The sequence below is a fragment of the Pyxidicoccus caerfyrddinensis genome (assembly GCF_010894405.1).
GTDB lineage: Bacteria > Myxococcota > Myxococcia > Myxococcales > Myxococcaceae > Myxococcus > Myxococcus caerfyrddinensis.
In genome coordinates this window covers 57,672-114,957 of sequence record NZ_JAAIYA010000022.1, presented here as the reverse complement: position 1 = coordinate 114,957, position 57,286 = coordinate 57,672, and the positions used below count along the sequence as shown (strand labels likewise).

Sequence of the window (57,286 nt, the reverse complement as noted above, 5' to 3'; positions counted from 1 at the left end):
CCGAAGCCCGCACCGGTATTGGCCAGGCCGAAGGGCTCCTCCGGAATGGCCGCGAGCGACACGTCCATGGGGACGGAGAAGGGAATCTCGCGGTTGAAGCGGAAGCGGGCCGCCATGCGGCGCAGCACGTCCGCGTTGAGGTGCTTGTGCGTCAGCTTGGCGAAGACGACGTTGGCGCTCTTGCCCATGGCCAGCGCCAGCGAGATGCAGGCCCCGTCGCGCTCGCTGTCCTCCAGGTGCTTCTCGGACAGCCGCCGCTTGCCGCCGTGGAAGCACTCCTCCACGGACGGGGGGACGCCCGCCTCGAGCAGCGCGCTGCCGGTGACGATCTTGAAGATGCTCGCCGCGGGGAACACGGCGCGCACGGGCAGGCCGCGCATCTCCGGCTGCGCCGCCGAGTGCTCCGCCAGCGCCAGCACGCGGCCCGTGGAGGGCTCCAGCACCACGGCGGCGCCGTAGGGCACGCCGTAGTCGCGCATGATGTTCGTCAGCTGCGTCTGGAGCACCGGGTCGATGGTGAGCACCTGCTTGTGGCCGTTCTTCTCCTTCACCACCAGCCGCTCACCCTCCAGCTTCGCGCGGGCCAGCAGGTCCGCGGCGCGAGGCAGGGGCTGAAGCTTCGCAATCGGAGGCGCCGACTCGCGCGAGGGCACCGGCACCGGAGGCACCAGCCCCGGCTCCGCGGCCAGCGCGGCGAGCCCGCCATCCGGGGACGCGCCCCCCAGCACCGCGGCGCTGGCCGTGGCGAGGGACTCGGGAGTGCCGGCGTCGGCGGGGCTCACGGCGATGGCGGGGCCCACACCTTCCGTTCCGGAGTCGGCCAGTGCCCCAGTGACAGGGGCCGTGGCTCCCGGCTGGGGCTCATTCGCTCCGAGCAGGAGGGCGAGGGGGAACAGCGCTGCGGCGGACAGGAGACGGCGGCGGATCGTCATTGCTGCGCAGGGGCTCCAGGGGGGCTCCGGCGCTTCCGTGAGGAGTCGCCGGAGATGAGCTGAGCGCGAACTCTACCGGCTGGCGGCGCGCTGTCCACGGACGCTTCCTCGGTCGCTTCGTCCGGCCGCTGGCGTCAGAAACTTGGCGGAGGGGTGCGCAACTCCGCTAGGTTCCCCCACACCTTGGACGGATTGAAAGAAACCCTGGTCATCTGGAGCGCGGAGCTGCGCCGCGCCGTGCGCAGTGGGCGCGCGGTGGTGCTGCTCGGCCTCTACAGCATGTTCTCCGCGCTGGTGTTGCTGGTGGTCGGCTGGCTCGCCGGCCAGGTGCGCGAAGCGGTGAACAAGCAACTGGAGACCGCAGGGGCGGGCGCGGATGCCTCGGCGCAGGTGGGCGAGGAGATGCGCAAAGGAGTGCTGGGGTTCCTCCTCAGCGACGACAGCGCGATGATGGAGGCGCTCTCGCGGGTGCCGCTCGAGGTCCTGGTGGTCTTCAAGATCACCCTCTTCTTCCTGCCCGCCTACGTGGCGCTGATGGGCTTCGACCAGCTCAGCGGCGAGGTGGGCCCGCGCTCCATGCGCTACCTCACCGTACGCGCGCGCCGCTCATCGGTGCTGCTGGGCAAGTTCCTCTCGCAGGCGACGCTGCTGCTCGGGCTGGTGCTCATCATCGACATGGCCATCTTCGTCTACGCCCGCATCGCCAACCCGGGCTTCGGCTTCGCCGACGTGGTCATCAACCTCATCAAGTTCTGGCTGGCGGCCATCGTCTTCTCGCTGGCCTACGTGTCCCTCACCACGCTGTGCTCCAGCCTCTTCCGCAGCCCGGCGGTGAGCCTCGTCTTCAACTTCATCCTGCTATTCGTCTTCTGGCTGATGGACACCATCGGCCGGGCCGCCCAGACCGCCTATTCGGCCTATCAGGTGGTCGATGCCTATGCCGTTGGCGAGCCGAGCATGATGCCCTTCCTGCGCTTCCTGCGCTACCTGTCGCCCTCGTACTACGCGGGCAACCTGCTGCACCCGAAGCTGGCCGAGTTCGCCGCCAGCGGAGCCGCGTACGCGGGCTTCGCGATGGTCTTCCTGCTGGGCGCCTACGCCGTCCTGCGCGCGAGGGATTTGTGAGCGACCTGGCGATTGAGCTGTTCGGAGTGTCCAAGCGCTTCGGCCCCAAGGTGGCTGTGAGCAACGTGAGCCTCTCGGTGCCCCGGGGCTCGGTGTTCGGCCTCATCGGCCCCAACGGCGCCGGCAAGACGACCACCTTCTCCATGATGTGCGGGTACCTCTACCCCACCGAGGGCACGCTGAAGGTCATGGACGTGGACCCCGCCACGCCCGGCGCCCTCAAGGGCCGGCTGGGCGCGCTGCCCCAGGACGCGGTGCTCCCGCCCGGCTGGGAGACGGGCGCGCTCTTGACGTACTGGGCCCGCCTGTCCGCCCTCGCCGAGCCCGAGCGCGAGGCCCGCGAGGCCCTGGAGCAGGTGGGGCTGATGGAGGCGTGGAACGTCCAGACGCAGGCGCTCAGCCACGGCATGGCCAAGCGCGCCGCCATGGCCCAGGCCCTCATGGGGCGCCCGCCGCTGGTGCTCCTCGACGAGCCCACCGCCGGCCTGGACCCGCGCATCGCCGCCCAGGTGCGCCAGGTCATCAAGGGGATGAAGGAGGCCCGGCAGACGGTGGTGGTCTCCAGCCACAACCTCCAGGAATTGGAGGAACTGTGCGACGCGGCCGCCATCCTCGACAAGGGCAAGCTGGCGCAGGCCGGCACCATGTCCGAGCTGACCGGCCAGGGCTCCGAGTTCCGCGTGCAGATTGCCCGCGGTGACGTGCTCATCCCCGAGATTGCCTCCATGGCCGACGTCACCGACGCGCGCATGGAGGGCGAGTCCGTGCTGCGCGTGCGCATCAAGGGCGGCGTGAAGCCCGAAGAGGTCATCAGCCGCGTGGTGGGGCACCTGCTCCAGCACGGCGTCCTCATCCTCGGCGTCAGCCGGGGACAGCGCCTGGAAGACCGCGTCCTCCAGCTCCTCTGAGGGAGCTGCCAGCAGAGCGACCGCACGGCGGGAGGCAGCTCAGCCCGCCTTGCGCACCCACCCCACGTAGCTCGTCCCCCGGCGCTCCATCCGCAGGAGCGGATGGCCGGTGGCCTCACACCAGGCGGGGAGGTCTGCTTCCAGCCCCCTGTCGGTGGAGATGAGCTCCACCACGCTGCCCGGCGCGAGCCTCCGCATGGCCTTGGCAATCTCGAGGATGGGCATGGGGCAGAGTGCCCCCGAGGTGTCCAGGCGGACTGCGGCTTCCATGATCCTCACTCTGACGGAATTTTTTCAAAAACTCCCCAGTTTCCGGGCCCCTAGGGGGGGTTGTACCCCCGTGGAAGCCAGACGCACTGGCTTGCGTGTCTGGAATTCCGTCTGTTAAGTACCCCGCCCCTGCCCCTGTAAAAAACCCCACGCTCGGGCCCGGAGTCGGACCCATGGCGAAGGAGCATAGCCAACCCATGAAGCCCAATGTCATCGTGGCCCTCATCGTGGGCCTGGTCCTCGGTTTCTTTGGCGGCCGCGTCGTCAGCGGTCCGTCCTCGAAGACCGAAGCCGCCAAGCCCGCCGCGAACTCCCCTTCCGCCCAGGCGCCCGGCCGGCGTCCGGTGGACCCCACCGTCTTCAAGGTGAACATCGACGGGGCCCCGGTGAAGGGCAGCCCTGACGCGCTCGTCACGCTGGTGGAGTTCTCGGACTACGAGTGCCCCTTCTGCAGCCGCGCGCACGTCACCGTGGAGAAGCTGCGGGAGCAGTACGGCAACAAGCTCCGCGTGGTGATGAAGCAGAACCCGCTGTCCTTCCACCCGCACGCCAAGCCCGCGGCCCTCGCCGCGCTGGCGGCCGGTGAGCAGGGCAAGTACTGGGAGATGCACGACAAGCTCTTCGCCAACCAGAAGAAGCTGGATGAGGCCTCGCTGGAGGGCTACGCGAAGGACCTGGGCCTGGACATCACCAAGTGGAAGGCCGACATGGCCAACCCGAAGTTCCAGGACACCATCCAGAAGGAGCAGTCGCAGGCGAGCACCCTGGGCGCCAGCGGCACCCCGGCCTTCTTCATCAACGGCCGCTTCCTCTCCGGTGCGCAGCCCATCGACAACTTCAAGGCCCTCATCGACGAGGAGCTGGCGAAGGCCGAGTCCCTCGTGAAGGGCGGCGTCCCCGCCTCGCAGGTGTACGCGAAGACCATCGAGAAGGGCGCCGAGAAGGCCGCCCCGAAGCAGAACCCGGTGCAGCAGGCCGCCGCCGCCGTCCGCAAGGTGGACATCCCGTCGGACTCCCCCTCCTTCGGCCCGGCGACCGCCAAGGTCACCATCGTGGAGTTCTCCGACTTCGAGTGCCCCTTCTGCAGCCGCGTGGTCCCCACGCTGACGCAGATCAAGAAGGACTACGCGAAGGACGTGCGCGTGGTGTTCCGCAACCAGCCGCTGCCCTTCCACGCCAGCGCGAAGCCCGCCGCCGAGGCCGCCATGGCCGCGCACGAGCAGGGCAAGTTCTGGGAGATGCACGACAAGCTCTTCACCAACCAGAAGGCCCTGGACCGCGCCTCCCTGGAGAAGTACGCGCAGGAGATCGGCCTGAACGTCGCGAAGTTCAAGGCCGCCCTCGACAGCGGCAAGTTCAAGGCGAAGATCGAGGCGGACATGGCCGCCGGCAGCGCGGTGGGCGCCAACGGCACCCCCACGTTCTTCATCAACGGCCGTGAGTTCGTCGGCGCCCAGCCGTTCGACGCCTTCAAGAAGGTCATCGACGAGGAGATCGCCAAGGCCGACAAGCTGCTGGCCGCCGGCACCAAGCCGGAGGAGCTGTTCGGGAAGATCCTCGCCCAGAACATCGCCGCCGCCCCTGCCGCCCCCGCGGGCGGCGCCGACGGCGCCCCGGCCGAGCCGCCGGTGCAGAAGGTGGAAGTGGGCACCGCCCCGGTGAAGGGCGCGAAGAATGCCCCCGTCACCATCGTCGCCTTCTCCGACTTCGAGTGCCCGTTCTGCAGCCGCGTGGTGCCCACGCTGAAGCAGCTCGAGGACCAGTACCAGGGCAAGATCAAGGTTGCCTTCAAGAACCAGCCGCTGCCCTTCCACGCCAACGCCAAGCCGGCCGCCGCCGCCGCGCTGGCCGCGCACGAGCAGGGCAAGTTCTGGGAGATGCACGACAAGCTCTTCGCCAACCAGCGCGCCCTGGACCGCGCCTCGCTGGAGAAGTACGCGCAGGAGATTGGCCTCAACGTCGGCAAGTTCAAGGCCGACCTCGACAGCGGCAAGTACACCGCGCAGATCGAGGCGGACTCCGCCGAGGGCACGCGCCTGGGCGCCAACGGCACCCCGACGTTCTTCATCAACGGCCGCACGCTCGTGGGCGCCCTGCCCCTCGAGGCCTTCAAGAAGGTCATCGACGAGGAGCTGAAGAAGGCCGGCGGCGCGGTGGCGGCGGACGCCAAGTAGTTCAAGTCCCCGCTCCGGCCCCCCGGGCCTGAAGCACGAGAGGCCGTCGGACCTTCGGGGTCCGGCGGCCTCTGTGCTTTTGGGGCTTCCGTGCTGCTTTCAGGAGACGGCGATGGCGTCGATCTCCACCTTGGAGCCGCGGGGCAGCGCGGAGACCTGCACGGTGGCGCGGGCCGGGGGCGCGCCGGTGAAGTAGCGGCCGTAGACCTCGTTGACGCGCGCGAAGTCACCCAGGTCCGTGAGGAAGATGGTGCAGCGGACGACGTGGGAGAAGTCCAGGCCGCCGGCGGTGAGCACGGCCTTGAGGTTCTCCATCACCCGCTCGGCCTGCGCGACGACGTCACCCTGCACCATCTCCATGGTGGAGGGGTCCAGGGGAATCTGGCCGGAGAGGAAGGTCATCTTCCCCGCGTCCACCTGCACCGCCTGGGAGTACGGGCCAATGGCCTTGGGGGCCTGGTCGGAGTGGATTGCCTTGCGAGCCATGCGGCACACCTCGGAAGTGGGGCGGCCCCGTTTGGGGCCGCCCGGGTTTCCGGGGCGCTCTACCACGAAAGACGGCGCTCTAGATTCGCTCGACGGAGTAGACGCCGTTGAGACGCTCGATGGTGCGCATCAGGTCGGTGAGCTGCTTGAGGTCGGAGATGGTGACCTCGAAGGTGTTCACCGCCCGGTCATCCCCCGTGGCGCGGCAGTTGGCCTGGGAGATGTTGACGCCCTTCTTGGAGAAGGTGTTGGAGATGTCCGCCAGCAGGCCCGGCCGGTCCGCCGTCAGCACGCGCAGCGTGACGGGGCGCTTGAAGTCCCCACGCACGTCCCAGTTCACGTCCACGCGGCGCTCGGGGTCCGTGGCCAGCGCCTTTTCACAACCCACCGTGTGCACCGTCACTCCCCGTCCCCGGGTGATGAAGCCGGCGATGGGGTCGCCGGGGACGGGGTTGCAACACCGTCCGAAGCGCACGAGCACGTCGTCCACGCCGCCAATCTGCACGCCGCTGCGGTTGCTGCGGCCCACCAGTCGCTTGGCCAGGTCCGTGACGCGCGACAGGCCGGGCAGCATGGAGGAGCTGGCGGAGTTGCCTCCGGACAGGCTGTTGCCGCCGCCGTCGGCGCGCGCAGCGGTCTCCGCCGCGGCGAGCTTCTCCTGCGGAACCAGCCGATGCACGAGCTGCTGCGGCGTCACCTTGCCGTAGCCGACGGCCACCAGCAGGTCGTCTTCAATCCGGAAGCCCAGCTCCTCGGCGACCTTCTTCATCTCCCCGGACTTGAGCAGCCGGTTGAAGTTGAGCTGGAAGCGCTTCAGCTCGCGGTCCGTCAGCTCGCGGCCCAGCTGCAGGCTCTTGTCGCGCTGCTGCTGCTTGATGAAGCCGCGGATGCGCTGCTGGGCGCGGCTCGTCTTGACGAAGGTGAGCCAGTCCTTGGACGGGTGCTGCTGGGGACTGGTGAGCACCTCCACCGTGTCGCCGTTCTTCAGCTTGTAGCGCAGGGGAACAATCTTGCCGTTCACCTTCGCGCCCACGCACCGGTTGCCCACGTCCGAGTGGATGGCGTACGCGAAGTCCACCGGCGTGGCCCCGCGCGGCAGCGAGCGCACGTCGCCCTTGGGCGTGAAGACGAAGACCTCGTCGGTGAAGAGGTCCACCTTCACCGTCTCGAGGAACTCCTTCGGGTCCTTCAGGTCCTGCTGCCACTCCATCAGCTGGCGCAGCCAGGCGAACTTCTCGTCATCCTTGGAGATGACCGCCTTGCCCTCCTTGTACTTCCAGTGGGCGGCGATGCCCTCCTCGGCGATCTTGTGCATCTCCGAGGTGCGGATCTGCACCTCCACGCGCTCGCTCAAGGGGCCAATCACCGTGGTGTGCAGTGACTGGTACATGTTGGGCTTCGGAATCGCGATGAAGTCCTTGAAGCGCCCGGGCACCGGCTTCCACATCTCGTGCACCAGTCCGAGCGCCTCGTAGCAGGAGGGCGCGGTGGGGGCGATGATGCGGAAGGCGATGATGTCGTGGATCTGGTCGAAGTCGATGCCCTGCGCCTTGATCTTCTTGTAGATGCTGTAGACGTGCTTGAAGCGGCCGGACACCTCGCCCTTCAGCCCGCGCTCGGCGAGCTTCGAGCGGATGAGGTCGCACGTGTCCTCGATGTACTTCTCGCGCTCCTTCTTGCGCTTGTTGAGCTTCTCCTGGAGCGCGAAGAACTCCTGCGGCTTCACGTAGCGGAAGCTCAGGTCCTCCAGCTCCGTCTTTATCCAGGAGATGCCGAGCCGATTCGCGAGCGGCGCGTAGATGTCCAGGGTCTCCTGGGCAATGCGCGCCTGCTTCTCCTCGGACATGTGGTCCAGCGTCCGCATGTTGTGCGTGCGGTCCGCCAGCTTCACGAGGATGACGCGGATGTCCTGCGCCATCGCGATGATCATCTTCCGGAAGTTCTCCGCCTGCTTCTCCTCCTGCGAGAGGCTGGCGGACGCGGAGAACTTGGACAGCTTGGTGACGCCGTCGACGAGCTGGGCGACTTCTGCTCCGAACAGCTCCGTGAGCTCCTCGGCGGTAGCGAGTGTGTCCTCAATGGTGTCGTGGAGGAGGCCGGTGACGATGGACGCCTCGTCGAGCTTCAGCTCTCCCAGGATGCCCGCGACCTCGAGCGGGTGGACGAGGTAGGGCTCGCCTGACTTCCTCAGCTGGCCCTGGTGGACCTTGGCTGAGTAGACGTAGGCCTTCTTGATGATGTCCAGGTCAGGGTCCGGGTGATACGAGGAGACCCGTTGGAGGATGTCGTTAAGGCGAATCATCGAGTGAAGGGCAATCGTAACTTTGCCCCCCTGGGGGGGCAACGTCGCCCCACACCTGGGTGTTCCAGTTCACGTACGGGGCCGGGGGGACTATCCCACCTGTCGCGTTCGCTTTCGTTGACCCGACGTTTTCAGGGCCCCTAGATTCGCCCTCTCCCATGTCACAGCTCCTGCTGTCCGCTCTCGCCGTGGTCTGCCCGAACTGTGACGGGTACAACCCCCCTCGCTCGGCCGCCTGTGTCCTGTGCGGCCAGGCGCTGGAGGAAGCGGCCCGGCCGCCCGCCGCCCGGCCCGCCGGGGCGACTCCCCGTCCCGTAGCGCCGCCCCCCGGCCGTCCCGTGGCCGTGTCCACCTTCCCCGGTCCCAGGGGGGAAACGGGCGTCCCGAACACCACGCCGCCTCCGCCGAGCGCCATCCCTCCCGGGCTGCGCCCCTCGGCGAGGACGCCTCCGCCCACCGCCGCCGCCGGGCTCCCCGTGGAGCGCCCCGGGGCCCGCGTGACGGCTCCGGCGGGTGGCGCCGCCTCGGTGCCGCCCGTCGCCACCCCGCGGGCGGGCGCCGGGGGGCCCGCGTCGGTGCCTCCGGGCCCCGCCGTCACCCGGCCTCCCCCTCCGGTTCCGGACAGCGCGATGCCCTCCCGGCCCGGGGCTCCCGCCGCGGCGGCTCCCGGGGCCCCGCGTCCGGCTCCTCCGGCGGCGTCCCGCTTCGGTCTGGCCGTCATCGCCGGCTCCACGCGGGGCCAGCGCTACAAGCTGCCCGTCACCGGCTGCGTCGTGGGCCGGCAGCGCGGCGCCATCCTGTTCTCGGATGACGCCTACGTGTCGCCCCTGCACGCCACCTTCCTGGTGAAGGACGGCGCCCTCTTCGTCCGGGACGAGTCGAGCGCCTCGGGCGTCTTCGTCGCCGTCGCCGGCACCGAGGCCCTCGCCCCGCGCACCCTCTTCAGCGCGGGCCAGCGGCTGTTCCGCTACACGGGCCGGCTGGAGCCGGTGGCGCCCGTGGCGGGCCGCCCCCACGTCTACGGCGCACCGGTGCCGCTGGGGCAGGCGGTGTACGGGGTGGAGGAAGTCCTGGTGGGCGGGCGCGCGGGCCGCGCGGTGGTGACGGCGGCGCCGCTGCTCACCATCGGACAGGCGAACTGCGACCTGAGCTTCCCGGGGGACGAGGGCCTGGCCGGCCGCCACTGCGAACTCTCCCCCACCCCCACGGGCGCCCTGCTGCGCGACTTGTCGGGCGGACTGGGCACGTTTGTGCGACTCGCCTCGGGCGTGGAGCGCCCGCTGCGTCCGGGAGACCGCGTCCGCCTGGGCCAGCACGTGCTCCAGGTGGAGAACCTGGGCTGAGTCTCGCTTCGGGGGTTGCCGCCGCGCCTGCCGTCAGGGCGCGGAGGGCCGGGCGATGGCCGCACCCAGGCGCTGCTCGATGATCTCCCGCGCCTTGGAGTTGGGCATCTCGCGCAGGTGGCGCTCCCACCAGCCCCGGGCCTCCTGGAGGTCGGGATTGGGTCGGCTCCAGTAGATGTCACCCAGCTTCAGCGCGAGGTCGGGGTCGCCGCTCATGCTGAAGGCCTCGCGGTAGCTCGAGGCCGCGAGGGGAATGTCCAGCCGCTGCAGGGCCCGGTCTCCCTCTCGCGTCTTCCGGCCGGCCGCCTCCACATCGCGCTCCGCATTGGAGATCTGCCGCTCGTAGAGGGGCACCTCGGTGCTCGGCGCGCTGCCGACGGCGCCGGGCACCGGCGCGTTCTTGGGCAGCGCGTACGGCAGGTCCTGCGCGCCGCTGCCGGCGCCGACGCTGAAGTAGTAGGCGAAGAAGCCCACCGCGGCCACGACGAGGAGGATGGTCAGCGACTTGAAGAAGAAGGCGAACCCGCCCCCGCCCGAGCCCGGATTCGTCGGTGACAGGGAGTCCGTCTTCTCCCGGGTGGCGGGCATGTCGTCCGCGTTCGCCGGCAGGGGCGAGAGCACGCCTGGCAGCGCGCGCACCGTGGCCTCCATCGTGACTTCGTTGCTGTCCCAGCCCGGCACGGTGACGTCCCGGCCGTCATTCAGCGGGCCGCCGGTCGACTTGCGCGGCAGCGGCGCGAGCACCGCGGAGGGACGCGCGCCGCGCTGCGAGGCCTCGGCCCGGCGGCGCTCCTTCTCCACCATCGCCAGCTCCGCCTTGAAGGCCTCGGCGTTGGCGGGCCGGTCATCCGGGCTCTTGGAGAGAGCGCGCAGGATGAGCTTCTCCAGCCCCGGGGAGATGCGCGCGTCCGGCCGGCGCCGGCTGGGCGGCGGCGGCTCCTCGGTGAGGTGCTTGGTGGCGAAGCCCACCGCCGAGTCGGACTCGAAGGGCAAAAGCCCCGTCGTCAACTGGTAGAGGATGACGCCCACCGCGTACAGGTCCGAGCGGTGGTCCAAGGGCGCGCCGCGCGCCTGCTCCGGCGACATGTACTCGGGGGTGCCGCACACGAAGCCCGCGCGGGTGAGCGCCGGGCCGTCGTCGGTGGAGTCGGTAATCTTGGCGATGCCGAAGTCGAGCACCTTCACGAAGTCGCCTTCGTTGCGGCGCTGCTCCACCATGATGTTCTCGGGCTTGAGGTCCCGGTGGATGACGCCAGCGCCGTGCGCGTCCGACAGCGCGCTCAGCACCTGGCTGACGAGGCGCACCACGCGCGCCTCCCCCAGCGGCCACTCGCGGCTGAGGATTTGATGCAGGTCCTGCCCCGCCACGTACTCCATGGCGATGAAGAGCGCGCCGTCCTCGGCCTGGCCGAAGTCCAGCACGCTGATGGAGTTGGCGTGGTTGAGGCGGCTGGCGGCCTTGGCCTCGCGCTGGAAGCGCGCCACGGTGCGCTCGTCCGACAGCAGCGTGTGGCGCAGCACCTTGAGCACCACCACCTTGTCGAGGGCCAGCTGGCGGGCGCGGTACACCTTGCCCATGCCGCCCTCGCCGATGAGGGCCTCCACGCGGTACTTGTGGGCAATCGTCTTGCCGACGTACTCGTCCGCGTCGGCCGCGCGCACGAGCGTCGCGCCGCAAGCGGGACAGTAACGAGAGCTTTTTTCTTGGGCGTCGGCGCCGCAGGAGGGGCAGAGCAAGGCAACGTTCCCCAGTGGGGTGGGGTCCGGACTTCACCACGTCGCTCGGGTGACGGGCAAGCCATGCACAAGGCGAGCAACCAGGCTCGACCCCTGGTAGAACCCGGAGATCGCCATGGACGCCGTGGAATACTGCCCCCGCTGTGACGCCGAGAATGCCCGGGACGCCGCCGTCTGCCGGGCGTGTGGCTCGCCCATCCGCTCCGGGACGATGGTGATGGCCGTGGCCAGCCTGGCCACGCGCCCGCAGGTCTCCATCCGCGTGGTGCGCGCCGACGGCGGCCCCGAGTCCGTCGTCCGCATGCAGCGCGACACCCTCACCTGCGGCCAGCAGGGCGAGATTCAGCTCCCGGACGACCCGTTCATCATGCCCGTCCAGCTGCGCTTCTTCTTCTCCGGCGCCCGGCTGGCGGTGGAGGACGTGGGCGGCGCCAACGGCGTCTTCGTCCGCCTGCGCCAGGAGCGGGAGCTGTCCCCCGGCGGCGAGCTGCGACTGGGACGGCAGCGACTGGTGCTGGAGCCCATCCCCGCCGCGGCCAACGGCCCGGGCGGCACCCAGGTGTGGGGCTCACCGGATCCCGGCTACCGCCTGCGGCTGGTGCAGCTGCTGGAGGGGGGCTTGAGGGGCGCGGCCTTCCCGCTGCGCGAGGGCGACAACCTGCTGGGCCGCGAGCAGGGCGACCTCACCTTCCCCACGGACGGCTTCGTGTCCGGGCGTCACGCGGTGCTGCAGGTGCGGCAGGACCGGCTCCAGGTCCGTGACGTGGGCTCGTCCAACGGCACCTTCATCCGCCTGGCGGGCCCCACCTTCGTGGACAACGGGGACCACTTCCTCATCGGCCGTCAGCTGCTTCGCGTCGAAATCCAGGCGCCCGCGGCCTGAGGGCGCCCGGTCCGGTCATGACTCCAGGGCGGGCCGCACGAGGGCTTCCTCGCGCGGCCCTGTCTCCCGGCGCTCAGCCGTAGGACTTCTCCTTCTTCTCCTGCTCCTCCTTGCAGCGGATGCAGAGCGTCGTCACCGGACGGGCCTCCAGCCGCTTCGGGGAGATGTCCTCCTCGCAACGCTCGCAGATGCCGAAGGTGCCGTCCTCGATGCGGGCCAGCGCCTTTTCGATCTTCTGCAAGAGGAACTTTTCCCGGTCGCGCAGGCGGAACACCATGGATTGCGCATACTCGGAAGAGGCCAGGTCGATCTCGTCCGGGAGGTCGTCCGTGTCGAAGTTGGACTCCTCCACCAGGGTTTTCTTGGCGCTCTCGAGCAGGCTCGTCTTGCTGTCCTCGAGCATCTTCTTGTAACGCTTGAGATCTTTCTGGTTCACAGACTTCGCTCCAGTCCAGCGAGGGTTTGGGCCCTGCCCCAAAAAAAGGGCCCGAAAGCTTTATTCATGTAACCTTCAGTGTCAAGCTGACCTGGGTGCACACTGTGGGTGAAGGGAGGGGCTTTTGACCGAGAACACGAAGTTCGATCGGGAGTTCCTTCGCTCGGCCCTCTCGCTGGCGGGCAAGAGCGAAGTGGATCACTTCCTCTACATCTGTGACACGCCCATTCCTCCCGACGAGTTTCGGGGCCGGCCTGCTCGCAAGAAGCTCGTGTACGCGGTGACGATGGAGAAGCTGGCGCAAGAGCACCTGGCGAAGAAGGTACGCGCCCTGGTCATCCCCGCCTACGACTACTCTCGCACCGAGCGCGTGAAGGTGGCGCTCGTGTCCGCGCTGTCCCAGGGAGCGTTCAAGGAAGGGGACCTGGTGCTGTGCATGACGGGCAAGGTGGGACGCGCACCGGACACGCTGATGCAGATGCGCATCGGTGGCTCGCTGGACGACCGACTGGCGATTGAGGGCGTGAAGCTGGGCGAGGAGTTCAACTCGCAGGTGGTGGACGCGCTCATCCAGCTGGCGCTGCAGATTGGCCAGGAGGGCTTCGAGGGCCATCCCATCGGCACCATCATCACCATCGGCGACCACACGACGGTGCTGGAGAAGAGCCGGCAGATGACCATCAACCCGTTCCAGGGCCTGTCCGAGGCCGAGCGGAACGTGTTGGACCCGAAGATTCGCGAGGCCATCAAGAACTTCTCCGTGCTGGACGGCGCCTTCATCATCCGCGAGGACGGCGTGGTGCTGGCCGCGGGCCGCTACCTGTCCGCGACGGACGACATGGTGAAGATTCCGCTCGGCCTGGGCGCCCGGCACGCGGCCGCCGCGGGAATCACCTCCACCACGCACTGCATCGCGCTGGTGGTGAGCCAGACGTCCGGCGCGGTGCGGCTCTTCAAGGGCGGCAACATCGTCCTGGAGCTGCACCAGACGGCGCGCCGCACCTGAGGCGCGCGGGGGCTCAGCGCTCCTGCTCGCGCAGCTCCTCGCGGTAGATGTCGGCCAGGGCGTGCGCGCGCTCCACCTCGTCGCGGGCCGCGTCCACCACCAGGGCCTGCTCGAAGCGGGCCACGCGCTCGCGCATGGCCTCGGTGACGATGCCGCCCACGGTGAGGCGCGCGGAGGCGCTCTCCCGCTCGCGGCGCAGCTCCGCCACCCGGTCTCCCAGCTCGCCCGCGGCCTCCAGCAGGAGCTTCCCGTCCGTGTCCGCGCGCTCCAGCGCATCCCGCGTGGAGGCCCGCAACGCCTCCGCCTGCTCCCGGTCCTTCGCCAGCACGGCCACGGCCCGGCCGTCCCCGCGTGACTCGGCGGTGGTGCGGCGCGAGCCGATGTCCTCCAGCCGGCGCGTGTAGCGCTCCACCGCGCGCGTGAGGTCTCCCTTGAGGGCCAGCAGCGTGGCCGCGGACTTGCGAACCTCGGCCGCCTGGCGCTCCAGGTTCTCGATGAGCTGGTCCAGCGCGGCGAGCGGGTCCGCCGGCCGGGTGGGCTCCTTCTTCCGTTTCCGCAGCAGGCCGAAGAACATGGCGTGGAGGGCAGCCTACCCGAAGGGCCGGCACAACAACCGCACCCGTTCCAGCGCCTCGCGCACCGGGAGCCCACCGGCGGACAGCGCGGACAGGTAGCGCGCCGGCGTGAGTCCATACACCGACAGCAGGTGCTGCAGGAGCACCACGCTCTCCGAGGCCCGCCGCTCCGCCGGGGCCAGCGACGCCGCCTCCACCAGCGCGGCGAGGATGTCCACCACGCGGTTCACCACGTCCGGGCCCGGCACCTCGCGGGCGGCGGGCGTGGAAGACGCCTCCGGGAAGAGCGCGTCGAAGGACGCATCCACCGCCACCTGCGCGGTCGAGCCGCGCCCGGCCGCCACCGCCTCCAGCGCGTCCAGGTGGGGCGCAAGCTGCTCCAGCGCATCCGCGGTGGCGGGCACGTCGCGCGGCAGCAGCGTGCGCCAGGGGGTGTCGAACTCGGTGCGCGCCCACAGAATCTCCTCGTCGGAGAGGTGGTGGTAGAAGGCGCGGCCTCCCGCGGCGCGCTGCTCCTTCACCAGCAGGCGCAAGTCTGGGTTCTCCTCGCCGAGCGAGATGAAGCTCAGGGCGATGTCCAGCGCGCCCATGGGCGCACGGGTGCGGCGGATGAGATCCAGGTCCACGCGGTCCTCGCCGTCGGTGATGAGCACCACGGTGGCGCGGGCGAGGTACGGGTCCCTCCCCTGCGCGGCGCGGATGGAGTCGAAGGCGGACATCAGCGCGAGCGTGATGTCCGTCTGTCCCTCGGCGGGCGACTCGCGGAACAGCTTCTCGATTTGACGCGTGGCCTCCACGGCGGTGTCCACGCGGGCCAGCTCGGTGGGCACGTCGTTGAAGAAGCTGAAGTAGAGCGGGTCGAACGGCTCGCCCCGGCGCGCCTTGACGCGCAGGTTGTTCAGCTCGGCGATGACGAGCGCATCGCGGAAGCGCGCGCGCCCGCCGTGCATGGAGCCGGAGGCATCACACACGTAGACGCGCACCGCGGTGCGCTTCACCTTCTTGGGGCGCGGCGGCGGCTCTTCCTCCAGGTACGCGCGCACGAGCTGGCGGTTGGCGGCCAGGTCTCGCAGCAGCATGCGCGGGTCGCTCAGCACGAAGTTGTGCACCTCGTGCAGGCTGCCCGTCGTCTCGTACGTCATCGTCTGGGTGGGGTACGGCACGCGCCGGGGCACGGGCCGCTGCGTCTGGGCATCCGCCAGGACGATTTCCTCGGAGAGCGCATCCTCCACGTCGAAGTAGCGGGCACACCCGGCCGCCAGCTCGAAGGTGGAGAGCTGCTCGGGCTTGAGCGAGAAGGCCAGGTCCGCGAGCAGCTCGTCCGAGCGCGGGGCCGCGGCCTCCGGTTTCCCTTCTTCCGGCTCCTCGCCGAACCAGTGCGCCAGCGAGTCCCGCTCCGCCGTCTCCACCAGGGACGACAGACTCGGCCGCGAGGGCAGCAGGGGATTCAGGGCCGTGCGCGCGGCGTCCGCCAGCTGCGTGTCGCCCGCCTCCAGCGCCCGCTCGTACAGCCCGCGTAGCGAGCGGTACGCCACCTGCGGCTCGCGCCGGGCCGCGTGCCGCACGTGCCGCAGCAACTCCTCCAGCGAGCGCACCGCCGGCACCGCGCGGACGCGCTCCCGGGCCTCCACCACCTGGCGACGGAGCGTCAGTCCGCGCTCCCGGTCATGGTCCGCGCCCAGGCGCAGCAGCAGCTCGTGCGCGAGGTCCAGATCCCTGCGCTTCTGCACCACGTCCGCCACGTTCTCCCGCGCGCGGCTGGCGAAGAACTCGGCCGCCGCCATGCGGGCGCTGGTGGGCGGGCGGTCCCTCCGCGTCGTCTCCTGGCGCACGTAGATTTCGAAGTCCGCGTCCGTGCCCTCGGCGGGAGGCCGGGAGAACAGGTCCGCCACCTTCACCGCCCGCGCGAGCTGTACGAAGGCCCGCTCCAGCACGGTGAGCGCGCCCGGCGGAGGCTCGCCCGCGCGCCACGCGCGCTCCACGCGCAGCACGCACTCCTCCACCTCCTCGAGCGCCTGCTGGGCCCGCGTCTGGAGGCCCTGGGCCAGCGTCCCCGCCCGCCCCTTGCGCACGCCCAGCTCGCGGAGGAGCTGCGCGTCCGCCGCGGTGTGGACGCCCACCCGGTCCAGCTCGCGGTCCAACGCCGTGAGCACCGGCAGGGCCAGGTCCTCCGGCCCGCGCGCGCGGCGGCCGAACGTCCACCCGCGCCAGCCACCGGCGGGCGGTGCCGGCTGGTGCAGGGCGTCCAGGCGCCGTCGCAGGTCCGTGAGCCGCCGGGACAGCACGCTCAGCGCCCCCTTTCAGTCCCTGCCCGAAGGTATGGCGCCCACCCCGGGCCCGGAAGACGCCGCTTCATGACGCGGACCGCCGCTCCAGCACCTGCCGGCTGAAGCGCCCGAAGTCCTCGTCGATGCCCCGCAGCTGCCCTTCCAGCCGGCGCGCGCTCTCGCCCAGGTCGCCGGGCATGGAGCCCAGGAGCGACAGCACCCCGCGCAGCCGCACCAGCTCGCCCTCCTTCAGCGCGAGCATGGGGAAGCGGCTGCGCACCAGCCGGTCCACCGTGCGCTCCGCCTCGGCCTTCTCAGAGAGGGTGTCCGGCGCGGGCAGCGACGTGAGGAGCTGCGTCAGCCAGCTGCGCAGGTACTTCACGCGCGAGTGGACGAAGGACAGCTCCGCCTGCGCCACGGCCGCCCGCACGTTCTCCGACAGGAAGCCCGGCGCGGCGCCACTACGGGTGACGGTGAGCTGCCCGTCGAGTCCGAGCAGCGCCGCCAGCTCCCCGTCCGGCGCCCGGGCGGAGAACTCGCCCCGGTAGAAGACGTAGGCGTCGCCATTGAGGACCGCGGTGGCCTGGGGCGGAGGGCTGGCCACCTCGCGCGTGAGCAGCCTGGCGTGCTCGCGGAGCCGGGTCTCGATGAGGTCGCGGCACTCGGCCATCACGAGCTCCGCGGACAGGCCCTCGCGCCGCAGGTTCTCCGCCACGGACTGCACCGCGCGGCCGTACTGTTCGATTCGCTCGAAGGGCGTGGTGCCGAGCACGTCGCGCGCGTAGGCCAGCCCCAGGGGCAGCAACAGCTCCTGCTTGAGGCCCGCCTGGGACGGGTCCAGCGCGGCCAGGGAATGCTCCAGCTGCGTGAGGCGCCGCGAGTCGGCGGAGAGCGCCTCCAGCGGCTCCTTCCGGGAGCGCCCCGTGGAGCCCTGGAAGGCCAGGGCCGCGCGCCGACGCAGGGCGGACACCACGCGCCGCCGCACGGCGACTTCCGCCACGCGCAGGCGCTCCAGCGCGGCCGGTGCCCCTTCCGCCAGCTGTCCCGCAAGCTCGGTCGTCTGGGACAGCTCCTCCTCCAGGTTGTCCGCCAGCCCCACGAGCCCTTCGAGCTTCAGCCCGTCCTCGAAGTCCACGCTCTCCGCGGAGAGGGCAATCATCTCCAGCGCGCCCCCCAGGAAGCGGGCGGTGGCCTCGCAGAGGGGCGCGAAGTTGGCGCGCAGCTCGGGAATGGTGCGGCACAGCTCCAACGCATCCCGGAAGGAGGACAAGAGCGCCAGCCCACCCCGGCCCTCGCCCTGCCCCGACATGCCGCGTGCCAGCCGTTGCTCGAGCGCCGCCACCAGCGCCCGGGCGGCCACCAGCAGTGGCGCCCGGTTCTGCGCATGGCGCGGCCCGGGTACCAGCTTGGCCAGGAGCGCCTTCGCGGTGTTGGAGACCAGACCCGGCTGCCAGTTGCGCCCCAGCGCCTCGGCCGCCGTCACCTCGTCCTGCGCCCCCAGTGCCTGGGCCTCGCGCTCCACGCCGCCGCCCAGCTCCTGCCGCACCTTGGCCAGGGACTCGTCGAAGGCCCGCTGCTCCAGCCGGACGATTTCGAGCTGCGCCCGCTCCCGGGGGTCCACCACCGCCTTGAGCAGCGCCTCCGTCTCCGCCGCGGGCGGGCCGCCCAGCAGGAAGAACCAGCGCAGCGAGTCCAGGTCCTCCACCGTCGCCTCCAGCGGCCGGTCCGGACGCCGGTAGAGCTGGTCCCTCACCACCGCCGCCTTCAGTGCCCACAGCGCCTTCACCGCCGAGCGCTGGGAGAAGTACTTCGTGGGCACGTAGTCGGGCAGCTTGGACACCTGCGCCGCCAGCGCGCGCTCCAGCGCGTCCGCCAACAGCTCCACGCCCTCCAGCACGTGGCTGGGGACCTTCACCTTCGTCACCGCATCCTGGAGCAGATCCAGCTGCTGCAGCGTGAGCTGGGCGCGCAGGTCGGGCCGCGCGCCGGACGAGAAGCGCTGGAGCATGGCCGCCCGGCTCTCCCGCCGGGCGAAGGACTTGGGCACGAAGCAGATGAAGCTCAGCCGGTCCGCGAAGGCCAGCAGCAGCTCCGGCGAGCGCGCCAGCACCTCGGAAAGGTACCGGTTACTCGTCATGATGACGCACTCGGTGCGCCCCGCCGTCACCCGCCGCCCGTGCTTCAGCTCGCGCTCGTACAGCACGTTGAGGATGGAGCGCAGCAGCATGTCGCGGCCGTCGAAGACCTCGTCCAGGAAGGCGTGCTCCGAGCCCAGCATGCCCTCGTCCGTGAGGTACTCCGTGCGCCCCGTCTCCGTGAGCACCTTGAAGTCCACCGGGCCGATGAGGTCCGTCTGCACGGTGGACTCGGCGAGCTGCTTGGAGAACAGCGACGGCTGGCCCGTGCGCTCGTCGATGATGCGCCCCAGCACCGCGCTGGCGATGGCGCTCTTGGCCGTGCCCGGAGGCCCCACCACCAGCACGTGCTCCCGCCCCAGGAGCGCCAGCTCGATTTGCGTGAAGAGCGTCTCTCGCTCCAGGTAGGAGTCCCGGAGCTCGCCGAAGAAGTGACGGAAGGCCCGGGCGGCCTGGAGGTACGGTGGCGGTTGAGGGAGCACGGACAACCCAGAGGTAGCGGGGATGCGCCCATGCTATCCGCCGCCGTCGCCCCATTAGAAGTGCACCGAGGCCCTCACCGCATGAACGTCATCGCTCCCGCAGCGTGTCGTGCAGGTGCGCATGGACGCTGCGCCAGATTCCGTGCTGCCGCTCAATCGGGTCCATCAGCTTCATCCCCACCTCCGTGGCCGGGGAGCTGCCCTGGAAGGCGGAGTACTGGCGCAGCCGCGTTCCGCCCTGGCCGTCGTCCTGGAAGACGAAGCGGTTCGTCCCTCGGAGCGGGTGCCCGTCCAGGGTGGTGATGTGCAGCGTCTTCGCCCCCGGCTCCAGCCGGACGGTGATGGGCGCCCACACCGGCGGTGGGCCCTTCTCCTCCAGGAACAGCTTCGCCCCGTCCGTCAGCGAGCCCACGGAGGGCCGCACCTGGATGCCCGCCGACTCGAACACCGCCCCCGGGTTGCGCACGAAATAGGCGTAGGCCTTCTCCGGCGACACGCCCGGAATGGAGCTGGTGTAGTCCGTGAGCGACGTCGGCGCCCCCTGGATGGGCGGGCTCGCATCGAGCCGCTTCAGGTGCTGGCGCGCGTACGCGTCCACCACGCTGCCACCTCCCATCACCACGCTGGCCGCCGCGGCCTCGGACTGCGCGGCCGTCAGCGTCAGCTGCTTCATCTGCTCGGCCAGGTTGCCCGTGGGCTTCGGGGGGAAGGAGCCGCCCACGGCGAAGTCGAACCGGTTGTCCTTCCCCGTCATGGGGCCGGAGCGGGGGCCCGTCACCGGGGCGTTCTCACGAGCGCCCCCCTCCCCGCCACGGAACACCTCCACGGTGCTGACCGGGGCGGCGGCCGCCGGGCGGGACGGAGACGTCCGCTGCGAGGACGGAGCGAGGGTGGCCGGAGTCGCCTCGGTGTCGACGAGGCCGGGATGGAGGGAAGACGGCGGGGACTCGATACGGGACATGCGGGCGCCCTTTCACTGGCACGGGGTGCCCTGTCCGGTTGCACCCTCGCCGCCAACCGCCGCCCCAGTCCCATCAAGCACTTGCCCGGACCCGCGCGTCCCGCTTCTCGTACCCCCGTCCACCGCTTCGGAAAGCCCCGGGGTCAGCGGCGGCGCCGGGAACTCCGCAGGAGCAGTCCGAGGGCCGTGAGGGTCAGCGGCGCACCCGGGCCCGCGCCGGGAATCGGGTTGCAGCCGCAGCCCGAGGTGTCGGAGTCGTCTGGAGGAGGGACCGTCCCGCCGTCCGTTCCGGTCCCCGCATCCGCGACTCCGCCGTCCACTCCGGTCCCCGCATCCGGCTCGCCCGCATCCGGCGCGCCCGCGTCCGGGACGCCACCATCCGTCGGCAATGGGACTTCCGCGACCGTGAACGTCCGCTCGGCGGAGAAGGCACTGGCTGCATCGCGCGCGTCCGTGGCCTTCACGCGCCAGGCATAGCTGCCCGGCGGAAGGGCCTCGCTCGCGGCCAGGGCCCACGTCGTCGTCATCGTGCTGTGCGTGCGAACGGCCTCACCGCCCTGGAGCACTTCCAACTGGTACGTGAGCGCCTCCCCTTCCTCGTCCGTGGAGGCATTCCACTGAAAGGCGACGAGCCCGCTCTCCAGGCGCGCCCCTTGCGCGGGCGATACGAGCACCGGGATGGACGGAGCGTCGTTGAATGGCGTCACCTGGATGCTCACCCTGACCACCGCCGACACGAACTCTCCATCCGAGACACGGAAGGTGAAGCTGTCAGGGCCGCTGTACCGAGCCGCCGGTGCATAGGTGCGGCGGGCGCCAGTGCCGCTCAGGACGCCGTGCTGGGGCAGCGTGACGATGTCATAGGTGAGCGCCTGCCCCTCTGGGTCGCTGCCCTGGAGCAGGATTTCCAGGGGCGTGTCCTCCACCGCCCCCACCGCCTGGGACACCGCGCTGGGCGGCTGGTTGTCATTGAACGTCATGAACCGCCCGCGAACCCGATGGTTCCAGTAGGGCGCCGAAAGGTCGAAGCGGTCATACACGACGAAGGCCGTCCGACCGGAGCCGGCGAACGCCACCGACGGAGCCTCTTCCGTGTCGGCGGTGTCTGCGATTACAAACCCCATGGGCGCGCGCACGGCGCCCGCGTTCGTCACGCGCGCTCCGTAGATGTTGGGATTGGGCGTGCTCACGCTGTGGTCCTGCCAGACGACGACGTACTCCGCGCCGAGGGAGGCCACCGAGGGGAACTGCTGGTACCGGGCGGCCGTGGAGATGGCGACCCCGGAGGGGTCCAGCACCGCGCCCTCGCGCGACACCCGCGCACCGTAGACGTCGGAGGCGCTGCTCCTGCGGAAGTCCCCCCAGGCGACGAAGTAGTCCGTGCCATTGGAGGCCACGGCAGGGTCCCGCTGCGTATCGACCGCGGTGGTGATGACAAACCCCGAGGCTTCCAGCACCGCGCCCGCGCTCGTCACCCGCGCGCCGTAGATGTCACTGTTGTCGTTGCGGTAGTCCTGCCAGACGACGAGGTAGTCCGTTCCGTTGGAGGCCACCGCGGGGGCGTCCACGAGCGCGGGAGGCCCGGAGATGGTCAGCCTCGAGGCATCCAGCACCGCGCCCGCGCTCGTCACCCGAGTGCCGGAGATGGTGGACAGCGACGTCTCCCCGGGCCTCGTATTCCAGACGACGAGGTAGTCCGTTCCGTTGGAGGCGACCGAGGGAGCACTGGAGGACCGTACGGTGGGCGCGGAGAGCACCAGTCCCTGGGCATCCAGAATCACTCCGCCCCCCGTGATTCGCGCGCCCATGACGCGGGATTCGATTTCGGTGACGTCCTCCCAGACGACGAGGTAGTCCGTCCCGTTGGAGGCCACCTTGTGAAAGAGGTGATTGCCCGCGGGTGAGATTTCGAGCCCGGAGGCATCCAGCACCTCGCCCGAGCCCGAGACGCGCACGCCGAAGATGGCCGCCGAGTTGTCCTGCTGCCGGTGTCCGGACCAGACGACGAGATAATCCGTCCCGTTGGAGGCCACCTCGGGAAACGACTGTCCATTGGCCGCGGTGGAGAGCACGACGCCCGAGGAGTCCAAGACCTCCCCCGTGGTCGTCACGCGCGCACCGTAGATATCCAGGGACGAGCGAGCGTCCTGCCAGGCCACGTAGAAGTCCGTGCCATTGAAGGCCACCGACGGGCGGGTCTGGCCGTTGTAGATGGTGGAGATGGCGAACCCGGAAGCGTCCACCACCGCGCCTGTGCTCGTCACCCGCGCGCCGAAGATGTCGCCCGCATCATTGAGGCGCGCGTCCTCCCAGACGATGAGGTAGTCCGTCCCGTTGGAGGCCACCGACGGCGTTTCCTGCGACTGGCTCTCCGTGGAGATGGCGAACGCGGAAGCGTCCAGCACCACGCCCGCGCTCGTCACCCGTGCGCCGAAGATGTCGCCCGCCGACTCGAGGCGGGCATCCTCCCACGCGACGAGGTAGTCCGTGCCGTTGGAAGCCACCGACGGCGTGACCTGCGAATGGGACTCCGAGGCGATGGCAAGCCCCGAGTCCTCCAGCACCGCGCCCGCGCTCGTCACCCGCGTGCCGAAGACGTCCGGATTGCCAGCGCGCGCATCCTCCCAGACGACGAAGTAGTCCGTCCCGTTGGAGGCCACGGACGGCAGGCTTTGAGCCTGAGCGGCCCTGGCGATGGCGAGGCCCGCCCCATCCACCACCTCGCCGGTGCTCGCCACCCGCGTGCCGTAGATGTCCGGGTTCCCGTTCCGCATGTCCCACCAGACGACGAGGTAGTCCGTCCCGTTGGAGGCCACGTCGGGAGCGTGCTGCCCTGAAGTGGAGGTCCCGAGCGCCAGTCCGGTGACATCATGGACCTCCCCCGCCCCGCTCACGCGCGTCCCACGAATGGAGGCCTCGCTCCCGGAGAGCGTGTCCTCCCAGACGACGAGGTAGTCTGTCCCGTTGGAGGCCACCGAGGGGCTGCTCGGGAACTCGGACTCACGGGAGATGTGGAGGCCCCAGTCATCCAAAACCACTCCTGCGCTCGACACCCGTGCGCCGAAGATTTCGAAGGCCAGCCCGCGGAAGTCCTCCCAGACGACGAGCTGGCCCGAGCCATTGGAAGCCACCGACGGAGCCTGCTGGCTGTAGATCTGCGGCTCCGGCACCGGCTGGTTCGTGCCGATCTCCGGTGAGATGGTGGGGGCAAGCGTCGCGGGAAAGAGGGTCGCCTCCAGCAGCGCCTCGGGGACCTGGAACTGGATGGCCCCCGCGCGGTAGCGGGCCTGGAGCGGAGTGCTCCGCCCCGTGGCATCCACCCAGGCGGCATGGCCATAGCGGAAGCCCAGGCCACTCTTCGCATCCCTGAAGTGCAGGCCCTGCTCGCTGCCCTCTGCGAAGGCCAACCCCCGGACGGGAAGGTTCAACACCAGGTCTCCCGTGCCCACCGGTGCAGCCTCGAAGACCCACTCCTGTTGGACGCCGTCCTCCGCGTTGCGCAGGTGCTCGGTGAAGCCCTCTCGCGACAGGAAGAGGTGTCCACCCTTCTCCACCCGGACCCGGGCCTCCGTGGCCCGTGTCTCTCGAAGGCCCCGGCGCACCTGCACGGCGCCCAGCGTGAGCGGCGCCCCCTCCACGCCAGAAGCGTCCACCCGGGGGTGGAAGAAAGGCGTCAGCGTCAGCCCATCGGCGCTCGCCCGCGCGTCGTATGTGGAGTGGCCACCGCGCCAGCCCGAGCCCTCGGGCCGCCAGGCGAAGTGGACCTGCCGCATGACGGCGGAGACATCGAACGACGCACCGGCCTCGGGTGCGGGAAGAGGCGCGGCACTCTCCTCGACGGAGGACGACCGGCAGGAGAGCAGGGACAGGGTGACGACAACCCCGAGGAGCGAGCGGAGCCAGACGGCCGAAGGGAGCATGAAGGGCCAAAGCTTCTTCCCAAACATGAATCAAAGACAATCCCCGGGTCCGTCCCGCCCTCAAAGCGAGAGGGCCGGCCTCCCGCCTTCGCGGAAGCACCGGCCCTCTTGCAACAGCTCAACGCAGGCGGCTCACCGCCCCGGCACTACGACTGCCGGAACTCGGCGTCCACCACGTCGTCCTTCTTGCCCGTGGCCTGCGAGCCCGGCGCCGCGGATGGGCCGGCACCCGGAGCACCCTCGGCGCCCGGAGCGCCGCCGGTGGCGCGGTACATCTCCTCCGCCGCCTTGTAGCTGGCCGCCTGGAGCTTATCGAGGGCGGACTTGATGGCGTCCTTGTCCTGGCCGTCGCGGACCTTGTTGAGCTCCGCCACCGCCTCCTCGAGCGGCTTCGCCACGTCCGCGGAGAGCTTGTCCTTGTTCTCCTTCAGCAGCTTCTCCGCGGCGTACGCCTGGCTCTCCGCCTGGTTCTTCACCTCCACCAGCTCGCGGCGGGACTTGTCGGCCGCCTCGTTGGCGCGGGCGTCGGAGACCATCTTCTCCACCTCGTCCTTCGCGAGGCCGGACGAGTGGGTGATGGTGACCTTCTGCTCCTTGCCGGTGGCCTTGTCCTTGGCGCTGACGTTCAGGATGCCGTTCGCGTCGATGTCGAACGTCACCTCGATCTGCGGCACGCCGCGCGGCGCCGGAGGCATGCCCGTCAGGTGGAAGCGGCCGAGGCTGCGGTTGTCGCCCGCCATCTCGCGCTCACCCTGCAGCACGTGGATCTCCACCTGCGTCTGGCCATCCGCGGCCGTGGAGAAGGTCTCCGACTTGCGCGAGGGGATGGTGGTGTTGCGCTCGATGAGCTTCGTCATCACGCCACCCAGCGTCTCCACGCCCAGGCTCAGCGGCGTCACATCCAGCAGGAGGATGTCCTTCACCTCGCCGGAGAGCACGCCCGCCTGCACCGCGGCGCCCACCGCCACCACCTCGTCCGGGTTCACCGAGCGGTTCGGCTCCTTGCCGAACAGCCGCTTCACCGCCTCCTGCACCTTCGGGATGCGGGTGGTGCCGCCCACCAGAACGACTTCGTTCAGGTCCTTCGGGTCCAACCCGGAGTCCTTGAGGCACTTGCGGCACGGCTCCAGCGAGCGCTCGATGAGGTCGTCGATCATCGCCTCGAACTTGGCGCGCGTGAGCTTGACGTTGAGGTGCTTGGGACCGGACGCGTCCGCCGTGAGGAACGGCAGGTTGATGTCCGTCTCCATCGCGCTCGACAGCTCGATCTTCGCCTTCTCCGCCGCCTCCTTCAGGCGCTGGAGCACCATCTTGTCCTTGGTGACGTCGAGCCCGGTGTCCTTCTTGAACTCGGCGATCAGCCAGTCCATGATCCGCAGGTCGATGTTGTCACCGCCCAGGTGCGTGTCACCGTTGGTCGCGAGCACGTCGACCACGCTCTCGCCCACCTCGAGGATGGACACGTCGAAGGTGCCGCCGCCGAAGTCATAGACGGCGATCTTCTCGTCCTTCTTCTTGTCCATGCCGTACGCGAGCGCGGCGGCCGTCGGCTCGTTCACGATGCGCTTCACCGTGAGGCCGGCAATCTCACCCGCGTCCTTGGTGGCCTGGCGCTGGGCGTCGTTGAAGTACGCCGGGACGGTGATGACCGCCTCCGTCACCTTCTCACCCAGGTAGTTCTCCGCCGCCCGCTTCAGCTTCAGCAGCACCTGCGCGCTGATCTCCGGCGCGCTGTACTGCTTGCCGTCGATGTCCACGCGCGCGTCGCCGTGAGGGCCACGGGCGACCTTGTAGGGGACCAGCTTGGCCTCCTCGGTCACCTCATCGTGGCGCCGGCCCATGAAGCGCTTGATGGAGTAGACGGTCCGCTCGGGGTTGGTGATGGCCTGGCGCTTGGCCACCTGGCCCACCAGACGCTCCCCATCCTTCGTGAACGCGACCACCGAGGGCGTGATGCGGCTGCCTTCCTCGTTGACGATCACCTTGGGCTCGCGACCCTCCATGATCGCAACCACGCTGTTCGTGGTGCCCAGGTCGATCCCGATAATCTTGCCCACGGTTCGTATCCTCCGGAAAAGACTGCGTTTTTCTCAAAAGCTCCTGATGTACGCCCAACGTAACCACCCACCCCCTCGTGTCAAACCAGGCAGGTGCCCGCGGGGCCCGTCGAAGTGAAGGTGGCAACCCCCGGTGCGTAGCGCAGTGCGCAGGCAGGCATGCGCCGCGTCACGCCCGCGCCACCAACGCGGCACGGGTGCGTAACGCGCTCTACACCTCTGTCACCCCGCGGTAGCAACCGGGCGACCTCGCGATCAGCAGCCAACGCTCCAACCCCTTGGAATGACATGCTCGCCTGCCTGCTGACGCCTCGCGTCAGGGCTTGGCGAGAAAAGTGCACACTCGGGCAGCCGTCGCCATCGGGCCCCCCCAGCCCGAGCAACCCAGGAGCCTGCCGCATGCTCGTCCAGCCCCTCCGCTCTCCGGATTTCGGTCGTGCTCCCGCGTCGGACACCACCGCCGAGCCGAAGGTCGCGGTGCTGCTGAACGCCAACGCCCGCAAGGTGGACGCACGGGTGGTGAAGTCGCTGTCGCACGTGGTGCCGGAGCAGGACCTGTTCCTCTCCCGCTCTCCGCTGGATGCGCGGCGCATCGTCCAGACGGTGCTGGAGCGGGGCTACCCCATGGCCTTCACGGGTGGCGGTGACGGCACCTTCATGGGCTTCGTCAACGAGGTGCTGCACCAGGTGGGACCGCGCGGCCGCTTCGCGGGCCAGACGGCGCCCCGCTTCGGCATCCTCAAGCTGGGCACGGGCAACGGCATCGCCGCGCACGTGAATGCCTCCAGCACGCGCGGCGACGGCATCCTCAACGACGTGCTGCGCGCCCGCACCGGCGAGGTGCCGGGCTATCGCCCCATGGACCTGCTGATGGTGGACGGCCAGCGCGCGCCGTTCGCCGGGCTGGGCGTGGATGGCAAGGTGCTCAACGACTACATCTGGGTGAAGGAGAACCTGGGCAAGGGTCTGCTGAAGGGCATGCTCACCGGCAGCGGCGGCTACTTCTCCGCGGTGGCCTGCAAGACGGTGCCGCACTACCTCACCCACTCCACCTGGGTGGAGTGCGAGGTCGTCAACGGCCCGTCCAGCGAGGCGTACCGCCTGGGAGCGGACGGGCGCGCGATGGGTGACGCCCTCGCCCCCGGTGCCACGTTGTTCCGCGGCAAGCTGATGATGGCGGCGGCGGGCACCATGCCCTTCTACGGCTATGGCTTCCGCATGTTCCCCTTCGCCGGCGAGCGCCGCGGCTTCATGCAGCTGCGTCTGGGCCAGGTGAAGCCCGGGGCCGTGCTGGCGAACCTGCCGAAGCTGTGGAACGGCCGCTGGTTCCCGGAAGGGCTCCACGACTTCCACGCCCGCGAGGTGACGATTCGCTTCGCCCGCCCCATGCCCTTCCAGGTGGGCGGCGACGCGGCCGGCTACCGCGACCAGGTGACGCTGTCCGTCGCCCCCGAGTCCATCGAGCTGGTGGACTTCAACGGCGCGATGAACTGACGCGAGCGGAAACGGCTGTCCGGGTACCGGCCCCTTGCGTCTCGCGAGGGATTCGAAGGCCGGACGGTGAAGCCGCCGTGCTCCTGCCCTACCCGCGGTCTCTCGATGCCGGCGGCTTCTCGCCCGGCTCCTTGCGGCGGCCCACGACGAAGGCATAGCTGACGCTCGCCTTGCCGTTGCTCTCGCGGTGCAGGGCCAGCTCCTCGCGCAGCCCCGCCGCCTGCGCGCCCGCGGGGGCCGACGCCAGCTGCGCCTCGACGTCCCGGTAGTACGTGTCCAGCTCCGTGTCGTGGAGCGTCTCCGCGGACTCGGGCTCATAGCCGGAGCCTTCCAGCGTCTGGAGCAGCTCGCGCGGCAGCAGCAGCGGCCCGCCCACGCGCCGCTCCCAGAAGTCGAGCGTGGCCTTGGGGGCGAAGCGCCCCACCCTCGCGGGGAACGTCAGGCCCAGCCGACCGCGCTTCGCCAGCAATGGCCGCATCCCCGCCAGCGTAGGCCGCAGCGGATACAGCACATGGCCCTGGATGAGGATGGCATTGAAGCTGCCCTCGGGCAGGCCGAGCGCGTCCAGCGCCACGCGCCGCACCTCGAGCCGGTCGCCCAGCCCCTGGGCCCTCGCGCGCTCTCGCAGCGGGGCCAGCAGGGACTCGTCCGTGTCCGCGGCCACCACCGAGCAGCCCAGCTCCCGCACCAGCAGCAGCGCGGCACCGCCGTCCGGGCCGCAGCCGAGCACCAGCACCCGCGCACCCGGCTCCAGCTGGGCCACCTTCGCGAAGCGCCGCGTGGCTTCATCCGAGCCGAAGGCGCGCCGGACTCCTGCGGGGTGGAACAGGGGGAAGGGCTCTGCGGGGGTCATGGGATTCCTCATATACCTGCCCCGTCCGGACTTCCAGCCACGCACCCGCGCCCTGCCCAGCGGGCGCGGGGGGGCGTCCTCAGAGGTAATAGACGACCCGCTCGTCCTGATGGAGCTGGGCGTAGATGGCGCGCCGGTGCTCCTCGGACAGCAGGTACACCGACACGCTCAGCGAGACGTATTTGCCCTTGGTGCTGGGCTGCTCGTGGATGGAGTCCGGGGAGATCTCCGTCCCCATCAGCTTCCGGAACAGCTCCCTCACGTGCTCGGTGAAGCCGGACTCCTGCTTGCCCATCACCTTGAAGGTGTAGACGGTGGGGTACTCGATGAGGGGCTTCTTCTCCTCCTCCACGGGAGGAGTCTTCTCGGGGCCTTCCTTCGTCATGGCACGTCTCGTCGGTTTCGTGGGCGCAGGCGCTTAGAGCAGGTTGGCGGCAAGCTCGGCCAGGGCGCTGCGCTCACCCTTGGCCATGGTGATGTGCGCCGCGATCTTCTCGCTCTTGAAGCGGTTGACCACGTGCACCAGGCCGTTGTTGGTCGAGTCCACGTACGGGTTGTCGATCTGGAACGGGTCTCCCGTGAGGATGATCTTCGTGTTGTCGCCCACGCGGGTGATGATGGTCTTCACCTCGTGCGGCGTGAGGTTCTGCGCCTCGTCCACGATGATGAACTGGTTGGGCAGGCTGCGTCCGCGGATGTACGTCAGCGGCTCAATCTCCATCAGCCCCAGGTCCAGCAGCTCGTGGTAGCCGCGCCCGGCCTTCTTGTCGGAGCGGCTGAGGTTCATCAGGAACTCCACGTTGTCGAAGATGGGCTGCATCCAGGGGTTGAGCTTCTCCTCGACGCTGCCGGGCAGGTAGCCGATGTCGCGCCCCAGCGGGAAGATGGGCCGGCTCACCAGCAGCTTCTGGTACAGCCCCTCCTCCGTCACCTTCTGCAGGCCCGCGGCGATGGCGAGCAGCGTCTTGCCCGTGCCCGCCTTGCCGACAATCGTCACCAGCTTGATGTCGTCGTTGAGGAGCAGGTCCAGGCAGAAGGTCTGCTCCATGTTGCGCGGGCGCACGCCCCACGTGCCGTCCTTGATGGAGCGCAGCAGCGGCACCAACTTGCCCTTGGTGCCGTGGACGCGGCCCATGGCGGTGTGGGACGGGTTCGTCTCGTCCTTGAGCAGCACCACCTGGTTGGGGGACAGCGTGTCCGCGTCGGGCAGCTCCACCTCCGCGCCCTGCTTGTACATCTGGTCCACCAGGTCGCGCGGGACGAGCCGCTCGGTGAAGCCGGTGTACAGCTCGGTGATTTCCACCCGCTCGGCGTCGTAGTCCTCGGCGATGAGGCCGAGCGCGTCCGCGCGGATGCGGAGGTTGGTGTCCTTGGTGATGAAGACGGCCTGGGTCTCAGGCTCCTTCTCCATCAGGTCGATGGCCACCGCGAGGATGCGGTTGTCCATCAGGTTGCTGTCCGCCATGGACAGCGGCAGCTCGCGGTCGGTGAAGTTGACTCGGAGCATGCCCCCGTGAGGCAGGGGCACGCCCTCCTTCAGCGAGCCCTCCGCGCGGAACGAGTCCAGGTAGCGGGCCACCAGTCGCGCGTTGCGCCCCAGCTCGGAGAGATCGCGCTTGAACTGATCGATCTCCTCGATGACGTAGATGGGGATGATGACGTTGTTTTCCTTGAAGCCGTAGATGCTGCGCGGATCGTGGAGGAGGACGTTGGTGTCGAGGATGAAGTTCTTTCGCATCGTGGGTTGCGCGACCTGAAGGTTCGGGTGCGACCGCTCGGGACCGTGCGACGGGGCCTTCTTTTCACTCAATATAGACACCGCCCCCGGGGGAATCAGCCAGCATATCGACTGGAAGGCCGGCTGTCCGAAACCCCACGCCCGACGCCCGCGAGCCTCGACTCCTGACGGCGGCTTCGGGCCCTGGCCATTGAACGTCCGGGGCCCACGCCCCCACTCCCGTCCCGCCACAGGGCTGTAGCGCCCTGTGGCGAGTCAGTGCGCGGCGACGGGCGCGAGCGGATCGTACCCGAGCAGCTCCGCCACCCGCTCGGGCGGCGGGCCCGGAGGCATGCGCTCCCACGGGAAGCGCTGCTGGAGCGCCTCCTCGTCCAGGACGAGCGGCTGCCGGGCGTTGATCTGCAGCGCGTCGTCCCATTCCCGTGCGTCGAAGTGGTGGATCAGCCGGCGGCTGAGCGGGGACAGCATGGGGGTGGGCATGAAGGGGACGGGCTGGGCCCGGGCGTCGCGCATGCAGCCAAGCTCCACAGCCCAGGCGAGCAGCCAGCGAGGGCGCTGCTGCCCGGCCCCCTTGAGGGCGAGGAAGCGCCCCTGGGCGGCGCCGTCCACGAAGAAGAAGCGGCGCTCGTAGACGCAGGCGGCGGCGAAGGTGGCGGGGATGAGGGCCAGGGCCTCGGCGCCGATGCGGCGGGCCATGAGCAGGAGCAGGTCGAGAATCTGCCCGGAGAGGGCCAGGCCGGGGTGGCTCTGCCCGGGCAGCGGGGGCCGGTTCCAGTCGAAGGCGCGGCCCGGGTTCTGGAGGAGCAGCGAGTCCACGTAGAGCAGCGGCGCGGTGGCGAGCGCGTCGTCCAGGCCCACCTCGGCGCCAATGCTCTTGCGCAGGCTGACGTCGGCCACGGGGGCGTAGAAGCGGCGGCTCCAGAGGACGAGGCGGGGGCGGTACGGGTCATCGCACTGGACACGCAGCTCCAGCGGGCCCACGCGCTCCTCCACGCGCTGGAGCAGGCCGTAGGCGCGCAGGGCGCGCTCCAGGCCCTCGGGGCTGTAGGTGCCGAAGACGAGGTCCACGCGGGACTGCTTGGAGTCCCCGCCCAGGCCGAGGTCCTCCAGGGAGAGCTCATCGTCCTCGGAGACAGCCAGGTCCGCCCCGCTCAGGTGTTCGTAGATGCGGCGGTAGCGGGTGTTGATGGGCTGCGTCCGAGGCATGACGGCCTCCTATTCGTAGCGGATGTCGACCACGGTGAGCTCGATTTCCCCCCGGGGACGGCGCACCTCGACGGAGTCACCCACGACCTTGCGCAGCAGCGCACGGCCGATGGGGGACTCCACGCTGATGCGGCCTCCGGCGGCGTCGATCTCATCGGAGCCGACTATCTGGTACGTGGTCCTCGCTCCGTCCTCGTCCTCCAGGGTGACAGTGGCCCCGAAGTAGATTCGTTCACGCTCGGTCTGTTCAGCGGGCGTGACGATGGTGGCGGTGTCCAGGCGTTTCGTCAGGAAGCGGAGACGCCGGTCGATTTCCCGCAGGCGCTTCTTTCCGTAGATGTACTCGGCGTTTTCGGAGCGGTCGCCCTGGGCGGCGGCGGCGGAGACCTCGGCGGTGACCTTGGGGCGCTCCTCGTTGAGGAGGTGGACCAGCTCGCGGTGCATGCGCTCGGCGCCCGAGCGGGTGAGGTAGCGGCGGAACGGGGCTTTCTCCTCGTCGTCCTCGAGGTCATCCATGTCGGGGTGTGCGTCCTGGGACATGCTCCCTGTATACCGCCGGACGGTGACGGCGGAGTGCGGACGGCGGGCCGGACGTTCACCGGAAGTCGGGGGCCGGATGTCAGGAAGCAGGGCGTGTGCTCGCCAGTGGAAAGCGCTGGGGAGTGCTGGTAGGAAGCGCCTGCCCCGGGGGCTGACGGGGCGGTTGGGCGTGGTAACGAAAAAAGAATAGTGCGAGTCGCTAGCTCAGCTGGTAGAGCACCGGCCTTTTAAGCCGAGGGTCGGGGGTTCGAGCCCCCCGCGACTCATGGCGTAGTAGAGAAGTCGAGCCGTCCCCGTCGTCTAGAGGCCCAGGACGCTGGCCTTTCAAGCCGGTAACACGGGTTCGAATCCCGTCGGGGACAAGTAAGAACGCGGGGTTGGACGGTTGAAACCGTCCAACCCCGTTCGTTTTTGGCCGCTCCTTGGAGTGCAGCGCTCCCCCTTCCCTTGTTGCTGCTCAGGCTGCGTGGTCCGGCAGGAGAGTGAGGAGCAACTCGTCATCAGGGCCGAGCGGGCGCCAGCCTGCGGATGGCGGATTCGCGAGGAGCGATCCCATGATTTGCCTTGCCCTCCCCTCATGACAGTCAGGAGTGAACGAAATCCACGCGCTCAGGGCCTTGGCAACGGCAAATCGGTTGGCATCGTCCAACACGGCCGGCCATCCATCAGGAAGGCACTCTGACAACTCGCGCACCAGCTGTCCTCGCTCCAACCGCGCGAGTTGAACAAGAGATGCCGTGGGACGCGCTTCGGCAAAGGCCGTGAGTGAGCCATCCCCCCCGTTCGCGGACGCGCTCATAGAGCCGAACCTTCCAGTTGCCCTACCAGGAGCGTCCGTCGGTCATCGCCCTCTCCCACGAGTGAAGTTCATCGCGATGTCGTAGCGCCGCATTCGGTCCGCGACGATCTCTAGAACGCCGAACAGGTTAATGGCACCTCAGGCCGCAAGCCGCCGCTGCTCGTCGATGCGGCGGTGGATGCCCTCCAAGTTCTGGAGCGCGCAGAGCCTGCGAAGGTCGAAGGTGTTCTTCCGGGTTCCGCGGTAGCGGGCCCGCGAGCCCTGTCGCTGGCTGAGGTGGGCGAGTTGGTGCTCGACGGGCACCCGCTCGCGCAGCTTCGCCCGTCCCGCGCGGGTGCATTGTAGCCGTCGCAGTCGTTTCTACAGGCCCTCGTCCTCGCCCAGGCGGACGCTCCTACCTCGTCCGGAGGCCGCGTGCGTGCATTGGGCGCGCAGCGCGCACGCGCCGCACACCTCCGGGTCGAACTGCACCACCTGTCCGGGCTCGAAGGACTCCACCTGGCCGGCCGGGCAGGTAATGGTGCCCGCCTTCACGTCTACCCGGCACTGAGTGGTCAAGGCGCTGAGCGCTCTCCTATCGCCGGGAAGCGCTCGTAGGCCCTCAGGAGCGCGTCCAGATGGGCGGGGTTGTCCAGGTCAAGCGGCGCGTCCGTGAGTTGCACGACCCAGCCGCCCGATGCCGTGCGCCGCGCCCGTGAAAGCAGGTCCGCATCCCGAGCCAGGTCCGGGAACCCGATGGCGCGTGCGGCAGCGCCAGACCAATAATTCAGCCACCCGAGAAAGTGCGGAATCTCAGGCGTGGACTTGTCCCATGGGAGCTTGAGCGACGGCAGCCCGTGAGGAGGAACGTGCGGCTCATCGCTGGGGTGGCGGAATTGTTGCGCCACAATCCCACCATAGCCGCTCGGCGTCGCATGCCCCCATACCGCGCGAGCGCCCTCCGCTAGACCTGCAAGCACATCGACAGCCCCCGCGATGCCGGCTGCGTCTAGTGGCAGGTCCGCATGGACTTCAAGATGCGGCGGACTTCCTGCGGCAAGACCGTTTGGGTTTTCCAGTCCGGCAACCGTCACGAGGTGGTTATCATCATCGTTGCAGAGGAACGGAAACCCTCCGTTTGTCGTGCTGGCCGCGAACCACTCGTCGCGTCGAGGCAATGCGATAAGGTCTCCCTTTTCCGACATCGTCCACACTAGGCACAAGCCGGGAAGCGCACGTTCCATTGCATGAACAACTGCGGTCGGGCGGTCGTCATGGTCCTTAAGCGCAGGCGCATGGACGATAACCAGGAGAGTTCTTTGAGCGGTCGTCATTTCAACACCAATCCATGACGACGACTTTGAGAGTGGGGTCTTCGTCGAACAGCACAGCTTTATGCGCGGCGCTTCGCACTCCAATGATGAAGTCGTACCCGCATTCCCTGGCGAGCTTGGCTTCGAGCCTCAGCCCAGGCAGCTTCATCCTGACAAAGAACCTTTGAGAGCGAAGCGGCTGTTTTTCAAAGTCATCTGTCTTGACATCCCACAGCGCGCGAGTGGCGAGTGCCAGTCCGTCGAAGTTCTTCCCATTGACGAGCACATCCCAGCCAGGGAAGCTGTTGTTCGGAATCTTGTCAGCACATTCATTGTGGGGGTCATTGCCGCCCAAGTGTCGCACCGGGACGGGCCTGCACTCAGGGCGGCGCTCTCGCTCTAGGGGCTCGGTCGGCACCGGGGGGAACCAATCCTGCCCTGTTGGCTCCGGCCTGGGCCTTCGATTCTCTGAGGATTCCTGCGAGGCGGGCTTCGTCCGGGGCGCGGGTTCTACCTCGTCCGAACTACTCCCTCTCAGCGCATACGCATCTAGCGCTTCCTTGATGACGACTCCCGCCACCACAACGCCAAGGACAATCACCGCGCCTGCAACGATCTCGGGAGCAGCCAAGACACAGAGGCCGATTCCCAGGGCAGCCGCGCCCGCCGAGGCAACGGCACATCGCCCCGTCCGGTCGTTGAACCGGACCCGGTCGTGGTCGAGGGCTGCAAAGCACCGCTCCGCTAACACGGGCCAAGGCTGGGACGCCTCACGGACAGCGCACCGCCCCCCGTCAGTCCATGGCAGCGTCGCCGCTCGCTGGAGGTTGGCGATCCTCGGGTTCCGGGACGCGCGCTCTCTTGGGCTCGGTGCCGACGTGGCGCACGCCGAGAGGAAGAGCAGGAGTGCGGCGCAGGCGCGGAGTCGCATTGCTTCGTCCTTTCCGTCGAGCCAGCGAGCTGCGGGTCAAGGCTGGCAGCATGTGGAGTATGCCAGGAGCTGCGAATAGCTGGGATACCCGGAGCGTACCGAGGCACGGCAGCATGGCCCGGAGCGCACCAGCGACGCGATGAAACTCGGGCGCGGAGGGACATGGTAGGGAGCCTGCGCAGCTTCACAGGAACCAGCCCGATGGGCTCGGAGCGCTCCGGCACGGGCGGCGGCGCAAGCCGCAGAGCAGCGGCATCAGGGCAGCGCGCCAGCGGGCATGAAGCACCACTCTTACTTGCTGCTCGCTTCCGCATACAGCACGAACCCATCGACGGGCATGGGTGCATGGGGGAGGAGCGTCTCCACGAGAAAGAGGTTGTCGCAGTGCTTGGAGTTCGGCCCGCCAAATACAGTCTTGATGGCCGGCTCCACGCACTCTTCAGCGGGAAGAAACGCGCTGCCAGCTTGAGCGAGCCTGCGAACGATGTGCGCGGGATGAACCCTCCACTCATGGCTCTCGGGGTCGATTCGGGTGCCTGGCTGGCCGAGCCATCGCAAGAGATCCGCCCGCTGTGCCTCACGAAGCTTGTCGAAGTCCGTCTGGGGGGGATTGGCGCGGGGGCTATAGAGCCATCCGGTAACACGCGCCGCCGGCATGGCCGACTCTGCCCATGCGGCCACTGATGATGGATCGATGATACGAAATCGTGTCTCCAAACGCTCAATCGGCGGTTCGCTGTTCCAATAGCGCGTTATCTCCTGACCGACGAACCCCGAGAGTTCGACGCGTCCACCGGCATCCACCTCCATCAGGAACTCTGGGGTGGAGTCATAGATGTTGTACTGAAAGGCGGGCACGCCCAGACGTGAGGAAAGGCGTACGAGCAGCGGCGGAGTTCCCTGCATCAGGAGCTCGAAGGGTGCGGTGCGCAGGACGGTCCACCCAGGGGCGCCGTGGAAACCCGCCAATCCCCAGCGCTGCACCTCGTCACCCAGCCCGTACTGCATGCGATCGTACAGCTCCGGGGTGCGCGGCTTGGGTGTTGTCAATCGCCGCCCCCCCTCCACCAACAAGCGTGAGAGTTCTCTCTCTACCCGGGCTATATCCTCACACTGAATGAAGGCCACGTTCAGCCACGTTCCCATGGAGGATGAGTCTGCCACTTGAGGCAATGACGGTCGACTAGAAGTCCGGAGATCCTCCGTGGCTTGAACGATGAGCGAACTCTCGCCCGCGTCGCGAACTGGAGGCGTCAAGGCGACGAGCGACTGCCGATCTCCAGAAAGCGCGCATAGGCCCGCAGGAGCGCAGCCGGGTGGTCGGGGTTGTCCAGGTCGAGCGGTGCGTCCGTGCGGGAGTGCAGAGCGCGCCCGGTCCCTCCCTGGAGCAAGCCGCATGAAAGCAGCGGGGCCACGTCCCGGCCTTCCGGGACGTGGCCCCTCTCGACGCGGAAGGACTACGCGCCCGACTATTCGCCGGTGTCGGCCGGCACCGGCGGCGTGATTGCGGCCCTCATGATGTCCAGCGCTGTCTTGCTCATGCGGGCGTACGTCTCGCCCGTCAGGAAGGAGGGATCGGGCATGGGCGCACCGGCGATCGCCCCATCGCCCGGCGGCGTCTCCTGGATGAGGCAATAGACGAAGGGTCGGGTGGCCTCTCCGAGCACGCCGACGAACGTCTCCGTCATCTTCGCGAGCAATTCCCGCTTCTGCTCCGGGCTCGCGATGCGGTTGTTGATGAACTCGATTCGGATGATGGGCATCGGGTCTCCAGGATGAGCGGCCTTCATTGGCCGGAGTTCGCACTACCAAGACCCTCGACGTCCTGTTCGTGATGGCGGCACGAAGAAAGCTCCATAGCTTGATGGCACGGGGCCCTCACGCCACGGCCTCGCCCAGGCTTGGGAGGCGGCATGCATGCGGAGACCGACGACGAGCTGTTCGGCGAGTGCTCGTCCCCTACGCAAGCACCTCGGACCGTGGAATCGGACTTCGGCGATTCCTTCCTGAAGGAGATCGCACGCACGCCACCACCCTTCCGGAAGCCGGCGGTGGGAGAGCGACTGGGAGGAACGGACGGGCTGCGCTTCGAAATCATCGAAGCACTGGGCGGCGGTGCGATGGGGCAGGTGTTTCGCGCCCGGGACGAGGAGCTGCAGCGGGAGGTGGCACTGAAGTTCCTGCGGCCGCCCGAGGACCCGGGCGAGGCCCCCCTCGTCTCGCTCCTTCGGCGGGAGGCCCGGGCCATCGCGCACCTGGACCAGGAGAACATCGTCCGCATCTTCGACGTGTCCGAGTGGGCGGGCGCCCCGTGGGAGCCGCGCATCCCCTTTCTCGTCATGGAGTGTCTGGAGGGTGAGTCTCTCGAGGCACTGCTGCAGCGGGAGCAGCGGCTCGGCCCGGGGCGCGCGCTGGAGATCATGAGCGCCGTGGCCGCGGGGCTGTCACACGCGCACGAGCGCGGCATCGTTCACCGCGACCTCAAGCCCAGCAATGTCTTCCTCACCCGGCAGGGCACCACCAAGCTGCTCGACTTCGGGCTGGCCCACCTTTCAAGCGTGGGGGGCGCCATCCTTCCCCACCTGCCCACGGCCGGTACGCCCCCCTACATGGCGCCAGAGCAATGGCGCGGCGAGCAGCAGGACGCGCGCACGGACGTGTGGGCGGCCGGCGTCATGCTCTTCGAGATACTCACCGGGGAGCTGCCCTATGCCAGCCTCACCCTGGAGGAGCTGCGCGCAAAGGTCCTCTCCGCCGAGCCCGTCCCCACGGTGCGCTCGCGCAGGCCGGAGCTGCCCGAGGAGGTGGACGCGCTGGTGGCCGAGGCGCTGCTCAAGGACGCGCGGCGACGCCTGCCTTCCGCGCAGGCGCTGCGCGAGCGGCTGCACCTGCTCGAGGAGCGGCTGGGGCGCTGGCGCGAGGAGCCCCGCACGGTGGCCCCCCAGCGGCGACAAGTGACGTTGGTGTCCTGCAAGCTGGCCAGCCTGGTGGGACTTTCCGAAGCACTGGAGGCGGAGGACCTCAGCGAACTGGAGGCCGCCTTCCACCAGTGCTGCTCCGAAATCATCCAGCAGCACGGCGGCTCCATGACGACGTGTGTGGGTGACGAGGTGCTGGCGTGCTTTGGCTACCCCGTGGCGCGGGAGGAGGATTCGGAGCGTGCGGCGCAGGCCGCGATGGAGCTCACCCACTCGCTGCCGGAAGTGCTGCGCAAGCGGCTGGCCCACCTGCCCCTCCGCACGCTGGCCGTCCGCGCGGGCCTGCACACGGAGATGGTCACGTTCGATGACATCCTTCCGGAGCTGCGCGGCCGGACGCCCACCATCCAGGGGGAGGCTCCGCGCATCGCAGTCTGGCTGGCGCGGCAGGCCGGAGGCGATTCGATGATCCTCAGCCACACCACGCACACGCTGGTGCAACGAGCCTTCGAGGCCGAGCGGCTCGGGACGCGCACCTTCGAGGGCCTCGCCGGAGCACGGCAGATCGAGGTCTGGCGGGTGCTGCGCGCACGCAAAGCGGTGTTCCGCTTCGACCGGGCGCTGGCCGCCGGCGCCCTCTCCCCCCTGGTGGGCCGCGAGCAGGAGCTGGGTCGGTTGCTCGACGTGTGGAAGCAGGCCGAGCAGGGCGAGGGCGGGCTCGTGCTCGTCACCGGCGAGGCGGGCATTGGCAAGTCCCGCCTCATCCAGGAGCTGCGCGAGCAGGTGTCCCCGCAGCACAGCATCCGCCTGCGCTGCCAGTGCTGGTCGCAATCCAGTAACAGCGCCTTCTTCCCCATCATCGAGATGTTGCAGCACCTCTTCCACCTGGACCCGGAGGGCTCGCCGCAGAAGAACCTGCGCGCGCTGGATGCGCAGCTGGGGGCGTTCGCGCTGGACCCGGAGTCGATGGCCCTCATCGCCGCCCTCCTCTCCTTGCCCGTCACGGAGAACCTCTTCGTCCTCCAGCTCTCGCCGGAACGGCAGAAGGAGCGCACCTTCGAGGCGCTGGCGGCCCTGCTGCTGCGAATGGCGCGGGAGCGTCCGGTGCTCGGGGTGGTCGAGGACCTGCACTGGGCGGACCCGTCCACCCTGGCGCTGTTGGGCTACCTGCTGGAGCGACTGGAACACTCGCGAGTGCTCCTCGTCCTCAGCGCCCGCCCCGGCTTTCAGCCCCACTGGCAGGGAGAGGCGCGGCTGCACCGGCTCGTCCTGGAGCGGCTGTCGGCGGAGCTCACCGGAAAGCTGGTGAGGGAGGCGGCGGGCGCGCAGGGGCTGTCCGAGGAGACGGTGCGCCAACTGGTCGCGAATACGGATGGCATCCCGCTCTTCGCGGAGGAGATGACGCACATGGTGCTGGAGCGCACCGCCCCTGCCGGCCCGCCGTCCGTGGGACTCCTGCACTCCATTCCCGTCACCCTGCATGAGCTGCTGCTCGCACGCCTCGACATGCTGCCAGCGAAGCAGAAGGCACTGGCCCAGCTCTGCGCGGTCATCGGGCGCGGGTTCTCCCAGGCGCTGCTCGCCACACTGACCCGGCGCGGCTCGCAGGCGCTGGCGCGAGACGTGGATGCGCTGGTGGCTGCGGGGGTGCTGCAGCAGGTCGACGAAGCCGAACCTTCGTACCAGTTCCGCCACGCGCTCCTCCAGGAGGCGGCCTATCAGTCCCAACTGCGCAGCACCCGCCGGCAGCACCACCGCCGCATCGCCCAGGCGTTGGTGGAGCACTTCCCGGATCGGGTGGAGACACAGCCGGAGGTGCTCGCCCATCACTACACGCAGGCCGGCGAATACCAGCCGGCGGTGCACTACTGGGCTCAGGCCGGTATTCGCGCCAGCTTGCGCTCGGCCAACCGCGAGGCGGTGAATCACCTGCAGCACGCGCTGAAGCTGCTGCGCACCCTGCCGGACAATGAACAGCACATCCGCGAGGAGCTGCAGTTGCTCATCGCACTGGGAATTCCCCTGTCCCAGGAGCAGGGCTACCGCTCACCCGAGGTGAAGCAGACGTACTCCCGGGCACGTGAGCTCTTCCAGCAGGTGGGCGAAGCACTGCCGCAACTGGAGCTCTCCTACTGGGGCCCCTACGCCTACTACTTCGCGCGAGCCGAGTCCCCCCTGGCGCACGAGCTGGCGGAGCAACAGGTGGACCTGGGCCAGCGCCAGGGCAACCGGGAGCTGCTCGCGCTGGGCTACCGGATGATGAGCACCGACTTCTTCACCTGGGGGCGGATGACCCAGGCGAGGGAGTACGTGGAGTACGCGCTGGCGTGCTCGGACTTCACCCTCGAGGAGCACCGGGCCCAGGCTGTGCGGCACTGGGCGAACCCGCGGGCCATGGCGCTCGTCTACGCGGACGTCATCTACACCGCCAGCGGCGAGGAGGAGCGCGCCCGGTACTTCGAGAGGGAAGCGCTGGAGCTGGCCCGGCGCATCGGCCACCCCCACACCCTGAGCTTCGTGCTGACGTACGCGAGCGTGGGCCGACTGATGCGCCGGGACGCGCCCGGCACCCTGGCGCTGGCGGAGGAGTGTCAGGCACTCTCGCGTGAGCACTGGTTCCGGCTGTGGCTCATATGGTCGGGCCTGCTCCGCGGCTGGGCCGTCTCCGAGCTGGGGCATCCCGACGAAGGGTTGGCGTGGATGCGCCGCGGGTTGGGACAGTGGCGCATCGCGGGTGTGCGAGCCGGGATGCCCCTCAACCTCGCGATGCTCGCGGAGGTGCACCTGCGCCTGAAGCAGCCCCACGAAGCACGGGCCGTGGCACGGGAGGGATTGAAGTGGGCGGCGGCGGTGCCAGAGCCCTTCTACGAGTCCGAGCTCCACCGGATCGAAGGCCAGGCCCTGCGAGCGCTGGGCCGGGAGGAGGAGGCGCGCGACTGCTTCCTCCTGGCAGCGCGCGTTGCACGGGCGCAGGCCGCATACGGCTTCGAGCAGCACGCGCTGGAGGCCCTGGGCCCACGACCGCCCGAGCTGGACATGCGAGCGGAGGGCTCACGGCCATGGTGAAGAAAGAGGGCACCGAAGCGGAGGGGCCTGGCCCGAGGCACGCCGCCATGCGGCTGGACGAACGCGAGAAACAACAGGAGCGGAACCTCCGCGAAGCCTGCGCCCAGGGCGACGTGGAACAGGCCCTGGCGTCGGCGCTGGCGGCCTATGGCCCGGAGGTCATGCGGCTGATGGCCACGTTGCTCGACGACTATGGACGGAGTCATGCGGCGTTCGGCCTCTTTCTAGAGGACCTCCGTCACCGGCTTCCGGAGTTTCGCTGGGAGGGCTCGTTCCGCACCTGGGCGTACCAACTCGCGTGCAAGGCCTGCTCCCAGGTGATGCACACCCCGTCGAGCACTGCGGGGGCGGTGGACGTGTCTGCCCTCCTGGACCAATTGCCTCGGCGCCGCGCGGAGGCGCGTCCCTGGCAGCGCACGTCTGTCAGGGAGCGCCTCCGCGCACTCCGGGAGAGCCTGGACCCGCGGGAACGGCTGCTGTTGCTGCTGCGCGTAGACCAGCGGCTGCCCTGGCGGGAGGTCGCGCGGGTGATGTTCGAGGGGGACGAGCCGCTCACGGACGAGGCCCTCGGTGACAAGGCCGTCGCCCTCCGGCGGCAATTCCAACACATCAAGACCCGCCTCCGGACCCTGGGGATGGAGGAAGGACTCCTCAGCGGAGAGCGGGCCGCTCCACGCTGACCTTCCGGAGCGCGGTCAGGACCTCAGCGCGCGCCCGGCGGAGGCTGCCCGCCGATCTGCCGCATCAGGCCCGCCAGATCAGGCACGCCCCAGTGCTCCACGATCTTTCCGCCGACGACTCGGAAGATGCCGAGGGACGCCCACGTGGCCTGCTTGCCGCTGGCCGGAACGCCCATGAACGTGCCCTGGTGGGTGCCCCGGCCCATGACGTGGGAAGCGACCAGGTCCCCCTCTCCCACCAGCCGCTCGATGGAGAAGTGCACGTCGGGGAACCCGCCGCGAAACAGGGACGGAATCATCCGCACGGCGTCGCGTCCCGGCGGAGCGCCGGGCGGAAGGCTGTGGTCGACGTAGTCGGGCGAGAAGAGGTCATCGATGGGCTCCAGGTTGCCCTGGTTGATGACCTCTTCCACGAAGCGACGGTAGATGGCTTTGTTCTCTTCGACAGACATTGAATGTGCTCCTGGGATGTGAAGTGGAAACTCTCACCGGGGCCCGAGGGCCGCGGCGCTAACCCTGACCGGGCGTGGGAGCGACACCGAGCTGCATGAGCAGACCCGCCATGTCGACGTCGTACCAGCTCTCCGCGATCTTCCCGTCCTCGAGCCTCACGATGGCCATCTCCGTGAAGCGGACCGGCTTGTTCGTGGCCCGGATGACGCCGGCCGGAGTGACCAGGTCCCCCGTATGGGTCCCCGTCTCGATCAGCCTGCCGAACACGCGATCTCCCTCCGCCACCACCTGCTCGACCTCGATGCGGAGGTCCGGGAAGGCGCCGAGGAACATGCGGGCAAGCTGCTTCACGCCGGCGGGGCCGGGGGGAAGCCCTGGCGCGGTGGGGCTCGTGGCGCCGGGTGTGAACAGCTCGTCGGCCACCTCCAGCCTCTGCTGGTTCCACAGCTCCATGAGCATCCGCTGGAACACGACCTTGTTGCGCTCCGGCGTGCCGCCGTGGGCCGGAGTCGGCCGGGCGAGGAGGTCGATGTCGCCTGGCCCGACATACGGGAGCAGCTGCGGGGCTTCAGGCGCCCTGAGCTGGGTCAGCAGTCCGAGCAGGTCCAGGTTGAGCCAACCCTCTGTAACCTTCCCGTCGCGCACCCGGAACAGGCGGGTCCCCGTCCAACGCACCCGCCTCCCGGTCGCGGGCACCCCCATGAACGTCCCCCGGTGGGTGCCATGGATGACGCCGCGCCCCGCGACAAGGTCCCCCTCGCCGAACACGTCCTCGAAGATGAAGTGGACGTCCGGGAAGCCCGCCAGGAACATCCGGTAGGCGTCCTTGAGCCCCGGGATGCCCGGCTGCTGCCCCGGGATGGGGTCGTGGTCGACGAACGCGGGGTCGACGAACGCGTCGAACGCGTCGAAGTTGGCATTGTTGACCTCATTCACATACTCGATGACGACTCTCTTGTTCGCGTCGCTCACGGTCGCTCCTATCTGCCTGGGATGAATGTTTCGTGAAGTCATGGGAGTTCGCCGCCGCGGCCCGCCAGGCATTCCTCATGCCTGGCGGGCCGCGTGGAACTACACAGGCGACCAGAACTGGTCGAAGCGGGTCGTGCCGTCCTCCATGATGGCGCCGCGCCCTTCGATCACCTTGCCGTCCCGCCAGCGCAGGACGTGCACGGCGATGATGTCCAGCGTCTTGTTCGGATTGCCCGCGCGGTGGCCGCCGTTCCGGGTGACGTCCGCCGAGTACTCATCGCTGGTGGTCGTGCTGAGGTTCTCCATGTGGAAGCTGCCGCCTGACAGCGCGGCCACCTGGCCCATGAACTCGAGGAACGCTGCCCGGCCTTCCTTCCAGCCCGACAGGATGTTGTGGCCGGGCACGAGCCATCGCAGGTCCTCCGCCCAGTACTCGGCGATCTTCTCCTGCTGCCCGGTCGCGAGCGCCGCATAGGCCTTCGCGACCAACTCCGGGGTGACTTTCGGCATCTGCGCTTCTCCTCCTCTGGGGTGGGTGATGAGCCGCGGGGTCACTCCGCGAGGCGGCGCGGGATGGGCGCGAGCGCGTACGCGTGGTGGAAGAACAGGTCGACGGTGTGCTGATCGCTGATGTAGACCTGCACGTCCTGGATCCGGCCGTTCACGACGTGGTAGTGGGTGCAATTGTTTGCATCCAGCTTCGCGTCGCCCGACTGGCCATAGCCGCGATGCACCTCGACGACGTAGTCCTCGCCGAAGGAGTCGATCCGAATCAGGTCGACCTTGATGCCGGACTTCGTCAACTGCGAGAAGAAGGCAATCACCTCGTCCGCGCCGTACTTCGTGCCGGAGAGGGGATGGTGGCCCGGCAGCCGCCACTCGATGTTCTCGGCGAAGACCTCGCGCTTGATGGTCTCGAGGTCACCGCGGTTGAAGCACTCGTACATCTTCTCGACGAGCGCCAGGTTTGAACGCGACATCACTGCTCCTTGTGTTGGGGTGGGGGTTGCACTGCGCAGGCTCTTGGACCGCCAACGGGGCCGTTGTGATGGCTACCCGTAGGGGCCCGACGCGCGAGCCTGTTGCAGCAGGCTCAGGGTGTCCGAGCAGCGCCAGCGCTCGGTGAGCCTGCCCGCGCTGACACGGAAGATGTCGATGCCGCCCCACACGAGCTTCTTCCCGGAGGCGGGAGCCCCGAACAGGGGCAGGCCCGAGTGCGTCCCGGAGAAAGAGCCGCGGACGACGACCCGATCTCCCTCCCCGAGGAGCCGCTCCGCGTCGGGGGTGAAGGTGAGATCCGGCAGCGAGGCCCGGAGCTGCACATCGGCTTGAATCGCAGGGTCGAGGCTCAGGGCGCCCGTGTCCGGGTCGTGCTCGACGTAGGTGCCCGCGTCGCAGGCGTCCCGCGCCCCAGGGAGGTCCCCGGACTCCAGCATGCGCAGGAACCGCAGCACGACCGCCTTGTTCGCCGCGACCGGGAGCGGGTCCGGCCCCGGCCGGGTGGGCGCCTCCAGTGCCGGATCCACGGACACGCGGAACTGTGTCTCCGGCATGCCGCCAATCCGTTGCATCAGGCCGAGCATGTCCAGCTCACCCCATCCCTCGGCGATCTTCCCGTCTCGCACCCGGTCGATCCCGATGGAGACACAGGAGACCTTCCGGCCACTGGGAGGAACCCCGTAGAGCGGGCCCAGGTGGGTCCCCGTCCAGAGGAGCCGGACGCCGACGAGCTCTCCCTCGGCAATCTCATCCAGGACCTGCATCTGGCCGTCTGGAAAGGCCCTTCGCCAGTCCCGCACCAGGTCCTTGACGCCCTGTCGCCCGGATTGAATCACCTGGCCACCCGCCCCGTGGAGCGCGAAGTCCCCGGCAATCAACTCGTCCGCGGCATCGACGTTGCCCTTGCACCAGCCCTCATCCAGCCAGCGGCGCATCGTGGCCTTGTTTGTCTCAGTTCCCATTCGGATCCGTCCTTTCGCTCGCGAGGTGGGCGTCAGCCGTCCGAAGGGCCGTTGTCGTTGGCCGCCTTCATCTGTTCGATGGCGGTCTTCATGATGTCGCTCGAGGTCTTGTAGATCCCCGCGTACTTCTCCCCCGTGAGGAAGGGCAGGTCCGGCATGGGCACGCCAGCGATTCCCCAGTGGCGCGCGGGAACCTCCTCGACGAGGCAGTAGGTGAAGGGACGGACGACCTCGCCGAGGACACCGACAAAGGCCTCCGTGACCCGGCCGATCAGCTCCTCCTTCTGCTCCGGGGTCGCGACGACGTCCTTGATGAACTTGATGGAAATGATTGGCATCTGTACTCCGCATGAGGTGGCTTTGGTGAAGCCCTCCTTGGACCCCGGACTGGAGCAATGTGACGGTGCCCCCTCCCCCTCACAACGAGGCACAGAGAGGTCCAAGCCCTTGCACTGGGGAGCAGGCCCCAGCCAACAAGGGTGGCGTGCGCATGTCTGGAACAACGGTAAAGGTCACGGGTTCCGTACTCATCGCATGCGGGGTCCTGAGTCTGGGCCCCTCAGCCAGGGCCCAGACCGGCGACGAGGACGTTGCCGGCGTGCAGATGTTTCTCTCTGGCATCGACGCCCAACAGGCAGCCCGGGCCGGAAACACCGTGCGGTTCGATGGCCATGACAAGGTCCTGAGCGACGGCAGGACCGGAAGGGAGCTGGCACGGACTCCCGCAGATCCGCAAGCCGGCGTCACCTGGGCCTTTGAACAGAGCGAAGTCACCGCATGGAAGGGGCACGCCCCCCGCGCACTCGCCACCCGCTGGACTTGCGGCTCCGCCTCCATCGCGATTCGCGACGTCCCCCAGAAGGACCTGTACCAGTTCAAGACTGGCTTCACCGTGGAAGGGAGGGCGGCCTATTTCAGGTGGCGGATTGAAATCGAGGCGGCTCGGATGCGCCGGTATACCTACTCCCAGGAGTTCTCGGGCCCGCTGTCACCTCGCAGGACCTGGACCTCGGACTGGCGGCCTGACTATTCCGAAATCACCCGCTACCTCTCCACCCAGGAGAACTTGAAGGTGCGCCACTTCGCACGCATCACCCTGGCGGAGGTCCTGCTCTACGACGGGCGGATCTGCATGGGGGGGCACCCTGTCGCGAGCGCGTGGGTGCGGTAGCGCCCCTCGGGCGCCGCGCGCGACTCGATGACGTCGATGCGCGCGCGGCGCAATGCGGGCTGGGATGGGCGGCTCGACTTCGCTGATGTCATGGAAGCGAGGGCCTGGCTCGCCGGGCTCTCGGAGGCGCCTTCCTCCCCGCCTGCTCCGGCGCGTGCGTGAACCTGGCGTTCATCCAGATTCCGGCCAGCTTGTCTCCTTCGAAGATGAACACGTCCGGGCCCTGCTCCTTCAGCCGCGGGTGCGTGCCCTCCAGGTGCCAGCGCGCCACCACCTTGTTGCCCACGGCGATGCGACGCTCGATGCTGAAACGGGCACCGGGGAAGCACGCGCGCAGCTCGGTCACCAGCTGCCGCACGCCCTCCCGCCCGCGGATGGGCTCGGGCCGGTTCGGAAGGTGCAAGACGACGTCGGGCGCCATCCGCTCGTCGATGAGCTCCAGCCGGCCCTCGCTCAGCAGCTCGCCGAAGTAGCGCCCCACCGTGTCGGCTCGCAGCACGAGGGAGGCCAGCGGGCCTTGGGAATGGGAGTCACGACCGATCCAACGGCCGACGGCCGGATCTCCATCGACGAGGTAGCAGCAGACATTATCGTTGCGGGTTTCTTCGGACATTGAGGGGGCTTTCTGGGGTCGGGGGATGAGTGGAATTGAATCGGGTCACAGCCGCGCGAAGCCGGGCGCGTAGCGGAAGGGCTCGGCCGTGGCGTCGTAGGAGACGAGCTCCAGCCCGAAGGCGTTCCGGGCCGACCGCCGCACGATCCACTGCTGCGTGGCGTCCAGTGACAGGCGCTTGCTCTTCGCGGCGGGCGGCTCGAACCAGCTCGCCTGCCAGCCCACGGAGATCCGGACCTCCGCCGACTCCCCCTGGACGCGCACCTCCACCTCATGGACGTGGTGGTTTTCGTCGAAGAAGAGGTGGGTGACGCGGTCGTACCAGCGCTGGAAGCTGTCGAAGTCGTGGATGTCGCCATCCGGAAACCGCATGTGCAGCCCCTCGGTGGCAAGGAGGCGGTAGCACTCCTCCACGGGCGCGTGCTGATCCAGGGCCAGGTACCAGGCCCGGACGAAGTGTTGGACCTGCTCCTCGGTGATGGGGGTCGTCATGAAACCTTCTGGAAAGGGGACTCTCTGAAGAGACTTCAGGGACCCACTGTGACGGCACGTCACACCCCGCCATTCCTGTCTCTAGTTTTGCTCCCAACGTCGAAGGAGTGAGACATGAGTGTTCGTCAAGTGATTGACCGGTATTACGAGTGTGTCAACGCGGGGGACTGGGAGGGCTGGCTCGCGCTCTTCGACGAGCGGTTCGTCATGGACGAGCAGCTCGCCGGCCACCTCGAAGGCATGGTCGTGCTGCGCGGCGCCGTGGCCGGTCTCAAGCGCATCTACTCGCGCTTCCAGAACGTCCCCCACTACGTCGTCATCGACGGTGAGCAGGCCTGCGTGGTGTCCCATATCTCCGCGGCGAGTGCCCGCGGCGAGCCCATTGAAGCGGACGTCGCCAACTACTTCTGCATCCAGAACGGGCGCATCACGTACCTGGCGAACTTCCACGACACCGCGCCCTTCGCCCCCATCCTCACCCCGTCGAGGCCGCGCTGAGTCCGCGGAAGAAAGGGAGCGTGACATGAATGTCTATGATTTCATCGTGATTGGCGCGGGCTCGGCGGGAGCGGTCATCGCCAGCCGGTTGACGGAGAACCCCGAGGTCCGGGTGCTGCTCCTGGAGGCGGGCGGTCCCCGGATTCCGGAGGACGTCACCCAGCCGGCGGCCTGGCCGCGCCTGCTGGGTTCGCCCATTGACTGGGGTTACACCAGCGAGCCCCAGATGAGCCTCGGGGGCCGTCAAACCCACGAGCCGCGCGGCAAGCTCATCGGCGGTAGCAGCAACCTCTACATCATGATGCACGTCCGCGGGCACCCGTCCGACTACGACCGCTGGGCACACCAGGGCTGCCCCGGCTGGGCCTACCAGGACGTGCTGCCCTACTTCCAGAAGCTGGAGGACCAGGAGGACGACACCAATCCCACCGCGGGCCGGGGTGGGCCGCTGCCGGTGACGAACGCGCGCAACCACGAGCCGAACCCCACGTCCCTGGCCTTCATCGAGGCCTGCCAGGAATTGGGCTTCCCCAGCACCGAGGACTTCAACGGGCCCAGGATGGAGGGCGCGGGCTGGCACCACCTCAACATCAAGGATGGCAAGCGCCACAGCGTGACCGCGGCCTACCTGCTGCCCGCCCTCGCGCGGCCCAACCTCACGCTGGTGACGGAGGCCCAGGCGACCCGCCTGCTCTTCGAGGGCAATCACTGCATGGGCGTGGAGTACCACCACGAGGGGCAGCGGACGAACGCCTACGCCACGGCGGAGGTGGTCGTGTCGGCCGGGGCGCTCGAGTCCCCCAAGCTGCTCATGCTGTCTGGCATTGGCCCCCAAGCCCAGCTCGACCAGGCGGGGATCTCCACGCGCGTCGCCCTCCCAGGCGTCGGTGAGAACTTCCACAACCATGTCCTCACGGGCGTCATCCGGGAGTGTGCCCCGGCCGTCCCCGCCCCTCGGCTGAACCTGTCCGAGAGCGCCCTCTTCTGCCAGTCCACTCCCGGCTGGGTGGGGCCTGACTTGCAGCTCGCGTTCGTCCATGTGCCCTTCGATGGCGCCATTGGCCAGCAGCACCCGAACTGCATCAGCATCCTGCCCGGCGTGGTGCGACCGCTGTCACGCGGCTGGGTCCGTCTGGCCAGCCGGGATCCCCTGGCGAAGCCGCTCGTCAACCCCAACTACCTGGGCGTCGAGGCGGACCTGACGCGCCTGATGAAGGGCGTCGAGCTGGCCCGCGAGCTCTTCGCCACGAAGGCGTTCTCCGGCTGGGTGCGGGACGAGCGGATGCCGGGCCCCGGGGTGCGAACGCCGGCCGAGCTGCGCGCCTTCGTCCAGCGGAGCGCGGACTCCTATCACCACCAGGCCGGCTCCTGCCGGATGGGGCTCGATGCCCTGGCCGTCGTGGATCCGGAGCTGCGGGTCTTCGGCGTCCACGGGCTGCGCGTGGCGGACGCCAGCGTGATGCCGTCGGTGCCCTCGGGCAACTGCCACACCGGCGTGGTGATGATCGCGGAGAAGTGCGCCGACCTGCTCAAGGCCGCGCACGGGCTTCAGGCGGGCACGGGGGGCGCGAAGGCATGAACCCTCCCACCTTCCTGCACTTCGCGCTGGCGTGCCGGGATCCCCTGGCGCTCGAGCGGTTCTACACGAAGCACTTCGGGTTCCGCCGGGTCCGGCTCGTGCCCCTGGGCAACGAGCAGATTGTCTTCATCAAGGCGGGCCCCCTCACCCTGGAGCTCTTCCAGGCGCGGCAGCCCGCGCCCGCCCTCCCCGCGGAAGGGGATGGCCCCTGGTACCCGGGCTGGCGGCACCTCGCCTTCCGGGTCGAGGACGTCGACGCCACGCTCGCCGCGCTGGGCGACGACGCTCGGGTGACGCTGAAGCCCCTGGACTTCGATGACTTCATCCCTGGCTGGCGCTCCGCGTGGGTGGCCGATCCCGAGGGCAACATCATCGAGATCAGCCAGGGCTACGTGGACGAGCTGTAGCCGCCACGGGCCCGTCACACCGCGCCGTTCCTGGCTCCAAAGACAGCCATCATCATCAAACCCTCTCGCGAGCACCATGAACAACTACTGTCAGACCCTCACGCTCCAGGGGATCGTCGCGTCCGTCGATCCCCAGCAACTCCAGTGCGACCTCCACCTGCGGAACGGAGACACCGTAACGCTCCACTTCGGCGCCGAGACGACGTTCTCGGTGCTCACCAACATCGACGGCGTCTCGCATGACCGCGTCCCCGAGGCACCGGGCGCGGAGGGTGGCGAGCTGCAACGGAAGGTGGCCCGCTACCTGCGGCCCCGCGACACCGTCTTCGTCCGGGCCATCCAGATGGAGCACGCCGGGCAGCGCCGCTTCGACGTGCGGGCCGTCTGCCTGATGCACTCCACGCCCCAGCGCTTCGTCTTCGAGGACCAGCACTGGTGGCTGACCCAGACGACGCACATGGCCAATGCCTGGCTGGATGACCTCTTCGGGGACTCACGCAACTACCGCGAGGACGACTTCGCCCGGCTCTACCGCACCAACCTCAACATCTACGGCGGAGCCACGGACGACAACCTCCAGGCCATGGCGACGCTCTCCCGCCTCGTCTACGGGCTGTCCTCCGCGTACCTGCTGACGGGAGACCCGCGCTACCGGAAGGCGGCTGGGGCGGGCATCGAGTTCCAGCGGTCCTCCTTCCGCATCCTCAGCCACGACGGGCAGTGCTGCCTCTGGGCCTATGGGCGCCGCAAGGGCGTGAACGGCACCGTCACCCTCCTCCCCTCGGAGAGCAGCGACGACGCCGGCGCCATCGCCATCTACGAGCAGATCTACGGCCTGGCCGGGCTGTCCCAGTACTACCGCATCACCGGGGACCCGGAGGTGCTGGAAGACATCCGCCGCACCGTGAACACGTTCAACACGCTCTTCCTGGACCTCAAGGAGGTGAACCCCGAGTTCCCGGGGCTCGACGGCTACTTCACGCACCTGGACCCGGCCAACCTGCGGCCGGACTCACCGGCGCTCGGGCGGCTCCAGTCGCGCAAGAACTGGAACTCGATTGGCGACCACCTCCCGGCCTACCTCATCAACGTCATCCTCGCGCTCGACCCGCTGCCCCAGGGCGCGGACGAGGGCATCTCCCGCTTCCTCAACACGTGCAAGCAGATGCTCGACCGGACCACCCGCCTCATCCTCGACAGGTTCCCGGATGACGACTCCATCTACGTGAACGAGCGCTTCTTCGCGGACTGGAAGCCCGAGCACCAGTGGGGCTGGCAACAGGACCGCGCAGTCGTCGGCCACAACTACAAGATCGCCTGGAACATGACGCGCATCGCCCACTACCTGCGCGCCTCGGGCCAGGAGGCGGAGGCCCAGCGCGCGCTCACGCTCGCCGAGCGGCTGGCGCGGGCGATGATCACCCACGGCGCCGATCCCCTCCGCGGCGGGTGCTTCGACGCGGTCGAGCGACATCCCACGAATGGCCAGCCCATGGAGTTCCCGTGGGGCAGCACGAAGGACTTCTGGCAGCAGGAGCAGGCCATCCTCGCCAACCTCATCCTGCACGGGAATACTGGAGACCCGGAGTACCTGGACCAGGCGCGCGCCATGTCGGCGTTCTGGAACATGTTCTTCCTGGACCGCGACAACCAGGGTGTCTTCTTCCGCGTCTCCGAGGACGGCATCCCCCTGCTCGACGGGGCGCACGCAAACAAGGGCGGGTATGCCATCGCGGGCTACCACTCCTTCGAGCTGAACTACCTGGCCCACGTCTATACGCGGGCCTACGTCGCGCCCCCCGCGAACGCGCAGGCGAGTTTCTGTCTGTATTTCCATCCCTCCGCAAACAGCGGCTTCCGCTCCATCAACGTGCTTCCGGACTTCATGAAGCCCGGCTCCATCGAGATCGCGAGCATCTCCATCAACGGCCGTCGTCGGGCCGACTTCGACCCCAATCGATTCCAGATCCCGCTGGAGCGGGCCGACCTGGATTCCGAAGTCATCGTCCAATTCCGGAGGAAGTAAGCCATGAGCATCCAACCCCTGCAGGGCAAGAAGATCGCCGTCCTCGTCGAAAGCCAGTACATCGCTTCGGAGATCGCGCAGTACCGGGACCGGTTCGAGGAGGCCGGGGCGACCGTCCACTTCCTCGCGAACCTGTATGACAATGCCTTCCTGCAGCTCGTCAGCGAGGTGGAGGAGCCCGGCAACACACCCCGGCTCCTGACCGTCACCGGGGATGTCCGCAAGGCCCACCCGGAGGACTACGCGGCCGTCATCGTGGCGGCCAACTACCCCAGCGTGCGGCTGCGCCACTTCATCCCGCCCAACGGACCGGATGGCAGGCCCGTGCCCATCACCCCGGACATGGTCCGCTCGCCGCCCGCCGTCCAGTTCTTCGGCCGCGCCATGCGCAACCCCTCCATCATCAAGGGCGCGCTGTGCCATGGGCTCTGGCTGCTGACGCCCACGCCGGAGCTGCTCGCGGGACGCAAGGTCATCTGCCACGACGTCGTGCTGGCGGACATCGCCAACGCGGGCGGCCACTACACGCCCTCGGACTCCGGCGTGGTGGTGGACGGCGACCTGGTGACGGGCCGCTCGGTCCACGAGGTCCCCCAGTTCATCGCACGCATCCAGGAGCTGCTCGTGGCCCGGGCGCCGGTGGACTCGGCTCCGCCCGCCGAGGTCCACGAGACGCCGCGGCCCCTTCCCGGCGTTCCCCCCCGGACCGCGTCCCCCCGGAGCATCCTCGTCGTCCTCTCCAACCACGGCTATTGGGGTGAGGAGCTGGTGGGCCCACTGGAGGTCTTCGAGCGCGAGGGCTACCACGTCGAGTTCGCCACGCCGGACGGACGGCGGCCGGTGGCCCTGCCGCCCAGCATGGACGCCAGCTTCATCGACCCGCCCCTGGGGCGGCCGGTGACGAGCCCGGAGATGGCCCGCGCGGTGCGCAAGCTCGATGACATGGGGCCGGACCGGCCCGAGCTGGCCCGCCTGTTCGACACGCCGCTGAACCTGTCGGCGCTGCTGCCCGAGCGGCCCTACTTCAGCCACCCCATGCTGGTGCGCGGGCTGGAGGCCTACTACCGCGAGCGCGACCAGGCCCTGCGCGCGTTCGAGCGGTTCGACGCGCTGCTGCTGGTGGGCGGCAGCGGCCCCATCGCGGACATGGCCAACAACCAACGGGTGCACGACCTCATCCTCGGCTTCCTGCGGATGGACAAGCCCATCGCCGCGGAGTGCTACGCGGTGACGTGTCTCGCCTTCGCCCGAGATATCGAGGACCGGCGCAGCATCCTGCGCAACAAGCATGTGACCGGCCACTGCCTGGAATACGACTACAAGGACGGCACCGGCTTCGTGGGGACCGACTTCAACATGGGCCCGCCGCCCTACCCGCTCGAGTACATCCTCCGGGACGCGACCGCGCCGGAAGGGCAGTACCACGGCAACTTCGGCAAGGAGCGCTCGGTCATCGTCGACTACCCGTTCATCACCGGCCGCTCCACCCCGGACTCCACGCTCACGGGCGAGAAGCTCGTCGAGGTGCTGGAGCAGGGGCTGCGCAAGTGGGGGTTCTCATGAAGAGAACAGGATGTCAGGCCATTCTCGAGCAGCTCGTCGCCGAAGGCGCAACGTATGTCTTTGGCAACCCCGGCACGGTCGAGGAGGGGTTCCTCGACGCCCTGCGCGACGTGCCGGAGCTCCAATACATCCTCTGCCTCCAGGAGTCCGTGGCCGTGGCCATGGCGGACGGCCATGCGCGGGCGACCCAGCGGCCCGCCTTCGTCCAGCTCCACTCCGGGGTCGGGCTGGGGAACGGCATCGGGATGCTCTACCAGGCGAAGCGAGGCAACTCCCCGCTGGTGGTGCTCGCGGGCGAGGCCGGGCTCGCCTATGACGCCATGGATGCGCAGATGGCGTGCGACCTCGTGGCCATGGCACGCCCGGTGACGAAGTGGGCAACGCGCGTCGTCGACGCGGGCTCGGTGCTGCGGGTCCTCCGGCGGGCCATCAAGATCGCCTCGACGCCACCCATGGGACCGACGTTCGTCTCCCTGCCCATGGACGTGCTCGATGCGCTGAACGACGAGCGCGTGTTCCCGACGCCGCGGCTGGACACGCGGGTCTCACCGGAGCCCGACGCGGTGGAGGCGCTGGCCCGCATGTTCGCGGAGTCCGACCGGCCCCTGCTCATCATCGGGGACGGCGTGGCGGCCTCGGGGGCACAGGAGGAGCTGACCCGGGTCGCGGAGCGGCTCGGCGCCGAGGTGTGGGGTGCCAACAGCTCCGAGGTGAACATGGATGCGACGCATCCCCTGTACCGGGGCCCGCTGGGGCACATGTTCGGCAAGGACAGCACGGCGGTCGTCTCCCAGGCGGACGCCGTGCTCATCGTCGGCACGTATGTGTTTCCGGAGGTCTTTCCGGCCCTGTCCGGCGTCTTCCGGCCCGGAGCCCGGGTGGCCCATGTCGATCTGGATGCGTATGAGATTGCCAAGAACTTCCCGGTCGACCTGGGACTGGTGGCGGATCCGAAGCGCACCCTCGCGGCGCTGGCGGAGGAGCTGGACGCACGCATGACGCCCGCCCAACGGGAGGCCGCGGCCGGGCGCCTGCGCGGCGCTCGGGAGCGGGCCTCGCCCCGGGTGGAGGCGGGCATGCCCGCCCTCTTCCTGCGGGAGCTGGCCCGCCGTGTGGGCGACGAGGCAATCATCTTCGACGAGGCCGTCACGCGCTCGCCGGACGTGAACCGGGCCCTGCCCGGCCGCAAGCCCGGGCACCACTTCCAGTCCCGGGGCGGCTCGCTCGGGGTGGGGATCCCCGGGGCGCTGGGGCTCAAGCTCGCCCACCCGGAGAAGACGGTCATCGGCTTCACCGGGGATGGCGCGAGCATGTACACCTTCCAGGCGCTCTGGACGGCGGTGCGACACGGCATCGGCGCCAAGTTCGTGGTGTGCAACAACGGGGGCTACCGGCTGCTCGACGCCAACATCCTGGAGTACTGGAAGGAGCGCGGCATCCCCGAGCACCCGTTCCCCAGCTCCTTCGACCTGTCCTCGCCGCCGCTGCAGTTCGTGGAGCTCTCCCGCGCCCTGGGGGTGCCCGCAGCGCGCGTGAGCACGGTGGAGGAGATAGGCCCCGCGCTCGACCAAGCCCTGGGGACACCCGGGCCGTTCCTCATCGACTGGGTGCTCCCCCGTCAGTGATGCGGTGCCCACCTGGGGGGGATGCCCCCCCAGGTGGTTCGTCCATGAGGCGTTGCCGCAGTGCCTCGCGCACGCCCGCCGCGAATCAGCGGCCGCTCACCGGTCCCACCCGCTGGAAGACGACGAGTCCTCGCGCGGGGAGGACGACCCGCAGCGAATCTCCTCGCGGTGAGAGCGTCGCTCCGAGGTTGCCGAGGTTGCGCCCCCCGTACCGCTCGGCGTCGCTGTTGAAGACTTCCTTCCAGGCGCCCGAGCCGAGCCGGGGATTCACGAGCTCATAGCCCTGGGAGAAGGGGCTGTCGTTGAGGCTCGCGACCACCAGGAACTCCTCCGAGCCACTCCATCGCCGGAAGGCCAGGACCCGGTTGACGTCATGCACGGCAATGACTTCCAGCTCGCGAGACCGCAATCCCTCCCAGGACAGGCGCAGGCGGATGAGCTCCTGGTAGTAACGGAAGAGGTGCTGGCCCCTTCCCGCCCTCAGGCCCAGGAGGTCCTCGCGGTGTTCGACGAAGGTGTCGTACCGATAGTCCCTGGCGGCCCCCACCTCCTCGCCCATGAGGAACATCGGGGTGCCCGCCGAGAGCAGGGAGAGACCGGCGACCGTCCGGCAGCGTGCCTCGGCGACCTGCAGCAATTCGCCCCGTGGCTCCGTGTCGTTGGCGGCGGTGACGAGGGTGCGCCGCGTGCTCTGTCCATTGCCAGCCTCATCATGGGACTCGTGGTAGACGACCTTCTTCTGCCCCGTCCGGGCGAGCACGCCGGCGAAGACGCCCATTGCCAGCGGCTGGCCCTCGCCCCTGCCCGCGGTCCAGAGTAGCCGGGCGGACTCCACGCCCCTCCCCGTGTCACCGATGAGGTGGTGGTAGAAGTCGGAGTACCAGGCCGCGTCGAAGCCGAGGCCCTCCTCCGCCACGGGCGTGGTCACCGCATCCCAGCCGGAGTGGTCCTCCGCGATGAGCATCACCCCCGGCCGGATGAGCCGCAGGGTGCGGCACCACTCCCGGAGGAACCGGGCTCCGGAGATGTTGGCCCGCGAGGCCTCCCTCCCATCGGCGTGGAGCACGTTGTAGCTGTGGATGCACGTGGTCTGGTCCACACGGAACCCGTCGATGTGGAACTCCTCCATCAACGCGACCGCGCTGCTGATGAACAGCGCGCGCACCTGCTCTTCGTGGAAACGGGGCGCGTACCCGGTCGACTGGTTGTCGATGTACCCGCCGTGCCCTGGCACCGCCGTCGCACCGGGGAGGGACGCCGCGCGCTCATAGGCTGGATAGTCGTGGGGCTGCCCCTCGTACCAGAAGTAGAGGTTCTCCGGGTGCGCATTGGAGTCATACATCCACTCGGCCCGCTCGGAGTCGGGATGGTAGTGATTGTAGACGACATCCATGATGACGGCGATGCCGCGACGGTGGCACTCCCGGACGAAGTGCTTGAGCTGGTCGCGGCCTCCGCCCCGGCGCGCGATGGAGAAGTAATGCGTGGTGGCATAGCCCCAGTTGGGTAGCCCACCAAACTCGGACATGGGCAGCAACTCGACGGCGTTGACCCCCAGGTCCTCGAGGTGGTCGAGCAGTGCCACCGCATCCTCCAGCGTGCCCGGCCTGTCCTTCCCGAAACCCAGCGCTCCGATGTGGAGCTCATAGATGACCAGGTCCTCCACGCGGCCAGGCACGGGCCTGTCCGCTCGGAACTCGTCACGCCAGAACTCCTCCACTGGCAGGAACTCCCTCTCGGGCCAGCTCGGCTCGGAGAAGTGCTTCGTCACCTGCTCTGGGTCCACCACCACGGAGCAGCTCACGGTGGCGTTCACCTCCGTCCGGCCGCCCTCATACGGCCCGCCCTGGGGATTGGCGGTGCCCTCTCCAAGCTGGCAGCGCGAGTAGAGGTCCGTCCTGTAGGCAACCTGCCCGTCCGCCTTGGTGATTCTGAACATGTAGGGCTGGAACCGGAGCTCCTCGAACTCCACGGCACCGGCGCCTTCGGGTTCCGTCTCCCAGAGGCCCCCTTCCCTGCGCACCATGGGAAGCACGGGGAGCAAGGGCGAGAGGCCCGTGCCGTCGTCCGCGATGAAGCCGCGGTCCTGGGTTCCGAACACCACCTCGACCTGCCGAGCATGGGGAGCCCAGACGGCGAAGCGCGCCCGGGGGCGGGCCACCCCTGGGGGAAAGTGCTGCTGCGCTCCGAACCGGCGCCCTTGCGACAGGAAGTAGCGCTCGCACGAGGGCTCCGCGCCGAGCACGAAGCCGCGCACCCGCTCATACGAGCCCGGGTCATTGCTCTCGGTGGGAATGGCCCACTGCGACGGGCCCGAGGGGCCGTCCACGATGACGCCCCATTTGAACCGCGTCCCCACCTGGGAGTCATCGAAGGAAACGGTCGCCCGGAAACACGGGCACCCGTCCTC

47 protein-coding genes, 2 tRNA genes and 2 pseudogenes (2 of these 51 only partly in view) are annotated in these 57,286 nt (G+C 68.9%); 18 read left to right on the top strand and 33 right to left on the bottom strand.

The window, feature by feature from the left end; genetic code table 11:
- Window positions 1-932: the 5' portion of a penicillin-binding transpeptidase domain-containing protein gene (locus tag G4D86_RS38695; protein WP_163999317.1), read on the bottom strand. It extends 472 nt beyond the left edge of the window; the window shows 932 of its 1,404 coding nt (coding positions 1-932); it begins with the start codon at window positions 930-932; the stop codon falls past the left edge of the window.
- Between the two features lie 183 nt (window positions 933-1,115).
- On the opposite strand from G4D86_RS38695, the gene G4D86_RS38690 reads away from it, so the two are divergent.
- Both G4D86_RS38690 and G4D86_RS38685 read left to right on the top strand, forming a co-directional pair.
- Complete coding sequence (locus G4D86_RS38690) at window positions 1,116-2,057, top strand: ABC transporter permease (RefSeq protein WP_420821882.1); 942 nt, start codon at window positions 1,116-1,118, stop codon at window positions 2,055-2,057.
- On the top strand, window positions 2,054-2,965 hold the full coding sequence (locus G4D86_RS38685; protein WP_163999315.1) for an ABC transporter ATP-binding protein: 912 nt from the start codon (window positions 2,054-2,056) through the stop codon (window positions 2,963-2,965). The genes G4D86_RS38690 and G4D86_RS38685 overlap by 4 nt, the downstream gene beginning before the upstream one ends.
- A 39-nt stretch (window positions 2,966-3,004) precedes the next feature.
- On the opposite strand, the gene G4D86_RS38680 is transcribed toward G4D86_RS38685, so the two are convergent.
- Window positions 3,005-3,235, bottom strand: coding sequence for a sulfurtransferase TusA family protein (locus G4D86_RS38680; protein ID WP_163999314.1), 231 nt, complete (start codon window positions 3,233-3,235; stop codon window positions 3,005-3,007).
- Between the two features lie 197 nt (window positions 3,236-3,432).
- Between G4D86_RS38680 and G4D86_RS38675 the strand changes: the two genes are divergently transcribed.
- On the top strand, window positions 3,433-5,409 hold the full coding sequence (locus tag G4D86_RS38675; RefSeq protein ID WP_163999313.1) for a DsbA family protein: 1,977 nt from the start codon (window positions 3,433-3,435) through the stop codon (window positions 5,407-5,409).
- 99 nt (window positions 5,410-5,508) lie between these two features.
- Here the strand turns inward: G4D86_RS38675 and G4D86_RS38670 are convergent, their stop codons facing one another.
- Window positions 5,509-5,904: a RidA family protein gene (locus tag G4D86_RS38670; RefSeq protein ID WP_240360721.1), complete on the bottom strand. Its 396-nt coding sequence runs from the start codon at window positions 5,902-5,904 to the stop codon at window positions 5,509-5,511.
- A 70-nt stretch (window positions 5,905-5,974) separates the two neighbouring features.
- On the bottom strand, window positions 5,975-8,197 hold the full coding sequence (locus tag G4D86_RS38665) for a RelA/SpoT family protein (protein ID WP_163999311.1): 2,223 nt from the start codon (window positions 8,195-8,197) through the stop codon (window positions 5,975-5,977).
- Between the two features lie 158 nt (window positions 8,198-8,355).
- On the opposite strand from G4D86_RS38665, the gene G4D86_RS38660 reads away from it, so the two are divergent.
- Entirely contained in the window at window positions 8,356-9,540 is a 1,185-nt protein-coding gene (locus G4D86_RS38660) for an FHA domain-containing protein (RefSeq protein WP_163999310.1), read from the top strand.
- A gap of 33 nt (window positions 9,541-9,573) precedes the next feature.
- Here G4D86_RS38660 and G4D86_RS38655 read toward each other — a convergent pair whose 3' ends face one another.
- Entirely contained in the window at window positions 9,574-11,202 is a 1,629-nt protein-coding gene (locus tag G4D86_RS38655; protein WP_163999309.1) for a serine/threonine-protein kinase, read from the bottom strand.
- A 190-nt stretch (window positions 11,203-11,392) separates the two neighbouring features.
- Here G4D86_RS38655 and G4D86_RS38650 point away from each other — a divergent pair, with 190 nt between their 5' ends.
- Window positions 11,393-12,160 (top strand): FHA domain-containing protein, encoded by a 768-nt coding sequence (locus G4D86_RS38650; protein WP_163999308.1) that lies wholly within the window; start codon window positions 11,393-11,395, stop codon window positions 12,158-12,160.
- 73 nt (window positions 12,161-12,233) lie between these two features.
- Here the strand turns inward: G4D86_RS38650 and G4D86_RS38645 are convergent, their stop codons facing one another.
- Window positions 12,234-12,596, bottom strand: a complete 363-nt coding sequence (locus G4D86_RS38645) for a TraR/DksA family transcriptional regulator (RefSeq protein WP_163999307.1) — start codon at window positions 12,594-12,596, stop codon at window positions 12,234-12,236.
- Between the two features lie 124 nt (window positions 12,597-12,720).
- Between G4D86_RS38645 and G4D86_RS38640 the strand changes: the two genes are divergently transcribed.
- The gene (locus G4D86_RS38640) at window positions 12,721-13,602 is read left to right on the top strand and encodes a DNA integrity scanning protein DisA nucleotide-binding domain protein (protein ID WP_163999306.1); all 882 of its coding nucleotides are present in this window, start codon (window positions 12,721-12,723) and stop codon (window positions 13,600-13,602) included.
- A 13-nt stretch (window positions 13,603-13,615) separates the two neighbouring features.
- Here the strand turns inward: G4D86_RS38640 and G4D86_RS38635 are convergent, their stop codons facing one another.
- From G4D86_RS38635 to dnaK, 6 genes are all read right to left on the bottom strand, one after another.
- Window positions 13,616-14,176 carry a PspA/IM30 family protein gene (locus G4D86_RS38635; RefSeq protein WP_163999305.1) on the bottom strand — a complete coding sequence of 187 codons (561 nt, stop codon included), beginning with the start codon at window positions 14,174-14,176 and terminating at the stop codon, window positions 13,616-13,618.
- A 15-nt stretch (window positions 14,177-14,191) separates the two neighbouring features.
- Window positions 14,192-16,462 (bottom strand): vWA domain-containing protein, encoded by a 2,271-nt coding sequence (locus G4D86_RS38630; RefSeq protein ID WP_163999304.1) that lies wholly within the window; start codon window positions 16,460-16,462, stop codon window positions 14,192-14,194.
- A gap of 67 nt (window positions 16,463-16,529) precedes the next feature.
- Window positions 16,530-19,061: an AAA family ATPase gene (locus tag G4D86_RS38625; protein ID WP_240360708.1), complete on the bottom strand. Its 2,532-nt coding sequence runs from the start codon at window positions 19,059-19,061 to the stop codon at window positions 16,530-16,532.
- Between the two features lie 88 nt (window positions 19,062-19,149).
- Window positions 19,150-20,022, bottom strand: coding sequence for an SRPBCC family protein (locus G4D86_RS38620; protein ID WP_163999302.1), 873 nt, complete (start codon window positions 20,020-20,022; stop codon window positions 19,150-19,152).
- A 143-nt stretch (window positions 20,023-20,165) separates the two neighbouring features.
- Complete coding sequence (locus G4D86_RS38615) at window positions 20,166-23,942, bottom strand: Ig-like domain-containing protein (protein WP_163999301.1); 3,777 nt, start codon at window positions 23,940-23,942, stop codon at window positions 20,166-20,168.
- 146 nt (window positions 23,943-24,088) lie between these two features.
- Complete coding sequence (dnaK, locus tag G4D86_RS38610; protein WP_163999300.1) at window positions 24,089-25,999, bottom strand: molecular chaperone DnaK; 1,911 nt, start codon at window positions 25,997-25,999, stop codon at window positions 24,089-24,091.
- Window positions 26,000-26,398: 399 nt separating this feature from the next.
- On the opposite strand from dnaK, the gene G4D86_RS38605 reads away from it, so the two are divergent.
- A complete protein-coding gene (locus G4D86_RS38605; protein ID WP_163999299.1) occupies window positions 26,399-27,493 on the top strand; it encodes a diacylglycerol/lipid kinase family protein in 1,095 nt (364 codons plus the stop codon).
- A gap of 88 nt (window positions 27,494-27,581) precedes the next feature.
- Here the strand turns inward: G4D86_RS38605 and G4D86_RS38600 are convergent, their stop codons facing one another.
- From G4D86_RS38600 to greB, 5 genes are all read right to left on the bottom strand, one after another.
- Window positions 27,582-28,346, bottom strand: a complete 765-nt coding sequence (locus G4D86_RS38600) for an SAM-dependent methyltransferase (RefSeq protein ID WP_163999298.1) — start codon at window positions 28,344-28,346, stop codon at window positions 27,582-27,584.
- A 79-nt stretch (window positions 28,347-28,425) separates the two neighbouring features.
- Complete coding sequence (locus G4D86_RS38595) at window positions 28,426-28,731, bottom strand: HP0495 family protein (protein ID WP_163999297.1); 306 nt, start codon at window positions 28,729-28,731, stop codon at window positions 28,426-28,428.
- A 33-nt stretch (window positions 28,732-28,764) separates the two neighbouring features.
- Window positions 28,765-30,084, bottom strand: coding sequence for a PhoH family protein (locus tag G4D86_RS38590; protein WP_163999296.1), 1,320 nt, complete (start codon window positions 30,082-30,084; stop codon window positions 28,765-28,767).
- Window positions 30,085-30,339: 255 nt separating this feature from the next.
- The gene (locus G4D86_RS38585) at window positions 30,340-31,290 is read right to left on the bottom strand and encodes a deacetylase (protein ID WP_163999295.1); all 951 of its coding nucleotides are present in this window, start codon (window positions 31,288-31,290) and stop codon (window positions 30,340-30,342) included.
- A 9-nt stretch (window positions 31,291-31,299) separates the two neighbouring features.
- On the bottom strand, window positions 31,300-31,830 hold the full coding sequence (greB, locus tag G4D86_RS38580) for a transcription elongation factor GreB (protein ID WP_163999294.1): 531 nt from the start codon (window positions 31,828-31,830) through the stop codon (window positions 31,300-31,302).
- A 193-nt stretch (window positions 31,831-32,023) separates the two neighbouring features.
- Here greB and G4D86_RS38575 point away from each other — a divergent pair.
- Together G4D86_RS38575 and G4D86_RS38570 are read left to right on the top strand one after the other, a co-directional pair.
- Window positions 32,024-32,096: transfer RNA gene (locus G4D86_RS38575), tRNA-Lys, on the top strand.
- Between the two features lie 23 nt (window positions 32,097-32,119).
- Window positions 32,120-32,192: transfer RNA gene (locus tag G4D86_RS38570), tRNA-Glu, on the top strand.
- Window positions 32,193-32,287: 95 nt separating this feature from the next.
- Here G4D86_RS38570 and G4D86_RS53325 read toward each other — a convergent pair.
- The 7 genes and pseudogenes from G4D86_RS53325 to G4D86_RS38545 form a co-directional block, all read right to left on the bottom strand.
- A pseudogene (locus G4D86_RS53325) lies at window positions 32,288-32,675 on the bottom strand (NUDIX hydrolase).
- Between the two features lie 64 nt (window positions 32,676-32,739).
- Window positions 32,740-33,163 (bottom strand): annotated as a pseudogene (locus G4D86_RS38565) (transposase); the annotation flags it as partial.
- Between the two features lie 20 nt (window positions 33,164-33,183).
- On the bottom strand, window positions 33,184-33,942 hold the full coding sequence (locus G4D86_RS38560; RefSeq protein WP_163999293.1) for a DUF5953 family protein: 759 nt from the start codon (window positions 33,940-33,942) through the stop codon (window positions 33,184-33,186).
- Between the two features lies 1 nt (window position 33,943).
- Window positions 33,944-34,672, bottom strand: coding sequence for a DUF6310 domain-containing protein (locus G4D86_RS38555; protein ID WP_338050637.1), 729 nt, complete (start codon window positions 34,670-34,672; stop codon window positions 33,944-33,946).
- A 471-nt stretch (window positions 34,673-35,143) separates the two neighbouring features.
- Window positions 35,144-35,902 (bottom strand): hypothetical protein, encoded by a 759-nt coding sequence (locus G4D86_RS38550; protein WP_163999291.1) that lies wholly within the window; start codon window positions 35,900-35,902, stop codon window positions 35,144-35,146.
- A gap of 203 nt (window positions 35,903-36,105) precedes the next feature.
- Window positions 36,106-36,267 (bottom strand): DUF5953 family protein, encoded by a 162-nt coding sequence (locus G4D86_RS54345; protein WP_420821881.1) that lies wholly within the window; start codon window positions 36,265-36,267, stop codon window positions 36,106-36,108.
- Between the two features lie 54 nt (window positions 36,268-36,321).
- The gene (locus G4D86_RS38545) at window positions 36,322-36,615 is read right to left on the bottom strand and encodes a tautomerase family protein (RefSeq protein WP_163999290.1); all 294 of its coding nucleotides are present in this window, start codon (window positions 36,613-36,615) and stop codon (window positions 36,322-36,324) included.
- 150 nt (window positions 36,616-36,765) lie between these two features.
- Between G4D86_RS38545 and G4D86_RS38540 the strand changes: the two genes are divergently transcribed.
- Together G4D86_RS38540 and G4D86_RS38535 are read left to right on the top strand one after the other, a co-directional pair.
- Entirely contained in the window at window positions 36,766-40,836 is a 4,071-nt protein-coding gene (locus G4D86_RS38540) for a protein kinase domain-containing protein (RefSeq protein ID WP_163999289.1), read from the top strand.
- Window positions 40,830-41,516, top strand: coding sequence for a sigma-70 family RNA polymerase sigma factor (locus tag G4D86_RS38535; RefSeq protein WP_240360707.1), 687 nt, complete (start codon window positions 40,830-40,832; stop codon window positions 41,514-41,516). The genes G4D86_RS38540 and G4D86_RS38535 overlap by 7 nt, the downstream gene beginning before the upstream one ends.
- 23 nt (window positions 41,517-41,539) lie before the next feature.
- Here the strand turns inward: G4D86_RS38535 and G4D86_RS38530 are convergent, their stop codons facing one another.
- The 6 genes from G4D86_RS38530 to G4D86_RS38505 all read right to left on the bottom strand — a co-directional run bounded on the left by G4D86_RS38530 (window position 41,540) and on the right by G4D86_RS38505 (window position 45,240).
- Window positions 41,540-41,968, bottom strand: coding sequence for an ester cyclase (locus G4D86_RS38530; RefSeq protein WP_163999288.1), 429 nt, complete (start codon window positions 41,966-41,968; stop codon window positions 41,540-41,542).
- Between the two features lie 58 nt (window positions 41,969-42,026).
- Window positions 42,027-42,941 carry an ester cyclase gene (locus tag G4D86_RS38525; protein WP_163999287.1) on the bottom strand — a complete coding sequence of 305 codons (915 nt, stop codon included), beginning with the start codon at window positions 42,939-42,941 and terminating at the stop codon, window positions 42,027-42,029.
- A gap of 99 nt (window positions 42,942-43,040) precedes the next feature.
- Window positions 43,041-43,451 carry a nuclear transport factor 2 family protein gene (locus G4D86_RS38520; RefSeq protein ID WP_163999286.1) on the bottom strand — a complete coding sequence of 137 codons (411 nt, stop codon included), beginning with the start codon at window positions 43,449-43,451 and terminating at the stop codon, window positions 43,041-43,043.
- Between the two features lie 41 nt (window positions 43,452-43,492).
- Window positions 43,493-43,921, bottom strand: coding sequence for a nuclear transport factor 2 family protein (locus G4D86_RS38515; RefSeq protein WP_163999285.1), 429 nt, complete (start codon window positions 43,919-43,921; stop codon window positions 43,493-43,495).
- Between the two features lie 72 nt (window positions 43,922-43,993).
- Complete coding sequence (locus G4D86_RS38510; RefSeq protein ID WP_163999284.1) at window positions 43,994-44,902, bottom strand: ester cyclase; 909 nt, start codon at window positions 44,900-44,902, stop codon at window positions 43,994-43,996.
- A 32-nt stretch (window positions 44,903-44,934) separates the two neighbouring features.
- A complete protein-coding gene (locus G4D86_RS38505) occupies window positions 44,935-45,240 on the bottom strand; it encodes a tautomerase family protein (protein ID WP_163999283.1) in 306 nt (101 codons plus the stop codon).
- Between the two features lie 152 nt (window positions 45,241-45,392).
- Between G4D86_RS38505 and G4D86_RS38500 the strand changes: the two genes are divergently transcribed.
- Window positions 45,393-46,073 (top strand): hypothetical protein, encoded by a 681-nt coding sequence (locus tag G4D86_RS38500; RefSeq protein WP_163999282.1) that lies wholly within the window; start codon window positions 45,393-45,395, stop codon window positions 46,071-46,073.
- A gap of 88 nt (window positions 46,074-46,161) precedes the next feature.
- Here G4D86_RS38500 and G4D86_RS38495 read toward each other — a convergent pair whose 3' ends face one another.
- The gene (locus G4D86_RS38495) at window positions 46,162-46,686 is read right to left on the bottom strand and encodes an ester cyclase (protein ID WP_163999281.1); all 525 of its coding nucleotides are present in this window, start codon (window positions 46,684-46,686) and stop codon (window positions 46,162-46,164) included.
- Between the two features lie 45 nt (window positions 46,687-46,731).
- Entirely contained in the window at window positions 46,732-47,178 is a 447-nt protein-coding gene (locus G4D86_RS38490; protein WP_163999280.1) for a nuclear transport factor 2 family protein, read from the bottom strand.
- 114 nt (window positions 47,179-47,292) lie between these two features.
- Here G4D86_RS38490 and G4D86_RS38485 point away from each other — a divergent pair, with 114 nt between their 5' ends.
- The 6 genes from G4D86_RS38485 to G4D86_RS38460 all read left to right on the top strand — a co-directional run bounded on the left by G4D86_RS38485 (window position 47,293) and on the right by G4D86_RS38460 (window position 54,876).
- Complete coding sequence (locus G4D86_RS38485; RefSeq protein ID WP_163999279.1) at window positions 47,293-47,676, top strand: nuclear transport factor 2 family protein; 384 nt, start codon at window positions 47,293-47,295, stop codon at window positions 47,674-47,676.
- A gap of 25 nt (window positions 47,677-47,701) precedes the next feature.
- Window positions 47,702-49,255, top strand: coding sequence for a GMC family oxidoreductase (locus G4D86_RS38480; RefSeq protein ID WP_163999278.1), 1,554 nt, complete (start codon window positions 47,702-47,704; stop codon window positions 49,253-49,255).
- Window positions 49,252-49,662, top strand: a complete 411-nt coding sequence (locus G4D86_RS38475) for a VOC family protein (protein WP_163999277.1) — start codon at window positions 49,252-49,254, stop codon at window positions 49,660-49,662. The genes G4D86_RS38480 and G4D86_RS38475 overlap by 4 nt, the downstream gene beginning before the upstream one ends.
- 76 nt (window positions 49,663-49,738) lie before the next feature.
- Window positions 49,739-51,688 carry an AGE family epimerase/isomerase gene (locus G4D86_RS38470; protein ID WP_163999276.1) on the top strand — a complete coding sequence of 650 codons (1,950 nt, stop codon included), beginning with the start codon at window positions 49,739-49,741 and terminating at the stop codon, window positions 51,686-51,688.
- A 3-nt stretch (window positions 51,689-51,691) separates the two neighbouring features.
- Window positions 51,692-53,251: a DJ-1/PfpI family protein gene (locus tag G4D86_RS38465; RefSeq protein WP_163999275.1), complete on the top strand. Its 1,560-nt coding sequence runs from the start codon at window positions 51,692-51,694 to the stop codon at window positions 53,249-53,251.
- A complete protein-coding gene (locus tag G4D86_RS38460) occupies window positions 53,248-54,876 on the top strand; it encodes a thiamine pyrophosphate-binding protein (RefSeq protein WP_163999274.1) in 1,629 nt (542 codons plus the stop codon). The genes G4D86_RS38465 and G4D86_RS38460 overlap by 4 nt, the downstream gene beginning before the upstream one ends.
- Window positions 54,877-54,961: 85 nt before the next feature.
- Here the strand turns inward: G4D86_RS38460 and G4D86_RS38455 are convergent, their stop codons facing one another.
- Window positions 54,962-57,286: the 3' portion of an alpha-amylase family glycosyl hydrolase gene (locus tag G4D86_RS38455; RefSeq protein ID WP_163999273.1), read on the bottom strand. 141 nt of this gene lie beyond the right edge of the window; the window shows 2,325 of its 2,466 coding nt (coding positions 142-2,466); its start codon lies beyond the right edge, outside the window — the gene reads right to left on this strand; its stop codon occupies window positions 54,962-54,964.

Bases quoted from the DNA above. Each gene is read 5' to 3' on its own strand.
- G4D86_RS38615 (WP_163999301.1), bottom strand. From the start codon at position 23,942: ATGCTCCCTTCGGCCGTCTGGCTCCGCTCGCTCCTCGGGGTTGTCGTC.
- G4D86_RS38600 (WP_163999298.1), bottom strand. From the start codon at position 28,346: ATGACCCCCGCAGAGCCCTTCCCCCTGTTCCACCCCGCAGGAGTCCGG.
- G4D86_RS38495 (WP_163999281.1), bottom strand. From the start codon at position 46,686: ATGTCCGAAGAAACCCGCAACGATAATGTCTGCTGCTACCTCGTCGAT.
- G4D86_RS38505 (WP_163999283.1), bottom strand. From the start codon at position 45,240: ATGCCAATCATTTCCATCAAGTTCATCAAGGACGTCGTCGCGACCCCG.
- G4D86_RS38475 (WP_163999277.1), top strand. From the start codon at position 49,252: ATGAACCCTCCCACCTTCCTGCACTTCGCGCTGGCGTGCCGGGATCCC.
- G4D86_RS38560 (WP_163999293.1), bottom strand. From the start codon at position 33,942: ATGACGACCGCTCAAAGAACTCTCCTGGTTATCGTCCATGCGCCTGCG.
- G4D86_RS38470 (WP_163999276.1), top strand. From the start codon at position 49,739: ATGAACAACTACTGTCAGACCCTCACGCTCCAGGGGATCGTCGCGTCC.
- G4D86_RS38465 (WP_163999275.1), top strand. From the start codon at position 51,692: ATGAGCATCCAACCCCTGCAGGGCAAGAAGATCGCCGTCCTCGTCGAA.
- G4D86_RS38650 (WP_163999308.1), top strand. From the start codon at position 11,393: ATGGACGCCGTGGAATACTGCCCCCGCTGTGACGCCGAGAATGCCCGG.
- G4D86_RS38515 (WP_163999285.1), bottom strand. From the start codon at position 43,921: ATGTCGCGTTCAAACCTGGCGCTCGTCGAGAAGATGTACGAGTGCTTC.
- G4D86_RS38540 (WP_163999289.1), top strand. From the start codon at position 36,766: ATGCATGCGGAGACCGACGACGAGCTGTTCGGCGAGTGCTCGTCCCCT.
- G4D86_RS38590 (WP_163999296.1), bottom strand. From the start codon at position 30,084: ATGCGAAAGAACTTCATCCTCGACACCAACGTCCTCCTCCACGATCCG.
- G4D86_RS38510 (WP_163999284.1), bottom strand. From the start codon at position 44,902: ATGGGAACTGAGACAAACAAGGCCACGATGCGCCGCTGGCTGGATGAG.
- G4D86_RS38585 (WP_163999295.1), bottom strand. From the start codon at position 31,290: ATGCCTCGGACGCAGCCCATCAACACCCGCTACCGCCGCATCTACGAA.
- G4D86_RS38660 (WP_163999310.1), top strand. From the start codon at position 8,356: ATGTCACAGCTCCTGCTGTCCGCTCTCGCCGTGGTCTGCCCGAACTGT.
- G4D86_RS38620 (WP_163999302.1), bottom strand. From the start codon at position 20,022: ATGTCCCGTATCGAGTCCCCGCCGTCTTCCCTCCATCCCGGCCTCGTC.
- G4D86_RS38520 (WP_163999286.1), bottom strand. From the start codon at position 43,451: ATGCCGAAAGTCACCCCGGAGTTGGTCGCGAAGGCCTATGCGGCGCTC.
- G4D86_RS38485 (WP_163999279.1), top strand. From the start codon at position 47,293: ATGAGTGTTCGTCAAGTGATTGACCGGTATTACGAGTGTGTCAACGCG.
- G4D86_RS38680 (WP_163999314.1), bottom strand. From the start codon at position 3,235: ATGGAAGCCGCAGTCCGCCTGGACACCTCGGGGGCACTCTGCCCCATG.
- G4D86_RS38545 (WP_163999290.1), bottom strand. From the start codon at position 36,615: ATGCCCATCATCCGAATCGAGTTCATCAACAACCGCATCGCGAGCCCG.
- G4D86_RS38665 (WP_163999311.1), bottom strand. From the start codon at position 8,197: ATGATTCGCCTTAACGACATCCTCCAACGGGTCTCCTCGTATCACCCG.
- G4D86_RS38480 (WP_163999278.1), top strand. From the start codon at position 47,702: ATGAATGTCTATGATTTCATCGTGATTGGCGCGGGCTCGGCGGGAGCG.
- G4D86_RS38490 (WP_163999280.1), bottom strand. From the start codon at position 47,178: ATGACGACCCCCATCACCGAGGAGCAGGTCCAACACTTCGTCCGGGCC.
- G4D86_RS38635 (WP_163999305.1), bottom strand. From the start codon at position 14,176: ATGTTCTTCGGCCTGCTGCGGAAACGGAAGAAGGAGCCCACCCGGCCG.
- G4D86_RS38530 (WP_163999288.1), bottom strand. From the start codon at position 41,968: ATGTCTGTCGAAGAGAACAAAGCCATCTACCGTCGCTTCGTGGAAGAG.
- G4D86_RS38675 (WP_163999313.1), top strand. From the start codon at position 3,433: ATGAAGCCCAATGTCATCGTGGCCCTCATCGTGGGCCTGGTCCTCGGT.
- G4D86_RS38595 (WP_163999297.1), bottom strand. From the start codon at position 28,731: ATGACGAAGGAAGGCCCCGAGAAGACTCCTCCCGTGGAGGAGGAGAAG.
- G4D86_RS38605 (WP_163999299.1), top strand. From the start codon at position 26,399: ATGCTCGTCCAGCCCCTCCGCTCTCCGGATTTCGGTCGTGCTCCCGCG.
- greB (WP_163999294.1), bottom strand. From the start codon at position 31,830: ATGTCCCAGGACGCACACCCCGACATGGATGACCTCGAGGACGACGAG.
- G4D86_RS38535 (WP_240360707.1), top strand. From the start codon at position 40,830: ATGGTGAAGAAAGAGGGCACCGAAGCGGAGGGGCCTGGCCCGAGGCAC.
- G4D86_RS38460 (WP_163999274.1), top strand. From the start codon at position 53,248: ATGAAGAGAACAGGATGTCAGGCCATTCTCGAGCAGCTCGTCGCCGAA.
- G4D86_RS38500 (WP_163999282.1), top strand. From the start codon at position 45,393: ATGTCTGGAACAACGGTAAAGGTCACGGGTTCCGTACTCATCGCATGC.